Origin of the sequence: Neobacillus drentensis (assembly GCF_036965425.1) — a bacterium.
In the GTDB taxonomy this organism is placed as follows: Bacteria; Bacillota; Bacilli; order Bacillales; family Cytobacillaceae; genus Neobacillus; species Neobacillus drentensis_F.
The window spans coordinates 1-56,711 of record NZ_JBALPP010000022.1 but is presented as its reverse complement, the minus strand read 5'-3'; the positions used below and the strand labels follow the sequence as shown (position 1 = coordinate 56,711).

The 56,711-nt window shown below is 38.2% G+C and carries 67 protein-coding genes and 2 other annotated features (1 of these 69 running past the window's edge); of the genes, 50 read left to right on the top strand and 17 right to left on the bottom strand.

Translation table 11 applies throughout. The features are described 5' to 3' along the window. The 5 genes from V7161_RS06370 to V7161_RS06350 all read left to right on the top strand — a co-directional run. A protein-coding gene (locus V7161_RS06370) for a sigma-54 interaction domain-containing protein (RefSeq protein WP_335443240.1) crosses the window boundary here: on the top strand, positions 1-659 show its 3' portion. 736 nt of this gene lie to the left of the window's left edge; only the last 659 of its 1,395 coding nucleotides appear in the window; its start codon lies beyond the left edge, outside the window; it ends in the stop codon at positions 657-659. A 111-nt stretch (positions 660-770) separates the two neighbouring features. Continuing rightward, on the top strand, positions 771-2,204 hold the full coding sequence (gene ablA / locus V7161_RS06365) for a lysine 2,3-aminomutase (RefSeq protein ID WP_335443238.1): 1,434 nt from the start codon (positions 771-773) through the stop codon (positions 2,202-2,204). 5 nt (positions 2,205-2,209) lie between these two features. Beyond that, complete coding sequence (locus V7161_RS06360) at positions 2,210-2,488, top strand: YokU family protein (protein WP_223593220.1); 279 nt, start codon at positions 2,210-2,212, stop codon at positions 2,486-2,488. Between the two features lie 108 nt (positions 2,489-2,596). After that, the gene (locus tag V7161_RS06355) at positions 2,597-2,824 is read left to right on the top strand and encodes a YozE family protein (protein WP_335443236.1); all 228 of its coding nucleotides are present in this window, start codon (positions 2,597-2,599) and stop codon (positions 2,822-2,824) included. A gap of 125 nt (positions 2,825-2,949) precedes the next feature. Then, positions 2,950-3,645, top strand: a complete 696-nt coding sequence (locus V7161_RS06350) for a hypothetical protein (RefSeq protein ID WP_335443234.1) — start codon at positions 2,950-2,952, stop codon at positions 3,643-3,645. A 1-nt stretch (position 3,646) separates the two neighbouring features. On the opposite strand, the gene V7161_RS06345 is transcribed toward V7161_RS06350, so the two are convergent. Then, entirely contained in the window at positions 3,647-3,814 is a 168-nt protein-coding gene (locus tag V7161_RS06345; RefSeq protein WP_335443232.1) for a hypothetical protein, read from the bottom strand. A 138-nt stretch (positions 3,815-3,952) separates the two neighbouring features. Between V7161_RS06345 and V7161_RS06340 the strand changes: the two genes are divergently transcribed. The 5 genes from V7161_RS06340 (at position 3,953) to V7161_RS06320 (ending at position 6,536) form a co-directional block, all read left to right on the top strand. Beyond that, on the top strand, positions 3,953-4,126 hold the full coding sequence (locus V7161_RS06340) for a YozD family protein (RefSeq protein ID WP_066088900.1): 174 nt from the start codon (positions 3,953-3,955) through the stop codon (positions 4,124-4,126). A gap of 176 nt (positions 4,127-4,302) precedes the next feature. Next, entirely contained in the window at positions 4,303-4,485 is a 183-nt protein-coding gene (locus V7161_RS06335; RefSeq protein WP_335443230.1) for a hypothetical protein, read from the top strand. A gap of 7 nt (positions 4,486-4,492) precedes the next feature. After that, entirely contained in the window at positions 4,493-5,311 is an 819-nt protein-coding gene (locus V7161_RS06330) for a serine/threonine protein kinase (RefSeq protein WP_335443228.1), read from the top strand. Continuing rightward, on the top strand, positions 5,298-6,068 hold the full coding sequence (locus V7161_RS06325) for a sporulation protein (protein ID WP_335443225.1): 771 nt from the start codon (positions 5,298-5,300) through the stop codon (positions 6,066-6,068). The genes V7161_RS06330 and V7161_RS06325 overlap by 14 nt, the downstream gene beginning before the upstream one ends. Positions 6,069-6,224: 156 nt before the next feature. After that, positions 6,225-6,536, top strand: a complete 312-nt coding sequence (locus tag V7161_RS06320; protein ID WP_223593213.1) for a hypothetical protein — start codon at positions 6,225-6,227, stop codon at positions 6,534-6,536. Positions 6,537-6,747: 211 nt separating this feature from the next. On the opposite strand, the gene V7161_RS06315 is transcribed toward V7161_RS06320, so the two are convergent. Next, a complete protein-coding gene (locus V7161_RS06315) occupies positions 6,748-6,876 on the bottom strand; it encodes a hypothetical protein (RefSeq protein ID WP_335443222.1) in 129 nt (42 codons plus the stop codon). 156 nt (positions 6,877-7,032) lie between these two features. On the opposite strand from V7161_RS06315, the gene deoD reads away from it, so the two are divergent. The 6 genes from deoD to V7161_RS06285 all read left to right on the top strand — a co-directional run bounded on the left by deoD (position 7,033) and on the right by V7161_RS06285 (position 13,986). Then, complete coding sequence (gene deoD / locus V7161_RS06310) at positions 7,033-7,737, top strand: purine-nucleoside phosphorylase (protein ID WP_223593211.1); 705 nt, start codon at positions 7,033-7,035, stop codon at positions 7,735-7,737. A gap of 140 nt (positions 7,738-7,877) precedes the next feature. Beyond that, complete coding sequence (locus V7161_RS06305; RefSeq protein ID WP_335443219.1) at positions 7,878-10,070, top strand: heavy metal translocating P-type ATPase; 2,193 nt, start codon at positions 7,878-7,880, stop codon at positions 10,068-10,070. Positions 10,071-10,248: 178 nt separating this feature from the next. Further along, a complete protein-coding gene (locus V7161_RS06300; RefSeq protein ID WP_420491585.1) occupies positions 10,249-11,745 on the top strand; it encodes a S41 family peptidase in 1,497 nt (498 codons plus the stop codon). 110 nt (positions 11,746-11,855) lie between these two features. Further along, positions 11,856-12,110: a hypothetical protein gene (locus V7161_RS06295; protein ID WP_335443216.1), complete on the top strand. Its 255-nt coding sequence runs from the start codon at positions 11,856-11,858 to the stop codon at positions 12,108-12,110. A gap of 62 nt (positions 12,111-12,172) precedes the next feature. After that, the gene (locus V7161_RS06290; protein WP_335443212.1) at positions 12,173-13,093 is read left to right on the top strand and encodes a CobW family GTP-binding protein; all 921 of its coding nucleotides are present in this window, start codon (positions 12,173-12,175) and stop codon (positions 13,091-13,093) included. A gap of 71 nt (positions 13,094-13,164) precedes the next feature. Next, positions 13,165-13,986, top strand: coding sequence for a hypothetical protein (locus tag V7161_RS06285; RefSeq protein ID WP_335443210.1), 822 nt, complete (start codon positions 13,165-13,167; stop codon positions 13,984-13,986). Between the two features lie 34 nt (positions 13,987-14,020). Here the strand turns inward: V7161_RS06285 and V7161_RS06280 are convergent, their stop codons facing one another. Then, a complete protein-coding gene (locus V7161_RS06280) occupies positions 14,021-14,266 on the bottom strand; it encodes a DNA alkylation repair protein (RefSeq protein ID WP_335443208.1) in 246 nt (81 codons plus the stop codon). 96 nt (positions 14,267-14,362) lie between these two features. Here V7161_RS06280 and V7161_RS06275 point away from each other — a divergent pair, with 96 nt between their 5' ends. Together V7161_RS06275 and V7161_RS06270 are read left to right on the top strand one after the other, a co-directional pair. Then, a complete protein-coding gene (locus V7161_RS06275; protein ID WP_335443206.1) occupies positions 14,363-14,632 on the top strand; it encodes a hypothetical protein in 270 nt (89 codons plus the stop codon). 12 nt (positions 14,633-14,644) lie between these two features. Then, positions 14,645-15,112 carry a FixH family protein gene (locus V7161_RS06270; RefSeq protein ID WP_335443204.1) on the top strand — a complete coding sequence of 156 codons (468 nt, stop codon included), beginning with the start codon at positions 14,645-14,647 and terminating at the stop codon, positions 15,110-15,112. Positions 15,113-15,134: 22 nt separating this feature from the next. Here V7161_RS06270 and V7161_RS06265 read toward each other — a convergent pair whose 3' ends face one another. From V7161_RS06265 to V7161_RS06245, 5 genes are all read right to left on the bottom strand, one after another. Continuing rightward, the gene (locus tag V7161_RS06265) at positions 15,135-15,497 is read right to left on the bottom strand and encodes a hypothetical protein (RefSeq protein ID WP_289989034.1); all 363 of its coding nucleotides are present in this window, start codon (positions 15,495-15,497) and stop codon (positions 15,135-15,137) included. Positions 15,498-15,506: 9 nt separating this feature from the next. After that, positions 15,507-15,983 carry an Hsp20/alpha crystallin family protein gene (locus tag V7161_RS06260; RefSeq protein ID WP_335443201.1) on the bottom strand — a complete coding sequence of 159 codons (477 nt, stop codon included), beginning with the start codon at positions 15,981-15,983 and terminating at the stop codon, positions 15,507-15,509. Positions 15,984-16,059: 76 nt separating this feature from the next. Then, positions 16,060-16,488 (bottom strand): Hsp20/alpha crystallin family protein, encoded by a 429-nt coding sequence (locus tag V7161_RS06255; protein ID WP_335443198.1) that lies wholly within the window; start codon positions 16,486-16,488, stop codon positions 16,060-16,062. A gap of 69 nt (positions 16,489-16,557) precedes the next feature. Beyond that, the gene (locus V7161_RS06250) at positions 16,558-16,800 is read right to left on the bottom strand and encodes a spore germination protein (RefSeq protein WP_335443196.1); all 243 of its coding nucleotides are present in this window, start codon (positions 16,798-16,800) and stop codon (positions 16,558-16,560) included. 13 nt (positions 16,801-16,813) lie between these two features. Continuing rightward, positions 16,814-17,056, bottom strand: a complete 243-nt coding sequence (locus V7161_RS06245; protein ID WP_223593198.1) for a spore germination protein — start codon at positions 17,054-17,056, stop codon at positions 16,814-16,816. 175 nt (positions 17,057-17,231) lie between these two features. On the opposite strand from V7161_RS06245, the gene V7161_RS06240 reads away from it, so the two are divergent. Both V7161_RS06240 and V7161_RS06235 read left to right on the top strand, forming a co-directional pair. Then, positions 17,232-18,005 carry an SDR family oxidoreductase gene (locus V7161_RS06240; RefSeq protein ID WP_335443194.1) on the top strand — a complete coding sequence of 258 codons (774 nt, stop codon included), beginning with the start codon at positions 17,232-17,234 and terminating at the stop codon, positions 18,003-18,005. A 115-nt stretch (positions 18,006-18,120) separates the two neighbouring features. Next, a complete protein-coding gene (locus V7161_RS06235) occupies positions 18,121-18,279 on the top strand; it encodes a hypothetical protein (RefSeq protein ID WP_223593195.1) in 159 nt (52 codons plus the stop codon). Between the two features lie 199 nt (positions 18,280-18,478). Here the strand turns inward: V7161_RS06235 and V7161_RS06230 are convergent, their stop codons facing one another. Further along, positions 18,479-19,039, bottom strand: a complete 561-nt coding sequence (locus V7161_RS06230; protein WP_335443191.1) for a GNAT family N-acetyltransferase — start codon at positions 19,037-19,039, stop codon at positions 18,479-18,481. Between the two features lie 306 nt (positions 19,040-19,345). After that, positions 19,346-20,473: an amidohydrolase gene (locus V7161_RS06225; RefSeq protein ID WP_335443189.1), complete on the bottom strand. Its 1,128-nt coding sequence runs from the start codon at positions 20,471-20,473 to the stop codon at positions 19,346-19,348. 191 nt (positions 20,474-20,664) lie between these two features. On the opposite strand from V7161_RS06225, the gene V7161_RS06220 reads away from it, so the two are divergent. From V7161_RS06220 to dapF, 7 genes are all read left to right on the top strand, one after another. Then, positions 20,665-20,988: a DUF4870 domain-containing protein gene (locus V7161_RS06220; RefSeq protein ID WP_335443188.1), complete on the top strand. Its 324-nt coding sequence runs from the start codon at positions 20,665-20,667 to the stop codon at positions 20,986-20,988. Between the two features lie 104 nt (positions 20,989-21,092). Further along, on the top strand, positions 21,093-21,290 hold the full coding sequence (locus V7161_RS06215) for a PLD nuclease N-terminal domain-containing protein (protein WP_335443186.1): 198 nt from the start codon (positions 21,093-21,095) through the stop codon (positions 21,288-21,290). Continuing rightward, positions 21,290-22,198: an ABC transporter ATP-binding protein gene (locus tag V7161_RS06210; protein ID WP_335443184.1), complete on the top strand. Its 909-nt coding sequence runs from the start codon at positions 21,290-21,292 to the stop codon at positions 22,196-22,198. Before V7161_RS06215 ends, V7161_RS06210 begins: the two co-directional genes overlap by 1 nt. Then, entirely contained in the window at positions 22,195-22,974 is a 780-nt protein-coding gene (locus tag V7161_RS06205) for an ABC transporter permease (protein WP_335443182.1), read from the top strand. The genes V7161_RS06210 and V7161_RS06205 overlap by 4 nt, the downstream gene beginning before the upstream one ends. An 84-nt stretch (positions 22,975-23,058) precedes the next feature. Beyond that, positions 23,059-23,913, top strand: coding sequence for a patatin-like phospholipase family protein (locus tag V7161_RS06200; protein WP_335443179.1), 855 nt, complete (start codon positions 23,059-23,061; stop codon positions 23,911-23,913). A gap of 112 nt (positions 23,914-24,025) precedes the next feature. Continuing rightward, positions 24,026-24,784: a hypothetical protein gene (locus V7161_RS06195; protein WP_335443176.1), complete on the top strand. Its 759-nt coding sequence runs from the start codon at positions 24,026-24,028 to the stop codon at positions 24,782-24,784. A 37-nt stretch (positions 24,785-24,821) separates the two neighbouring features. Beyond that, positions 24,822-25,805, top strand: coding sequence for a diaminopimelate epimerase (gene dapF, locus V7161_RS06190; RefSeq protein ID WP_335443173.1), 984 nt, complete (start codon positions 24,822-24,824; stop codon positions 25,803-25,805). Positions 25,806-25,814: 9 nt separating this feature from the next. Here dapF and V7161_RS06185 read toward each other — a convergent pair whose 3' ends face one another. After that, positions 25,815-27,659: a DNA ligase D gene (locus tag V7161_RS06185; protein WP_335443171.1), complete on the bottom strand. Its 1,845-nt coding sequence runs from the start codon at positions 27,657-27,659 to the stop codon at positions 25,815-25,817. Positions 27,660-27,788: 129 nt separating this feature from the next. Between V7161_RS06185 and V7161_RS06180 the strand changes: the two genes are divergently transcribed. The 4 genes from V7161_RS06180 to V7161_RS06165 all read left to right on the top strand — a co-directional run bounded on the left by V7161_RS06180 (position 27,789) and on the right by V7161_RS06165 (position 30,391). Then, on the top strand, positions 27,789-28,619 hold the full coding sequence (locus V7161_RS06180; protein WP_335443169.1) for a Ku protein: 831 nt from the start codon (positions 27,789-27,791) through the stop codon (positions 28,617-28,619). A 119-nt stretch (positions 28,620-28,738) separates the two neighbouring features. Next, positions 28,739-29,701, top strand: a complete 963-nt coding sequence (locus tag V7161_RS06175) for a nucleoside hydrolase (protein WP_335443167.1) — start codon at positions 28,739-28,741, stop codon at positions 29,699-29,701. Positions 29,702-29,895: 194 nt separating this feature from the next. Further along, positions 29,896-30,096, top strand: a complete 201-nt coding sequence (locus tag V7161_RS06170) for a cold-shock protein (protein ID WP_335443164.1) — start codon at positions 29,896-29,898, stop codon at positions 30,094-30,096. A gap of 91 nt (positions 30,097-30,187) precedes the next feature. Beyond that, positions 30,188-30,391, top strand: coding sequence for a cold-shock protein (locus V7161_RS06165; protein ID WP_223593177.1), 204 nt, complete (start codon positions 30,188-30,190; stop codon positions 30,389-30,391). A 39-nt stretch (positions 30,392-30,430) separates the two neighbouring features. Here the strand turns inward: V7161_RS06165 and V7161_RS06160 are convergent, their stop codons facing one another. Then, positions 30,431-30,724, bottom strand: a complete 294-nt coding sequence (locus V7161_RS06160; protein ID WP_223593176.1) for a DUF6509 family protein — start codon at positions 30,722-30,724, stop codon at positions 30,431-30,433. A gap of 262 nt (positions 30,725-30,986) precedes the next feature. On the opposite strand from V7161_RS06160, the gene V7161_RS06155 reads away from it, so the two are divergent. The 4 genes from V7161_RS06155 to V7161_RS06140 all read left to right on the top strand — a co-directional run bounded on the left by V7161_RS06155 (position 30,987) and on the right by V7161_RS06140 (position 35,439). Further along, the gene (locus V7161_RS06155) at positions 30,987-31,739 is read left to right on the top strand and encodes a DeoR/GlpR family DNA-binding transcription regulator (RefSeq protein ID WP_335443159.1); all 753 of its coding nucleotides are present in this window, start codon (positions 30,987-30,989) and stop codon (positions 31,737-31,739) included. Continuing rightward, positions 31,736-32,650: a 1-phosphofructokinase gene (gene pfkB / locus V7161_RS06150; protein WP_335443157.1), complete on the top strand. Its 915-nt coding sequence runs from the start codon at positions 31,736-31,738 to the stop codon at positions 32,648-32,650. Before V7161_RS06155 ends, pfkB begins: the two co-directional genes overlap by 4 nt. A 14-nt stretch (positions 32,651-32,664) precedes the next feature. Then, on the top strand, positions 32,665-34,527 hold the full coding sequence (locus tag V7161_RS06145; RefSeq protein ID WP_335443155.1) for a PTS fructose transporter subunit IIABC: 1,863 nt from the start codon (positions 32,665-32,667) through the stop codon (positions 34,525-34,527). A gap of 114 nt (positions 34,528-34,641) precedes the next feature. Then, the gene (locus V7161_RS06140) at positions 34,642-35,439 is read left to right on the top strand and encodes a DUF2935 domain-containing protein (RefSeq protein WP_335443153.1); all 798 of its coding nucleotides are present in this window, start codon (positions 34,642-34,644) and stop codon (positions 35,437-35,439) included. 81 nt (positions 35,440-35,520) lie between these two features. On the opposite strand, the gene V7161_RS06135 is transcribed toward V7161_RS06140, so the two are convergent. Beyond that, entirely contained in the window at positions 35,521-36,795 is a 1,275-nt protein-coding gene (locus tag V7161_RS06135) for an MFS transporter (protein ID WP_335443151.1), read from the bottom strand. A 179-nt stretch (positions 36,796-36,974) separates the two neighbouring features. Next, positions 36,975-37,226 (top strand) — a binding site (T-box leader). 36 nt (positions 37,227-37,262) lie between these two features. Beyond that, positions 37,263-37,512, top strand: a binding site (T-box leader). Between the two features lie 62 nt (positions 37,513-37,574). On the opposite strand from V7161_RS06135, the gene trpE reads away from it, so the two are divergent. The 13 genes from trpE to odhB all read left to right on the top strand — a co-directional run bounded on the left by trpE (position 37,575) and on the right by odhB (position 52,365). Then, positions 37,575-38,963 (top strand): anthranilate synthase component I, encoded by a 1,389-nt coding sequence (gene trpE, locus V7161_RS06130; RefSeq protein WP_335443149.1) that lies wholly within the window; start codon positions 37,575-37,577, stop codon positions 38,961-38,963. Beyond that, positions 38,960-39,571, top strand: a complete 612-nt coding sequence (locus V7161_RS06125; RefSeq protein WP_335443148.1) for an anthranilate synthase component II — start codon at positions 38,960-38,962, stop codon at positions 39,569-39,571. The genes trpE and V7161_RS06125 overlap by 4 nt, the downstream gene beginning before the upstream one ends. Continuing rightward, entirely contained in the window at positions 39,543-40,571 is a 1,029-nt protein-coding gene (trpD, locus tag V7161_RS06120) for an anthranilate phosphoribosyltransferase (protein WP_335443146.1), read from the top strand. The genes V7161_RS06125 and trpD overlap by 29 nt, the downstream gene beginning before the upstream one ends. Continuing rightward, positions 40,572-41,363, top strand: coding sequence for an indole-3-glycerol phosphate synthase TrpC (gene trpC / locus V7161_RS06115; RefSeq protein ID WP_335443144.1), 792 nt, complete (start codon positions 40,572-40,574; stop codon positions 41,361-41,363). Next, the gene (locus V7161_RS06110; protein WP_335443142.1) at positions 41,360-41,986 is read left to right on the top strand and encodes a phosphoribosylanthranilate isomerase; all 627 of its coding nucleotides are present in this window, start codon (positions 41,360-41,362) and stop codon (positions 41,984-41,986) included. The genes trpC and V7161_RS06110 overlap by 4 nt, the downstream gene beginning before the upstream one ends. Next, positions 41,983-43,182, top strand: coding sequence for a tryptophan synthase subunit beta (gene trpB / locus V7161_RS06105; RefSeq protein WP_335443140.1), 1,200 nt, complete (start codon positions 41,983-41,985; stop codon positions 43,180-43,182). The genes V7161_RS06110 and trpB overlap by 4 nt, the downstream gene beginning before the upstream one ends. Before the next feature lie 2 nt (positions 43,183-43,184). Further along, entirely contained in the window at positions 43,185-43,970 is a 786-nt protein-coding gene (trpA, locus tag V7161_RS06100; protein ID WP_335443138.1) for a tryptophan synthase subunit alpha, read from the top strand. A gap of 182 nt (positions 43,971-44,152) precedes the next feature. After that, positions 44,153-45,229, top strand: a complete 1,077-nt coding sequence (mnmH, locus tag V7161_RS06095; protein WP_335443137.1) for a tRNA 2-selenouridine(34) synthase MnmH — start codon at positions 44,153-44,155, stop codon at positions 45,227-45,229. Positions 45,230-45,585: 356 nt separating this feature from the next. Next, a complete protein-coding gene (locus V7161_RS06090; RefSeq protein ID WP_335443136.1) occupies positions 45,586-45,714 on the top strand; it encodes a hypothetical protein in 129 nt (42 codons plus the stop codon). A 27-nt stretch (positions 45,715-45,741) separates the two neighbouring features. Beyond that, on the top strand, positions 45,742-46,419 hold the full coding sequence (locus tag V7161_RS06085; RefSeq protein WP_335443134.1) for a response regulator transcription factor: 678 nt from the start codon (positions 45,742-45,744) through the stop codon (positions 46,417-46,419). Continuing rightward, positions 46,416-47,813, top strand: coding sequence for a HAMP domain-containing sensor histidine kinase (locus V7161_RS06080; RefSeq protein WP_335443132.1), 1,398 nt, complete (start codon positions 46,416-46,418; stop codon positions 47,811-47,813). Before V7161_RS06085 ends, V7161_RS06080 begins: the two co-directional genes overlap by 4 nt. Before the next feature lie 462 nt (positions 47,814-48,275). Continuing rightward, positions 48,276-51,128 (top strand): 2-oxoglutarate dehydrogenase E1 component, encoded by a 2,853-nt coding sequence (locus V7161_RS06075; RefSeq protein WP_335443345.1) that lies wholly within the window; start codon positions 48,276-48,278, stop codon positions 51,126-51,128. Continuing rightward, complete coding sequence (odhB, locus tag V7161_RS06070) at positions 51,121-52,365, top strand: 2-oxoglutarate dehydrogenase complex dihydrolipoyllysine-residue succinyltransferase (RefSeq protein WP_335443131.1); 1,245 nt, start codon at positions 51,121-51,123, stop codon at positions 52,363-52,365. Before V7161_RS06075 ends, odhB begins: the two co-directional genes overlap by 8 nt. Before the next feature lie 57 nt (positions 52,366-52,422). Here odhB and sda read toward each other — a convergent pair whose 3' ends face one another. Next, positions 52,423-52,548: a sporulation histidine kinase inhibitor Sda gene (gene sda / locus V7161_RS06065; RefSeq protein WP_420491584.1), complete on the bottom strand. Its 126-nt coding sequence runs from the start codon at positions 52,546-52,548 to the stop codon at positions 52,423-52,425. Positions 52,549-52,789: 241 nt separating this feature from the next. On the opposite strand from sda, the gene V7161_RS06060 reads away from it, so the two are divergent. Together V7161_RS06060 and V7161_RS06055 are read left to right on the top strand one after the other, a co-directional pair. Continuing rightward, on the top strand, positions 52,790-54,427 hold the full coding sequence (locus tag V7161_RS06060) for an AMP-binding protein (RefSeq protein WP_335443128.1): 1,638 nt from the start codon (positions 52,790-52,792) through the stop codon (positions 54,425-54,427). A 90-nt stretch (positions 54,428-54,517) separates the two neighbouring features. After that, a complete protein-coding gene (locus V7161_RS06055) occupies positions 54,518-54,721 on the top strand; it encodes a DUF6501 family protein (RefSeq protein ID WP_289988993.1) in 204 nt (67 codons plus the stop codon). Positions 54,722-54,763: 42 nt separating this feature from the next. On the opposite strand, the gene V7161_RS06050 is transcribed toward V7161_RS06055, so the two are convergent. The 3 genes from V7161_RS06050 to V7161_RS06040 form a co-directional block, all read right to left on the bottom strand. Then, the gene (locus V7161_RS06050; RefSeq protein ID WP_335443125.1) at positions 54,764-55,351 is read right to left on the bottom strand and encodes a YhcN/YlaJ family sporulation lipoprotein; all 588 of its coding nucleotides are present in this window, start codon (positions 55,349-55,351) and stop codon (positions 54,764-54,766) included. Positions 55,352-55,476: 125 nt separating this feature from the next. Continuing rightward, positions 55,477-56,268 (bottom strand): membrane protein insertase YidC, encoded by a 792-nt coding sequence (yidC, locus tag V7161_RS06045; protein WP_335443123.1) that lies wholly within the window; start codon positions 56,266-56,268, stop codon positions 55,477-55,479. A gap of 29 nt (positions 56,269-56,297) precedes the next feature. Next, positions 56,298-56,588, bottom strand: coding sequence for a hypothetical protein (locus V7161_RS06040; RefSeq protein WP_289988990.1), 291 nt, complete (start codon positions 56,586-56,588; stop codon positions 56,298-56,300). Positions 56,589-56,711 lie beyond the last annotated feature (123 nt).

Genomic DNA, 56,711 nt, shown 5'->3' with positions numbered 1-56,711 from the left:
ATGGGGGCACTCTTTTTCTAGACGAGTTACATACTATGCCGATTGAACTGCAGGCGAAGCTGCTTAGAGTGTTAGAGGATGGAATGGTTAGAAGGGTCGGGAGCTCTGAAAACATGCTTGTGGATGTTCGTGTCATTGCCGCGATGAATGTACATCCAAATGAAGCACTTCAAGACCAGAAGCTTAGGTCTGACCTCTATTACCGATTAAATGTGTTCACCTTTTCCCTGCTGCCATTAAGGGATCGAAAAGAAGATATTTTGTTTTTAACAGAACACTTTATTAAGGATTACAACGTTAAATTGACAAAAAACATAAAGGGTATTAAAAATTCGTGTGAATCCTTTTTCATGGAGTATCAATGGCCAGGGAATGTACGCGAGTTAAAGCATACGATTGAATACATGATGAATATCTCTGACGCGGAATACCTGAGGGTCGAGGATTTGCCGATAATGTTGAAGCATCTTTCAGCATCGCAGCAAAGTTGTATGGATTCAACTGGAGAGCTTTCACTTAGGAAAAATATTGAAAAGTTAGAGAAACGATTAATTAAAAATGCATTAGAGTTAAGCGCTGGAAATATCAATCAAGCTTCCAAGCTATTAGAGATTCCAAGACAAACGTTACAATATAAAATTAAAAAAATACTAGACTAAGGCGCCGAATTTTCGGCGCCTTTTTGTTCCTCCAAACGGGCGCTCCAGCATTTAAGCATTGGCACGTTTCTTGCATATTAATAAGTAAAGGTCACGAATGGAGGAATTGTGATGAAACAATTTTTATATAAGCCAAAAAGGCATTGGAAAGATATTGAGCTTTGGAAGGATGTTACCGAAGAACAATGGAACGATTGGCTGTGGCAGCTGACAAATACGATTCGAACGTTAGATGACTTAAAAAAAGTTATCAATCTGACGCCGGATGAAGAAGAGGGAGTAAGAATTTCGACGAAAACAATCCCCTTAAATATTACACCCTATTATGCTTCCTTGATGAATCAAGATGACCCACGCTGTCCGATTAGAATGCAGTCTGTACCCATTTCAAAAGAAATTTATAAAACCAAGTATGACCTCGAAGATCCATTATACGAAGATGAAGATTCTCCCGTTCCTGGGTTAACCCATCGTTATCCAGACCGGGTGCTCTTTCTTGTAACCAATCAATGTTCCATGTATTGCCGCTATTGTACAAGACGGCGCTTCTCGGGGCAAATTGGCATGGGTGTTCCAAAGAAGCAGCTGGATGCTGCGATTGGATATATCCGGCAAACCCCGCAGGTAAGGGATGTATTGATTTCCGGAGGGGATGGCCTCCTTATTAATGATAATATTTTGGAATATATTCTTAAGAACCTAAGAGAAATTGATCATGTAGAAATTATTCGGATAGGGACGAGGGCTCCGGTTGTATTCCCGCAGAGGATTACGGAAAATCTCTGTAATATTTTAAAAAAATATCATCCGGTTTGGCTGAATACCCATTTTAATACGTCGATCGAAATCACGGAGGAATCGAAACGTGCCTGTGAAATGCTCGCCAATTGCGGCGTTCCAGTTGGCAATCAGTCTGTTATTCTAGCAGGTATTAATGACAGCGTTCCAATTATGAAAAGACTGATGCATGATCTTGTGAAAATCCGTGTACGGCCATACTATATTTATCAATGTGATCTTTCAGAAGGCATCGGCCATTTTCGTGCACCTGTTTCAAAAGGCCTTGAAATCATTGAGGGATTAAGAGGACATACAAGCGGCTATGCAGTGCCTACATTTGTCGTTGATGCACCGGGAGGAGGCGGAAAAATTGCCCTTCAGCCTAATTATTTAATTTCGCAAAGTGCGGAAAAGGTTGTCCTACGGAACTTTGAGGGTGTTATTACTTCGTATCCAGAACCGGAAAACTATGTCCCTGGAAGGGCGGAGAACTACTTTAAAGAGGTCTATCCTGACATGGAAGAAAAACGCTCCCTTGCCGGGATAGCGGGGATTATGAATGACCAGCACTTTAATCTCGTTCCGGAAGGATTATCAAGACTGAACCGCCGTAAGGATTACAATCAAGACCCTGCTCATACATCGCTTAAAGATAAACGAAGCAAACGGGATGAATTGAAGGATAAGAAATATAAAGCACAAACCCAAAAAGAAAAGGAAAGTCATGAAACACCTAATTCCAGCAGTACGACAGAGGGGGTTTAGGGCAAATGGTGTGTGAGTGGTGCAGCAGCCCAAATGTGAAAAGATTGACAGGTTCGGTGTATTGGGAAATCCCTGATGGAACACGTGCAATTGAAATCTCTGAGACGCCGACTCTCTCTTGTCCGGATTGTTCGATGGTCTATCAGAGTGAGCCGATAGTAAAAGAAATTGAGAACCAATTATATTTAATTGATTGCCGTAAGGTTGGAAAAGTGATTACCTTTGAAGAATTAATGGCAATCCCGAGGCTATTAAAGAAAAATTACTTTGATTTCTCTTCCTAAAAGTAAGCAACTAAATATCAGGCTGCTTTTGTTATGTGAAACTTTACGCTGCCAACTATATCCGTTATAGTATGGATTATAAATAAAACGGATTAGAAAGGCGTTATCATGAGCAAATCATTTTATCATTTCTTAATGAAATATCGGCATCCTTCCCCTAAGGACGCATTGAGCCTATTTGCGAATCATGCTTATTTAGATCATAGTTTTCCAAAAAATTCATCTGATTACCACGAATTAAGCTCGTATCTCGAAATGAATGGTCATTATTTGGAATCGATGTCTATATTTGATGAAGCCTGGCAGTTGTATATCATATCTGAAAATAAAGCTTAAAAAGAAATCGTCTCCTTTTTGAGGCGATTTTTTCATTTTATAATTGTCATGCGCTTTTATAAATAGCTGCGCATATACTATTGTAATCAAAATTCACGACTAATCATTTGAGAGGATGGGAGGACATGGCAAAACGAAAAAAACCGAAGTACAAGATCGGTGATACGGTCGTGATTACAATATATGGTACTGTTGGCAGAGTTACAGATGTAAAATGGCTCGACGGAAAGTATGTGTATGAAGTGAATAAGAGTGATGGGCTGTTCATTGAGGAAGCCTTGCAATTACTCTCCGAATATGACGGCACGATAATGGAACAGGAGCAAATTGATATAGAATATAAATTTTTTATAGGTGATTTGGTTCAAGTAGCCGGTTATGGAGCAGATTTATTTAAAGTAGTTGGCTTCCGCACCGAAATATGGCGCTATAAGGATGATGCATGGGAAGATGTTATCTATGAACTATCCAGAGTAAGTGATGGGGAGTGGCTTGAAGCAGGAGAAGAGGAACTGACGCTTGTGGCGGATGCGGAGAGTGCAGACACATTTATTCAAAAACTAGGCCTCTTATACTTAGTAAATAAGCAAGAAAAACCAACAAAAAATCCTAATTTGCAAAACATGGTAAGGAAATCGGAATTTGAAGAAATCGAGCGTAAAAAGGAAAAGAAGGAACTAATTGATAATTTGTTAGATATATTCAACGATTATCGAATACTATATGAATTATTTCATGATCAAGAATACTATCAAGTCATGCGAGTTATTCTCAGAAAGTTAGAGAGCCTTGTAAGCAACGATGGCAAAAGCCATGTGTAGCCTATAACCGTGTTACCGCAAACAGTAAATACAAAACAAAAGGAATTCCGGTCCACTTAATCAAAAAAAACATCGCACCAAGTAAGTTTTCCATCATTTGTACAGTTTGCCCATCTTCTTTGTTAACATCTTCCATTAATGCCTCAAACTTTGTTTGTAAATTTAACATGATATCACCTCAAGTAGGATTCTTTACTTCAAACATATGCTTGTCCGATTAAAAAAAGACATGTTTCTTTTTTTAATAAATTGAAATAGCATGAAAAGGCCATGTACATCATACATTCTGTAAAAAGGGGGCGATGCTATGAGAGAAATTGAAGTATTTATTGATACAGAAGAAATTGCCGAATTTTTCTTTCATGAGCTTGTAAAAAGGGGATACGTTCCTAGCGAAGAAGAATTGGAAGAACTCGCTGACATTACCTTTGAATATTTAATTGAGAAAAGTATCATCGATGAAGAAGTGGAAGATGAATAATAAACAATGAATGAAAGAAGGGAAAAGCCTCTTCTTAACATAGATGGAGACGAAAGACGAGCATTCTGTGCTCGCTTTTTGTTTGATTCGATGAAATGAATTATTTTTTTTAAAAATAGCGAAACCATTATTTTTCTTGTTCGTATATATTGTTACGAAGATGAGGAGGGATTCGGATGTTCAAAAAAATCCTTAAATCAATTATTAAAAGCAAGCTGAGCCATGGGAATCATAAATACAGCTCATCAAGCGATGCCTGGAAGAAAATGAACCATTATAATCACAACCATCTAGGGCACCATCATTATAAAAAGAAGCATAAAAGCGGCAGTTTTATGTCTAGTTTCTTTAGCAGTTAAATAAATGGTGAAAAAAATCATTTTATTATTTTCCAATCTTTTCGAAAGGCCGTTTTCTAAAGAAAAAATTCTGGCTGGCCGCTATCAGGTGATCAGTCATCTCGGCATGGGCAGCTATGGGCACATCTATCTAGTAGTAGATTTAGTTACTCAAACGAATAAGGTTCTCAAAGCACTTCGCCTTCACAAAAGAATAACCAAGGCTGGAAGACAAGGCTTTGAGTTAGAAAAAATATTATTAAATTCGATTCATAATCCAGGATTTCCAATGTATTTTGAGGATGGGACATTTAAGAAAATCCCTTATTATACGATGGAATTTATTGATGGAAAGAATTTTGAACAATTAATTTTTGCTGAAAATATGGTCATACCTGAAAGAGAAGCTTTTAGGATTGCTTTCGAATTATTAGAACATATTGAATATCTTCATTGTCGTAAACTTATCCATCGTGATATCCGTATTCCTAATGTCATCCTAGCCGGATCAAAGATTAGGCTGATTGATTTAGGACTTGCTAGACCTTTGAATTCTAAATACAAGGAGAAACGACGCAAACTGGATTTGCGAAAAGAAGTAAACCAACAGGCGGATTTCTATGGATTGGGCCATTTTCTTTTATTTTTGCTGTATTCCAATTTTACCGTTCAAGAAAATACACCGGAAAAAAGCTGGGAAGAAGAATTGGATATATCTGATCAAGCAAAACGTATCATTCGCAGTCTTCTGCAAATCGATAATGCTTATGACAATTGCGCTCAAATAAAAGCTGATATTCAACAATTTATACTTAATCAAGGGAGAGAAAAAAATGTCGTTCTTTAACAAAGTATTTGCCAGTGTAGGGATTGGTTCAGCAGCAGTAGACACAAAGTTAGAAAAGGATACGTATATGCCGGGAGAGCCCGTTAAGGGAGTTGTAGAAATTAGAGGCGGCAAAGTGGAACAGCAGGTTGATGAAATTTATTTAGCATTAAACACAACCTACCTAAGAGAATCTGATGACCGGAAGTATACGGTCACAGCAACGATCGACCGTTTCCGCTTAACATCACCCTTTACCATTAGGTCAAATGAGCGAAAAGAAATTCCGTTTACTTTCCAATTGCCCTATGATACTCCATTAACTATCGGCAGATCCAAGGTTTGGGTATCGACTGGCCTTGATATTAAAGGTGGTGTCGATCCAAGTGATCAAGATCATTTAAAGGTGGTCCCGAATCCGTTGATGTCTGCTGTATTTAATTGCGTTGATAATTTGGGCTTTAGAATTAGGGAAGCTGATTGTGAGGAGGCACCAAGAAGATTGCGAGGACGCCTTCCTTTTGTTCAAGAATTTGAATTTGTTCCTACTTCCGGACCATTTCGCGGCCGTTTAGATGAACTTGAAGTCGTTTTCTTTCCAGCAGGTAACGGGACACTGGATATAATGCTCCAAGTCGATCGCCGTGCTAGAGGTTTGTCAGGCTTATTCTCTGAAGCAATGGGAACAGATGAAACGAATGTGCGTTTAACGGTTACAAATGCAGATATTCCATATTTAACACAAAAAATTCAAACGGTTATCAGCCGTTATTCCTAAGCATTCTTTGTCATTTCGCTATTATTTCACATGAATCAGCGGCAAATAAGTAAAAAAAGTGATTTTCGACAAAAAAAGCGGAATTTCTTAGAAGGATTCGACATGGGTTATCGCTAATTATTAGAATATAAAATTAATTCTAATAATTGGAGGTAAATGATGATCAAAGTATTAACTAGAAGAGCAAGTATTCAATATGATGTGACGATCTTTCAAACTCCAAAGTACAGGGAAAATAAAGGGCATAAAGAGGTATATCGAACGACAATTATAGCGAATAGCAGAGATCATTGTCTGCAGGAGACCTTCAGCTGCTTTAATGTGACGGACAGAATCCCTGCTGATTATAGTGGGAGATTTCTTACGACTGGGGATATCGTTTTAATTGATGAAGGCCGCGGCGGCCAGCACTACTATCAATTAAAGCCTGGCGGCTGGTTTCCGATTAATCGAATTATGCTGCTCTAAATAAGGCTCCTTCCGTAAACATTGTTGCTTTGCAACTTATTAAGGGTCATTTACAAGGTTTCTAGGCAATTTTCGCAAATGGCTTTTACGAAAAGATGCCACGATGGTTCTAGTTATACGGGGTGATAACTTATACGAGAGACAACAATCCTTGCGAAAATGGCCATAAATAATGAAAAAAACCTAAGGAAAATATCCTTAGGTTTTTTTCTTAGCTTTTCCGGCCGCCAGTAGCATTGTGTTCCTTCGCATGTGCCTCGTGTTCAGCTACGATTGCTTCTGCAGGGATATGATTATTTTTCTTTTGTCCATTTACGCGGCTTCGATGTTTTTTTCCCAAAAAACTCAACCTCCTTTTAATTCTAGAAATAGCATCCCACAAAATTAAAATTTCATGTCCGTTTCTGATTTACCTTTTCTAGTGAAAATTGTTTATGTTATAGTGTCTATGGTGCAGAATAATAACTGTACTATTTATTGTTAGGAGGATTTTGAAATGAGCGTACATATTGGTGCGAAAGAAAACGAAATTGCGGAAACGGTTTTGCTTCCTGGAGATCCGCTTCGTGCAAAATATATTGCAGAAACGTTTTTAGAAGATGCAAAATGCTATAACGAAGTTAGAAATATGTTTGGCTATACTGGTACATATAAAGGAAAGAGAATTTCTGTTCAAGGAACTGGAATGGGGGTTCCTTCCATATCCATTTATGTAAATGAATTGATGCAAAGCTATAATGTTCAAAATTTAATACGAGTTGGAACCTGTGGAGCCATTCAAAAGGATGTTAAGGTCCGCGATGTCATTCTTGCTATGACAAGTTCAACTGATTCCAATATGAACCGTCTTACCTTTGGCCATGTTGATTTCGCACCGTGTGCAAGCTTTGATTTATTGAAAAAGGCCTATGATACTGGTTTAGAGAAAGGGCTAAATTTAAAAGTGGGGAATATTTTTACCGCTGACTCCTTCTACAACGATAATGCTGAACTGGAAAAATGGGCGAAATATCAGATTTTAGCGATTGAAATGGAGACAACTGCACTATATACATTAGCAGCTAAATTTGGACGTAAGGCGCTTTCTGTTTTGACAGTAAGTGACCATATTTTGACAGGTGAAGAAACAACTGCTGAAGAAAGACAATTAACCTTTAACGATATGATTGAAGTGGCTTTAGAAGCAGCTATTAAAGAATAATATTCATACGCCTCTTCCTTAAAAGGAGGAGGTTTTTGTTTTTATGGAGAATTTATTATAAAGCAAAAAACTAGTGATAGTGACAAATATCATCGAAAATCATAGGATGCCAGGGTACTGTATTAATTGAGGTGAACAAAGTGAAAGAGCAGCTAAAGTTAGATATATCAGGGATGACCTGCGCGGCATGTTCAACGAGAATTGAAAAGGTTTTGAATAAAATGGACGGTGTTGAGGCAAATGTTAATTTAGCCATGGAGAGTGCCGCTATTTCTTATGAGACTGAGCTGGTTTCCAGTGATGACATTATCGCAAGAATTGAAAAAATTGGCTATGGTGCCAAGGAGAAAATGCAAAGAGAGGAAAAAAGACAGTTAAAAGAAGAAGAAATAAAACATAAGAAACAATTATTAATTCTTTCTATTATTCTTTCTTTTCCACTACTCTATACCATGCTTGATCATGTACCAGTGGAACTCAACCTGCCAATGCCACACCTCTTGATGAATCCATGGTTTCAATTAATCTTGGCAACACCAGTCCAATTTTATATAGGAGGACCATTTTATATTGCCGCTTTTAAAGCATTGAAAAATAAGGGCGCGAATATGGATGTTTTAGTGGCACTGGGAACCTCTGCTGCTTATTTTTATAGTCTTTTTGAAGGTTTAAAAACGCTTGAAAATCAACAATACTCCCCTCATCTTTATTTTGAAACTAGTGCCGTGCTTATCACCTTAATTCTGCTTGGCAAATTATTTGAAGCTATGGCAAAGGGAAGAACAACGATTGCAATCTCCAAACTGCTAAGCTTGCAAGCAAAGGAAGCCATCGTTATTCGTGAAGGGAAAGAGTTTAAAATTCCGATAAATGAAGTTAAGGTGTCAGATTTTTTATTAGTGAAACCTGGAGAAAAAATCCCGGTAGACGGAGAAGTAATCCAAGGCAAAACGTCTGTTGATGAGTCAATGATTACAGGTGAATCTATCCCTGTGGAAAAATCCCCAGGTGATACGGTGATCGGTTCGACGATTAATAAAAATGGAACAATTACAGTGACCGCTGTAAAAGTAGGAAAGGATACAGCGCTCGCAGGAATTATCAAAATCGTTGAGGAGGCTCAAGGAAATAAGGCTCCAATACAACGGATTGCTGATATTATATCTGGGTACTTTGTCCCTGTTGTGGTTACCATATCATTTCTTACATTTTTTATTTGGTATCTATTTATTAATCCCGGGAATATTCCAATTGCATTAGAAACATCCATCGCTGTCCTCGTCATTGCCTGTCCATGTGCGCTAGGATTAGCAACTCCGACTTCCATCATGGTTGGCACTGGTAAAGGAGCGGAAATGGGTATTCTCTTCAAAGGCGGAGAACATTTAGAAGCAGCCCATAAAATTGACACAATTGTTCTGGACAAAACAGGAACGATTACAAAGGGACAACCAATCGTTACAGATTTTATCGCCTACCGGGATGAAAAAAAAGTCCTCCAATATCTTGTCTCTGCCGAGAAGTCTTCTGAGCATCCACTTGCAGAGGCGATTGTTAAATTTGGAATGGAGAATAGGACAAGTACTCTTCCTGTAAAAAAATTTGCGGCCATTCCAGGTTATGGGATTGAAGCAAAAATAGGCTATGAGGAAATATATATCGGTACCCGCAAGCTTATGAATCTTAAAAGAATCCCCTATTTAGAGGTGGAACATGACCTGCACCGGTTTGAGAACGAAGGAAAAACAGCAATGTTTATTGCCATCAATTCCTCCATTATGGGGGTCATAGCTGTTGCAGATACAGTCAAAGAGACAGCAAAAACGGCAGTCGAGCAGTTACATCAGCTTGGGATTGAGGTCTTTATGCTGACAGGTGATAATGAACGGACAGCAAAAGCGATTGCAGCTCAAGTAGGAATTCAAAAAGTAATAGCGGAAGTTTTACCTGAGGAAAAAGCTAATCACGTGAAAAGACTTCAGCAAAAAGGAAGAAAGGTTGCGATGGTTGGCGATGGAATAAATGACGCGCCTGCCCTTGCCGTTGCCGATATTGGGATCGCAATTGGAACCGGGACCGATGTGGCCATTGAAGCGGCCGATATCACCATATTAGGCGGAGAATTAACCTTGATTCCAAAAGCGATTTCATTAAGCCAAAAGACAATAAAAAACATCCGCCAAAATCTCTTCTGGGCTTTAATATATAACACCGGGGGCATTCCAATCGCTGCATTGGGAATGTTGGCGCCATGGGTTGCAGGTGCTGCTATGGCGTTTAGTTCAGTCTCGGTCGTAACGAATTCACTTCGTTTGAAAAGAGTAAAGATTTAATGATAAGAAATATGTTAACGGCACCTTCCTTTTGGCAGGTGCTTTTTAAAGCTTTTAAGCATTTGCTCTATTTTCTTTACTTTTTCTTTGTTAATTTTATTAAAAAGATGTTATTCTAAACACTAAGGGTTAAAATTAAAAATGCTTTAACTTGGACATTTCTTATTTTTTATGGTTAATGAAAGTGGTGAAGGCTTTGGAGGAAGAGAAAAAAGACCTGGAAAAGGTTGAACAGGAGCAAATGACGGATAATAGGTCAAGCTATATCCGATTCAAGAAATTCCATTTTATAATGCTTTTGTTTTTTATCGTTTTTCTATCTGCTGGAATTACAACTGTTGCCTTCTCGTTTGGCAAAGAAAAGGTTGTGCCGGCTGCCAATGATAGGCAGGAATTTAATAAGCTATATGAAGCTTATGATACATTGAAAAATAAGTACTACAAAGGAACGAGCCAAAATAAGCTGATCAATGGAGCCATCAACGGTATGGTTGAAGCTCTTGATGACCCTTACTCAGATTATATGAGTAAAGATGAAGCGAAGAGCTTTCATAGCAGCATTTCCTCGTCATTCGAAGGTGTTGGTGCAGAAATTCAAGAAAAAGACGGCCATATAACAATCGTTTCACCGATCAAAGGATCACCTGCTGAAAAAGCGGGCTTAAAACCAAATGACATCATTCTATCTGTGGATGGAAAGAGCCTTCAGGGTATGAATTCAACCCAAGCGGTGACAATGATTCGCGGTAAAAAGGGTACGAAGGTTGAATTGTCTATTCAAAGACCTGGCACTACTGCTCCAATGAGCGTACCAATTGTTCGAGATGAGATACCGATTGAAACCGTTTATGGCGAAATGGTGGATGACCAAATTGCCAAAGTCCAAATTACCAGTTTCTCTAGTAATACATCTAACGAGCTTGTTAAAACGCTGAATGACTTACAAAAGAAGGGTATGAAGGGGCTTGTACTTGACCTAAGGCAAAATCCTGGAGGATTATTGGATCAAGCTGTAACAATCTCCAGTATGTTCGTCCCAAAAGGAAAAGTTATCGTTAAAGAAGAAGACCGTAACGGTAAAATTACCGAAATTCCTTCTGAAAATAAGGGTAATCCTACCCTTCCGTTAGTTGTCTTGATTGACAAGGGAAGCGCAAGTGCTTCTGAAATACTTTCCGCAGCCGTTAAGGAATCTGCCGGTGTTCCGTTAGTTGGGGAAAAGTCATTTGGTAAAGGAACAGTTCAAACTGCTTCCGATTTTGCGGATGGTTCCAACTTAAAATTCACCATCGCAAAATGGCTGACACCAAACGGTAATTGGATTCATAAAAAAGGAATTAAACCAGATTACGAAGTAGCCTTACCTGAATATGCAACATTGCCAATTATTAATCCTGATAAAGAACTAGCGCTTTCTACTTCTTCAACTGAGGTTCAAACAGCGCAAAAAATGCTGAAAGCGATTGGATACGATCCAGGGCGCGAGGATGGCTTTTTTGACGAAAAAACGAAAGCAGCTGTTATCGCATTCCAAAAAGCACAGAAACTCCCAGAAAATGGGGTGCTAAAAGGTGATGCTACCTTGAAGCTAATGGACCTGCTAAGAGAAAAAATTAAAACGAGTGATACTCAATTGCAAAAGGCAGTTGAAGTATTAAAAGGCAGAATGAAATAGCTGACAATGCCCGATTCCATAAGGAGTCGGGTTTTTTATTTGGGCCTGTATATCTCTTAAGGTTCTATCCTAAAATGGAAAGTAAATGAATGGAAGGAAGTTTTAGATCCATGAGAAAGCTATGCATAGCAGTAATTATATTTTCCATTTTGGGATACGGTCCTCTAAATTCGTTTTTTCATAACGGATTCAAGACTGAAGTGGATTCCGTTTTTCAAAAAATAAAAGATTCGGCTGGATTATCTGAGGAAACGAATAAAAAGGTCGAGAATTTTTTAGTTAATGCTGACAAATCAGTTGAAGAAATAGCAGCATTAGCACCGGTTCTTATCAAAGAAGCATTGAACCTTTTTAAAAGCGGATGATTTTTTCATCCGCTTTTTCAGTTATAATATAAGAATCTTAAAAGGTAAGAAGGGAAATTTTGATGAAAAAAGCTGAGGTTTATATATTATCTGGATTTTTAGGAAGCGGAAAAACAACTTTATTAAAACGCTTGCTTGAAGATGAACAGAAATCAGGAAGAAAAGTAGCAGTGATGATGAATGAGCTTGGAAAGGTCTCGATTGATTCGGATGCCATTGATGACTATGATGTATCATTGAAGGAATTGTTGGGTGGCTGCATTTGCTGCTCGATTCAGGACAAGCTTGAGGCACAGCTGCAAGGATTGTTATTAGATGAGAAACCAGAGGTTATCTATATTGAAACAACCGGGGCTGCGCATCCTGTAGAGGTTTTAGATGCAATTCTTTCTCCACTGTTTGCTGATAAACTTAACATAAAAGGGATTATTACTACTGTAGACGGTACAAGATGGCTTAACCGAAAGTCACTAAGTCCGCAGCTGCAGCAGCTTATCCTTGAACAAGTAAGGCATGCAGATTTCATTCTCATTAATAAAATGAATGAACTAACAGAGGGCCAGCAGGCGAATATTACTTTTGAAATGCAAGCTGTGAATTCAAAGACAAGATGCCTCTTGACGAATTACTCACAGGTTTCCATCGCGCAACTTAGAAATCTTTCAGTTTCGTTCAATAAAGAGTCGCTTAAGATTCCTTTACATCTAACCACGTTTGTTTACCAATTTACTACATCAATTAGCCAAACTGAATTTGAAGAGTTTTTGCGAGGTTTGCCTGATACGGTTTATCGAATTAAAGGATATATCAAGTTTGATTATTCAGACCATCCATTTCTTTTTCAATTTTCCTATGGCATGCCCTTGTATATCAAGGAATATATGAATTTACCGTTAAATCTTGTATTCATTGGGGAGAATATCGATTGGCCGCAAATTCAAACACAGCTTTTTATCCTTGAAAATGAAAAGAAAAATCATTAAATCCATGAATGATAATTTCCTCTTCAGGTAACTCTTTTAATGTAGAAAAATTCACATTAAGGGGGGATTTCATGAAGAGAGTATCGATATTTTTCGTATTAATTGTCATCCTCCTGCATGGACAAGGTGTTCAAGCTGCCACAGATATTAGTTATAAAATAGAAATGTTAAATTGGAAAGAAGTCAATCACATTTTGCCTAAATACACTAAATTTACAGTCATGGACATTGAAACGGGGAAACAATTTAAAGTACAGCGCCGGGCGGGCAGTCATCATGCAGATGTACAGCCCTTAACCGCTAAAGATACAAAAATCATGAAAAAAATCTATGGGGGAAAATGGAGCTGGAAACGTCGTGCGATTATCGTAATGCATAAAGACCAATGGATCGGGGCATCTATGCATGGAATGCCTCATGGAGGAGGAGCACTTAAGAATAATTTTCCAGGACACTTTTGTATTCATTTTTATGGCAGTACAACCCATCGAACCAACTCAATGGACTTATCGCATATGCTCATGGTGTTAAAGGCTTCTGGGAAACTAGATGATTATTTTGGAAAAGCAAATCCATATGATGTAATTAATGCCTACATAGCAGGATTTAAACAGCAGGATAGACAGATTACTGCTGAGGCTTCCTTACAAAAAATTAAGTGGAAGCCTATTTTGGCCAAAGTCGACAATGTTAGAATTTCACGGATGGAGGAGCTTCCCCCAGAGGATTTAACGGAGGAAATTAGTTTGGATGTGCCGGTTGTAGTGGATTGGTTTATTAAGAATAGAGGAAGTCAATCATTTAATGGGAACATTCACTTAATTCGCTTTTCCCCTGCAGATGCTTGGAAAGTGGATTCTGAGGATTTTTTAAAAGAAAACAGCTTAAAATAAACGAAAAACACCTTAAAAGTAAGGTGTTTTTCGTTTATATTGGCTGCTCACCAAACTTTATAAATGTACGTTCATCCTCAATCAGGCCGCATGCACCGCATTGAATCCGATATTCAGGTCCATTATATGGGAGGTGAAACGGCTCTAATTCATTTTCACCATATTCACGAACAACCGCACCTGAATGAGGGTCAAGCTTTACTGAATGAGAGACTTGTTGAATAATATTAAAGCGGCTTCGATTTGTTTTACAATTTGGGCATTTATAGGGCGTAGACATAGTTTTCTCCTTTCTTTATATTGTTAAAATCTATTTTTTGCAATAATGATAGTAAATATGTAACAATGGCAATGGCAGGAATGAGGAGGGATATCTTTGCCTATAAATTTTGATGCTATATTAGAACAATATCGCTCAATTTGGAACAATCGGTTATTAGCGCCAGGTGAAAAAAACAGTGAAGAAATATTACTTGAGGCTATTAAAAGGGAGCTAATGGACGAAAACTCCCATCCTAGAATAAGGAAAAGCAAGTATGAAAAATACTACTTAGCTACTAAGAGAGTTGTCGATTCTACAATTGCAGATGAAGTTAAAATACAGTTAATCTGGCTTCATAATGAAATGATGGAAGAATTAAGTTAGGAGTGACCTAAAATGAAAAAGTTTGTAATCGGTATTATTTCTGTTCTATTTCTGATTGTTGCTGTGTCCTGTAGTAAAGAAGAGGAGCAATCATCTGAACTGCCCGAAATGTTGGAAGTGAATTTATCAATCAATCCGGAACCGGCAAAATTAAATCAGCCTGTCACTTTTGAAGCTAAAGTTTCTCAAGGAAAGGAAGCGGTTAATGATGCTGATGAAGTGATATTTGAGATTTGGCGTTCAAAAGATGAAAAGCATCAAAAAATCGCGATTAAAAACCCGAAGAACGGCGTTTATCGTCTGGAGAAATCGTTCGATCAGGAAGGTACTTATTATATCATTTCACATGTTACAGCAAGAGATATGCACAATATGCCTAAAAAAGAATTTGTTGTCGGAACTCCTAGTGAAAAAGAGGATCCAAATGCGAAAGATTCCATGGAAGGTATGAACATGGAGGGACATAATGGGGGACATTAAAAGACAGCCGCGATGGCTGTCTTTAATCTTCTTTTTTAGCTTTTAGGTTTACCTTAGCCTGTTTTGAAAGCTTTTCTGCAATTTTTTCATCAACTAATTTAGTAAGATCACCTTCATAGCTTGTGCCAATATTTAATTTACCTGATAAATCTTTAATTCCCAATTGACCAAAGTTATTGGCATAATCTAAATGTTCAATAATGATTTTATCAACCTGAAGGTGTTCAATTTTAATGGTCGGCTGGTTTTCTTTTTGGATGGTTTCATCAGGGGTAGTTTTGGATTCGTGTAAATTGGCTTCTAGCATGGATATCTTTTTTTCTAATTCCGTTATTTTTTGTAAAAAAGCTTTTTTGGAGATAAAAAAGCGAAATAGAAATCGCATAAAAGCCCTCTATTCAGAATTGGATTGATCGAAGGTGATAGGGATATCCTCGACTTCCTCACGGTTCATTGGCATGATTAAGGTTAACACACCATTGCGAAGTTCAGATTTTATCTTTTGAACGAATATCGGATACGGTAATATTAATTCCTTTTTGAAAGAACGGTTTCCTCGTTCCTTCAGATAATATTTTCGATTTTGTTGTGAGGCTTTAAATTCTCCCTTAATTGTTAAGACCTGTTGCTGCACGGAGATGTGGAGAGATTCCCTCTCTAGGCCTGGTATTTCGGCTTCAACAATAAGTTCATTTTCTGTTTCGTATAAATCACATTTTGGGAAAAATTCATTTACGGCAGATAGGGGATTTAAGGGTAGATTGTTATTTGAAGATGGTCTATTATTTTCATTAAAAATTTGATTCCAAAATTTCTCAGATTGAAATTGCTGGGCCACATCCAACCATTTTTTTAATTTATCGACTTCCATCATACCACCTCATTTTAATTCATCCCTATTCTCATCTTATTTTTCCTTGTCAAAAACATGCAAAAAAAATCGACGGCTACAAGATTTCTGTCACGTCGATTTGTGAATATTGCATATCAATATTTTTAGGAATTTTAATTTCCAGGACTCCATCCTTATAATTGGCCGCGGCCCCTTTCTTTCGGACAATTGCCGGCAAGGTAATGGTATGTTTATCTTCTTGCTCAGGAATATGTTCAACAATTAATTTGTTCGACGTATGATAAATGCGAAGTTGTTTGAGCCATTCATCACTTTTAAGCGGAATTCTCACAAAAACAAAATCATGTGTTTCAAAGGCAGTTGAATTTAACACTCCTGTCATTTGCGATTGTTGTGAAACGGAAGATTGAAATCCGTTCATTAGATCCTGAGGATTCATCATTCCCATCATGTTTTGGGGCATAATCTTTCGCATTAGATCCTGGACAAAATTTTCAATTTCTTCAGGCTTCATATTTTTCATGCTATCCTTCATATTCTTATTAAAAGGGAAAATATTCCACGGGAACATGCTGTTTCAACCTCTCATTAATTAAAATTGGTTAGTAATCGGGAATGATGGGTTAGCGATTTGGTCTTGATCACTAACGTCAGGATCAACGAATCCATTAAAGGAAGCAGAGCTTGAAGGAGATAAATCTCCTAGTGCCAAATTCGCACCGATCCATTTTTGGTTCGCTGTATGACTATTTTGGACAGAAGGTCCTAAAGATATATTGGCATTATTAGCGATTGAATTGGTTTTAATGTTAAAAATATTTATCTGAAAAGGCATTATTTTCAGTCCTTTAACTCGGATTACTAAAGACGTTTGACGGATTTGCGATATCTCCCATATCATTGACATCAGGATCAATAAAGACGTTTTCCATTGCGGCATTTGGAGGGGCAAAATCTCCATAAGCTGTATTTTGGCCCTGTGATTTTGTGTTGGCTGTATGGGCATTATGAAGGGCTTCACCGATGTTGACAGACCCGTTGTTAGAGACACTGTTAATTTTCAGGCTGAAAATGTTAATTACAGTCTGCATCCTGTCACATCCTTTTTTTTGATATCTCACACTCATACTATGCAAACACTCGCCCATCCGTTATTAAAACTTGTGCTATTGTTTAAGGGCACATTTGTTTAAAATTTGCATATATAAATGAATCTTTTTAACATATAGTAAAGAGAGAAATTTTATAAATAGTGAGGTAATGGTCGTGAAAATAAAAACGGCTTTAATTACAGGCGGAGCCTCAGGCATCGGAAAAATGACTGCCTATCAGCTCGCAGAAAAAGGATATCAGGTTGTAATTAATTATCGTACAAGTGAAGCAGAAGCTGTTTTGTTGACACAAAGTTTATCTGAAACGTTTGGGACAAAAAACATTGCTGTTCAAGGGGATGTTGCAAATAAAGAAGATTGCATCCGAATGGTTAATCAAGTTCTTTCAGAATATGGAACTGTAGATGTACTTGTGCATAATGCTGGGCCGTATATACATGAGAGAAAGAAAATGACTGAATATGCATTCGAGGAATGGAACTACCTGCTGCAAGGAAATTTGAGTGCTGTTTTTTACTTGTCAAAGCTATTGATTCCTGGAATGAGACAACAAAAATGGGGAAGGATAATTACACTTGGGTTTGACCGTGTCGAAACCGCACCTGGCTGGGTCTATCGTTCCGCGTTTGCGGCTGCTAAGGCAGGATTAGCCTCACTTACGAGAACGATTGCAATTGAAGAAGCAGAGAACGGAATAACGGCCAATATGGTTAGTCCAGGAGATATTATTAACGAATGGAAGGAAAAGAAAATAGAAGAAGCAGCGTTATCAGTCAATCAAAATACTGTCAATAGAAGGCAGGGTACAGGAGAAGATATCGCAAGAGTCATTGCCTTTCTTGCAGATGAAAAGTCTGATTTTATTACAGGAAGTATCATACCAGTCACTGGCGGGACAGATGTCCTTGGCAAAATACATAAGATTTAAGACCTGTTATAAAATTCAGGTCTTTTTTTAATGTTAAAACATGTTAACTTCAGGAATTAAACGCGGTTATTTTGTGGATAATAGGAAATAATCATCGATGAAAGGAGCAAAGAAAATGAGTTTTAATATCAATAGAATTAATCCTAATCAAACTCAAATATTTTTTCATGATGGCCGTTTTGAAACATTAACCAATGAGGAATTAGAAGAATTTTTGCTCCAAATGGGAATTAGCGATGTAAATGAATCGCTGGAACAAAATGTAACGGATTAATAATATTATTTTATTTTAAAATGAATGACTAGGGCGTAATTTTCGCACTGGTCTTTTTTATTAATATCAAAACCAAGTTGATTGGAGCGTAAGGCGCAAGCTCCCCGGACTGCCCGCGGAAAGCGAAGTGCCTGAAGCGGAAATCAACGACCTAGTTTTTATACAAATAAAAAAGCAATCGGTTTTAAACCGATTGCTATTATGCTTCCAATAAATGTGAAGAATCGTCTTGAGAAGATCCATTTCTGAGAAAATGCAGCGTATACATGTCTTTTGGAATTTCATATAAATCATATACGTCCTCATTAGCATTCAATTGATCATAAAGTGATTTTCTTGATTCATTCGCTTTTATAACATAGGGAAGTTTTTCTGCAGCCTTAATAGACCTAATATTAACTTTTCGAATCCGCATAAAAACAGTTTCAATCCCTAACTCATAAAAGAGTTCTTGAAAAAAGGCCTCTTTTGCTGGGCTATTATAGCCTTGCCCATGATATGGTTTCCCAAGCCACGTGCCTAAAAAACCGGCATTCTCTTCAATATCGAACAAATTGATGGTTCCAATTGGAGTACCCCACTCATCAAGAATAGTCCGGGAAATTAATTCCCCGCGCTCTTCTGCTTCAATGGTTTGTTTCGTGATAAATAAAAATTCATCATAGGAAGCCGCTTTTTGGCGAACGAAAGGGAAGACATCTGGATGCGTCATTAGTTCAAATAATGTATGGCTGTCATGTAGATCACGTTTCTTTAGCATGATTATCCCTCCATTAGGGCATACCGATCCCATGTCAAAAGAAGCGGCCCACCCTCGAAATTTTTTATAAAGTTGCGTAAAAAATTTCGGGGTGGGAATCGAACCCACTAGAACCAGAAAAACTGGTGGCGCACCATTTGCCTTCCCTATATCATTTTTTTTGTTAAACCGAAATGTCCAAAAAACCCCCAAATTTTTCAGGTCTTAAACAGACTTACTTAATGTATGATACTAAAAATAATCAAAAAAAGAAATAGGTTTTTAGCACATTTTCAACAAGATTTTATTCCAATTTTCAACAATCTTCTACAGGTCTGAATAAATCATTTCACCAGCAATCATCGTCCATTTTGGCTTTGCTAAGTAATGGAAAGGATGATGGCTCCATAACACCAAATCAGCATCTTTCCCCTCTTCAATACTGCCAACTTGCTGATCTATTTTTAAATTTCTTGCCGGATTAATCGTAATACCCTCAAGTGCCTTTTGCTCGGGTAACCCTTCGCGATTAGCGATGCCAGCACATATATTTAAGTATTGGATTGGGGTATAGGGATGGTCGGTCGTAATCGATACTTCAACACCATGATTAGTCAATTCTTGATAGGTTTTCCAGGTTTTGTTCTTTAATTCAACCTTTGACCTTCTTGTTAGGGTCGGACCAACTGACACTTTTAAACCAATTCCAGCAAGTTCTTCCGCTATTAAATGTCCTTCGGTACAATGCTCAATTCGTAAGTCCAAGTTAAATTCTTCTGCAAATCGTAAAGCAGTGATGATATCATCAGCACGGTGAGCGTGTATTCGAACTGGAATTTCTCTTTTTAATGCCATAACTAATGGACTAATTCTTAGGTCATCAGGGTTATCAGCATGAATCGCTTGGTAAAATGCTTCTCTAAGCATCCCCATGATCCCCATTCGAGTAATGGAGTCACTATTGCCGTGACTGTGTATCCTTTTCGGATTTTCACCTAAAGCAATTTTTAATCCGGCTATATCTTGGACAATCATTTTTTTGATATTTTTCCCAGATGTTTTAATGACGGAAGTAGTTCCACCGATTACATTCGCACTTCCTGGCATAATGTGGACCGTGGTGATGCCGTTTTTAATCGCATCTGAAAAAGCGGGATCTAATGGATAAACGCCGTCCATTGCACGAATATGGGGAGTTAGGGCTTCAGCCGTTTCGTTAGCATCATTACCTGCCCATCCCGTACCTTCATCATAAAGTCCTAAATGAGTATGAACATCTATAAAGCCTGGAAAAAGAAATAATTCACTACAGTCCATGATTTTAACGTTTGAATTGGTAACGATATTTTTTCCAACTTTTTTAATTTTCCCTTCCTCTATGAGAACATCGCCGTATTTAATCGGTTTAGATGTTATCGGGTAAATTGTTGCATTTTTTAAAAGTATGTTCGTCATAATTTAACCTTTCTGTAACTGAATAATATTATTTTATCTATTTTACCAACTAGTGTGCCTAAGGAAAAGTAGGGAATTTTCAGCTTTTTCAAAAAAAGTGCGGAATTTGTTGTGGTTAATGAAACCTTTAAAAATGTACTGCGTAAATAGTAAGGTAGAGAGAAATAAACTTTTCAATGGGGGAAATTAGAATGGTAAAGAGTGAAGAAAGGTTAATGGCTGCGGGGATATATGTGTTAAGTTTATTTTTTCCGATTTTAGGGCCCTTAATTATTTGGTTAATTAAGAAAGATGAATCATCATTCATCGATTATCATGGAAAAGAATATTTTAATTTTGCTATTTCTTATTTTGTTTACTCTGTCATATCGGCAATTTTAGTTTTAGTTTTAATTGGCGTTTTCTTATTATGGGCAGTGGGGATTGCTGCTTTTATTTTCACGATTATAGCAGCCGTGAAAGCATACGAGGGTAATCAATATCAGTTCCCGCTTATTTTCCGAGTGCTTAAATAAATTTTAATGGTGAACCCGGCAAAAAAATTTGCCGGGTTTTTTGAACGTTTTTATAGTTCAAACGTCATATAAATGTATTTATAGAAAACAAAGGGGGAAATAACATGGATGCTTTAGTCCAATATGCACCAATTTTATTGCCAATCGTCATTATTCAGCTAATTTTATTAATTGTTTCTATTATTGATTTAGTAAGGATTGAAAAAACCAATGGTCCTAAATGGCTATGGGCCATTATTATTCTGTTTGTAAATATTATTGGTCCAATCCTTTATTTTGTGATTGGAAGGAGAAATAACTAATGTCCGTTATTCAAATATCCGGTTTAAAAAAGAGTTTTCAAGGCACGGAGGTGATTAAGGGACTTGATTTTTCCTTGGAAAAAGGGAGATGCATTGCTCTTTTGGGACCGAATGGAGCAGGAAAAACAACAACACTAAGAATGCTTTCCGGTTTAATGGAACCCACTTCCGGCACGATTACATTTACCGATGCCAAAAAAGGTGAGGATATTCGTCGTTTCATTGGTTATCTCCCGCAATTTCCCGTTTTTTATGAATGGATGTCTGGGCTTGAATTCCTAATCTATGCTGGCAAGCTTGCTGGATTAAAGCATAAACAGGCGAAAGAACGAGCCATAGAACTATTGCAGCTTGTTGGAATTTTGGATGCTAAAAATCGCAGAGTAGGTAAATACTCCGGGGGGATGAAACAACGATTAGGTATTGCCCAAGCACTTATTCACAGTCCAGAGTTGATTATGCTTGATGAACCTGTATCTGCCCTTGACCCATTAGGCAGAAGGGAAGTATTGGATCTGTTAGAAGGGTTAAAGAAAGAGACGACTATTCTATTCTCCACCCATATTTTAAATGATGCCGAAGAGGTTTGTGACGAGATATTGTTCTTACATAATGGGGAAATCGTAGAGTCCGGGACAATGAATGAACTTCGTGACCGCCACCAGCAAGCAAAAATTGACTTTATCTTTAAAAACAAATCTGAGGAAGTTGAAACATTTTTTACCAATCATGAATTAACTCAATCAGTAAATATTGATGGCAAACGGAACAGTGTATTCGTCAAGGATATTGAACTTGCTAGACAAATCTTTTTGCAGGAAATTTTAGAGAAAAACTGGCCGCTTGAAAAATTTGAACTTAGCAGCATGACACTAGAAGATGTTTTTATGAAGGTGGTGAGAAAATGAGTCAGTGGATGACGTTATTAAAAAAAGAGCTCTTAGAAATGTGGAGAAACTTTAAATGGATTTGGATGCCGATTACTTTTATCCTAATTGGTGTTCAGAAGCCAATAACCACATATTACATGCCGCAAATCATTGATTCGCTTGGGGGATTGCCTGAAGGTGCTGTCTTAAAGATTCCAACGCCGACGGCCCGTGAGGTAATTATGCAAGGATTGGGGGAATACACCAGTCTCGGTGTTTTAATAATTGTTCTTTCAACCATGGGGATTATAGCTGCTGAAAGAAAAAGCGGTGTTGCTGCGATGATTTTGGTAAAGCCGGTTTCATTTACTTCTTTTGTCACATCAAAATGGGCTGGGGGAGTATTGTTAATGTGGTTATCTTTTTTTACAGGCTGTACAACAACATGGTATTATACAGGTTTATTATTTGATTGGGTTCCGTTTGGTGAATTTTTGCAGGCCTATTTCTTTTATGCCTTGTGGTTTACGTTTATATTAACTGTAACTGTATTTTTTAGTTCTATGCTAAGAACGTCGGGAACGGCTGGTTTTATCTCATTAGCTGTTGTTATTATTGTAAGTATAGTGTCGAGCACTTTATCTCGCTGGCTTGAATGGAGCCCCGCTCAATTAACGTCTTATGCTAATGAAATTTTATTAGATAAAGGAGTTTCGGAGTATCTTTTACCAGCAGGATTGTTGGCCGGAGTTTGTATCATCATTCTGTTGGCATTAAGTGTTATGATTTTTCGGAAAAAAGAGCTTGCTTCATAGCAGAGTCATTTCGTTTTGAGAATAGGTGCAGATATCTTATAATGTCTATTATTGTAACAGCTATGGATGAAAGGAAGAAGCAGTGTGATAAATCAAGTCGGTTTGGTTTTAGAGGGCGGCGGGATGCGTGGAGTTTATACTGCTGGGGTCCTTGAATACTTTTTAGAGCAGGAACTGTTTTTTCCTTATGTCATCGGCGTTTCTGCTGGTGCATGTAATGCAGCTTCCTATTTGTCGAAGCAAAAAGGTAGAAATAAGACTGTAACAATTGAATATGCTTCTGATCCCAGATATATTTCATGGAAAAATTATTTTAAGAATCGTCAATTTTTTGGGATGGATTTTATTTTCGATGAGATTCCTAACCAGCATGTCCCATACGATTATGAAGCCTTCTATAACAGTTCAAGCGAATTTGTCGTCGGAACAACAGATTGTATAACTGGTCAGCCTGTCTATTTTAACAAACAAGAGTACGGGAAAGATTTTTTAAAGGTTTTACGTGCCTCAAGTTCTCTGCCGTTTATTGCACCGGAAGTGAAATTTAAGGATAAAATTCTGCTGGATGGCGGGATTACCGATCCCATTCCCATAAAAAAAGCCCAGCAGGATGGTTTTTTGAAAAATGTGGTTGTATTAACTAGAAACTCAGGTTATTTGAAAAAGCCATCAAAATTTCACTTTGTTGTTGATCGGAAGTATCCTGAGTATAAAGGATTGCAACAATCACTTAGGGGACGATATCAGGTTTATAATGAAACGGTTGCCTATCTCGAGGAAGAAGAGAAAAAGGGCAGGGTGCTGATTATTCGTCCTACACAGCCGCTTAAAGTTGGCCGAATGGAAAGAAATCCAGGTAAACTGGAGGAGCTCTATAATCAGGGCTACCATGATGCCAAAAACTCAATAGAGTCTATCCTAAAATATATTCACCAATAAGAAGGGTCTTTATCGGACTCTTCTTTTTTATCTATTAAAATTGAAATCTCCTATCATTTTTTTAATAGTTGATAAATAAACTAGTAGTAGGAATCGATAAGGGGTTTTCAAAATGAAAATATACGAATATTACCGTGATGCCGCCAAAATCCACTTAAATGGTAGTATTGCAGCTCTGTTACCCGCCTGCTTAATTGTTTTCGGAAATATTTCTTTTGTTAAAAATCAGCAGATGATGCTATTAACCCTTCCATTTATTATTTATAGTTTTTTTAGTTTTCAATTCTATCTTTTTAAAATTCATCAATCGATTGCTATTGCTCGGAACATGTCTCACTCTAAAAGCACTAACTATTCTTTATTTGATGCGAGTGAATTATTGGTGCTTTTCATGAATACGCAATCTCCAGAATTACAGCTCTATTTTCCTAATGGTTATTTAGCGGGCAGTATTAAAAAATACAAACGGAATACTTATGCTCTCTATAATGCAAAGGAGGAGGTAATTGGTTTTTATCAGGTTAAAAGAAGAATGTTGATTACGATAAATGTGCATGATCAAAACCAAAACCACCTTGGCTGTCTCGAAATTAAGAAACATCCATGGAAGAAAGTAAAGAAAGTATTGCTCGACAAATCGGGCAGAATGATTGGCGCTGTGAAAGGCTCTTCTGTTTTTATGGATGAGGAAGTTATTAATAAAAAGAATAAACAATTAGGGCGCCTTAGAAGAGGCTGGATGCCGTTTGAATGGAGTCCATTGTTTCCAAATCCTAATACCCCTGTGCTTACCTTAAGAGAGCTTAAATCCGAAAGGGACAAGCTTCTGGGGATGGCATTTTTAATTCATGAATTCTTTGTCGAAAGATGATATGATAAAATATAATGCTATTGTGGGGGTAATGAATTTGGACATTAATTTGATCAAAGGACATGGTTCTGGGAATGATTTTCTCATAATCGACGAAATAACCAATAATTATAGTTTTTCGGAAGATGAGAGAGCGAATCTTGCGCGTTTATTATGTAAAAGGGAATCAGAATTAGGGGCGGATGGGATCCTTTTTGTGATGAAAAGTGACCATGCTGATGGGAGAATGCGGGTCTTTAACGCGGATGGGTCTGAAGCCTCCATGTGTGGAAATGGTCTTCGTCTTGTTGCCCGATATATTTGTGAACTAAAGGGGCTAAATGAAGCAGTCGTTGAAACTATGAAAGCTGATTTGAAGGTAAGTAAACAAAAGGAGCTGGTTCCGGAGGTTCACACCTATCAAGTGGAAATTTCCCCAGTCCTATTCGATTTGTCTGCACTGCCATTGCATTTAAATCAAGCTACATTACGGAACGAAAAAATTGAGGAACTTTCAAATGAATTAAAGTTTACGGCTCTTGCAGTACCTAATCCACATTTAATTACGATCGTTGATAAAGACCAGCTGCAGCTTGATATTCAAAAAGAGCTTAGTGAAAAAGTAAATGGTCCAAATGAATTGTTTCCTGACGGAGTCAATGTCAGTTTTGTTAAACCACTCGAGGCGGGTTCCATTTATGTCAGAACCTTTGAACGGGGGGTTGGTTTTACAAATGCCTGCGGTACCGCGATGTCTGCTTCCACTTTAGTCACTTGTTTACAAGGGATAAATGAATTGGAACAGACGATAAAGGTCTTTAATAATGGTGGACGGGTTCAATGTATTGTCCATCATGACAACGGAACTTATAACATTGACTTGATTGGAAATGCGACATACCTTTTTACAGGTACAGTCAAGATTGATCTGAATAAAGAGTCTTTTTCAGTGACAGAAAGAAACGACTTAACGGAGCAAAATGCATACGAGTTGCTTCAAACAGATGCCCAGCAATTTATACACGAAAAATTGAAAGGATAAGGAATCTCCTTATCCTTTTTTGGCAGTTCCTTTTTTTAAAACTTCCAACACTCGTGCAAAGGGCTGAATAGCCTTCGTTTGCTGATAATTCTTGAAGGGGTCGATTTGTTTGCGAATTCGAGCAAGGGCATTTTGCATAGAAAAGGTTTTTGGATCAAGTTTTTCATCTACTTCTTCCCAATAGAGCGGTGTTGCCACCCCAGCGTGTTGATTTCCCCGCATTGAATAAGGTGCGACAATGGTTTTGCCCTCCCCATGTTGTACATAATCCACGTATAACCGATTTCCTCGATTTTTTTTCATCCTTTCAATCGTGAACGAATCTGGATCCTTTGAGATTAAATATTCAGCAATAAAGCTGGTAAACAGTCTTGTATCCTCGTAAGTAAATTCCCCTTCAGGCAATGGAAGGTAAATTTGCAGCCCTTTGTTGCCAGACGTTTTGATAAAACCAATCAAATTTAACTGATCAAGTACTTCTTTGATAAATAAAGCAGCTCTAATTGCCAAATGAAATTCATCTTGAGAAGGAGGATCCAAATCGAATACAATTTCACTTGGGCCCTTGCTGTTTATCGTTTGAAAGGGAACATGAAATTCAATCGCTATTTGATTTCCAAGCCATATCAAGGTTTTAAGATTATTGCAAAGAATATAGTCGATTCCATCTGTTAAATGGGTTTGAACAAACTCAGGAGCGTACTCAGGGCAGTTCTTTTGATAAAAGGCTTCGCCAAACATGCCATGTGGATAACGGATTACCGTTAACAAACGGTTATGTAAAAATGGGAGCATATAAGGTGAAACCTCACGCAAATAAAGAATATAATCTGCTTTCCGAATTTCGAGTTTATCCCATAAGGGCTTATCAGGATGAGTAATTTCCATGTTATTTGGCAGATTTTTTTGGCCAAACATGAACTTTTCGAAGGAACACTGCTCTGGTTCGACATCAAAGCGAAAACGATCAAAATGAGGCTCGCGCAATTGGTTTTCATATAACTCTAAGTATTTCACCTCGAGACAAATGGCAGGTTCTACATAAATAAATTGCCCATCCTCACGAATCATATTTTGTCTCATTGTCTGCTGAAGTGCCTGCTTCTCTTCCGGTTTAAACCCAAACAGTACCTGGCCGATTCCTACAATTTTTTTATCCTTATAAACGCCAACATAAAAGTACCCATTTGTTTTCTCATAAGAGGTGACAAAACAGGTTACATATTTCCAATTCTTAAATTTTAACCATTGTAAGGAACGTTTTCCTTCCTCCCAAAGGCTGTTTTTTTGTTTGGCGACAATACCTTCCCCATCATATAAAATAACTTTTTCCCATAATTCATCAAAATTCTGATGGGCAAATACGGGCTGAAGGAGCGAGTCATTTCGCAGGCCAGGATCATGGGCCAGACCCGTTGTTTGAAATAATTTCGTAAGCTCCTCTTTTCGTTTATGGAAGGCAGTTGTATAAAGCGATTTGCCTTTTAAAGAAAGCAAATCAAAAACCATTAGGCGGCAAGGAGTGGATTCAGCCTGTTCCGTAATTTTTTTGGCTGATTTTAAACGGCCGCGAACTTGAATTGCAGCAAAATTAGCTTTGTAGGGATTTTCAAGCCAAACCAGCTCACCATCAAGCTGAAGCGGTAAAAATGGCAGGAATTGTTTTTCATACTGAAGTAAAAAATTCTGGATTTCTGGGAATTGGGACAATAAAGATTTTCCGTTTCGGCTTGTTAATTGAATCCCGCTTGAGGTCCAATCCAAAATAGCACGGAACCCATCATATTTAACCTCATAAAGCCAATCTGATTGATTCGGGAGCTCAAAGGTCAAACTAGGCAGCATAGGTTTCATCTGAACGTTTCCCTTCGTTTTCTTTTTAGTTTGCTATATACTTTTTGACTTCATCCATTTCCAATTGTTTTAAGGAATGTTTAGCCTGTGGAATCGAACAATAAAAATAAAAAGAATGGAGAATAAATTATGCATACGATGTGGAAGGGAAGTATCAGCTTTGGGCTTGTCAATATTCCCATCAAGCTTCATACGGCTACAGAGGATAAAGATATTAAGCTTCGGACCCTTCATAATAAATGTCATGCCCCGATTAAGTATGAAAAGATTTGTTCAGTGTGTGAGGAGGAAGTAAAACCAGAGGATATTGTGAAGGCATATGAATATACAAAAGGAAAGTTTGTCGTACTCGACCATGATGACCTCGAGAAGCTTCGAAAAGAAAACGAAGATAAAGCAGTAGAAATAATTGATTTTGTCAATATGGAAGAGATTGACCCTATTTATTTTGACAGAAGCTATTATATGTCCCCAAATGAAGGGGGAGGTAAAGCCTATTCTTTACTGCGAAAAGCACTTCAGGAATCACAGAAAGTGGGTCTTGCCAAAATCATTATTCGTTCAAAAGAGCAGATGGCCGTGATTCGTGTATATGAAAACACATTAGTGATGGAAACCATCCATTATCCAGATGAAGTTCGTAAAGCAGGGGATGTACCAAATGTACCTTCAGAAGATAAGGTAACAAAAAAAGAACTGGATACGGCGATATTATTAATTGATCAATTGACCTCCAAATTTCAACCGGAAAAATACACCGATGAATACCGAACAGCATTGTTGGAATTAATTGAATCAAAACGGAACGGAAAAGAGACCGTAACTGCCGCAGCAAAGGAAGCTCCTTCCAATGTAACGGATTTAATGGCAGCTTTGCAGGCATCTATTGATCGAACGAAGCCAAATAAAACATCTGCCCCAAAGAAGAAGACGACAGTAAAAATAAAGAAACAAGCATAAGATTATGTGTGTCCGATTCGAATTTTTCGAATCGGCTTTTTTCATTCCGTTCTTGCAAACAAATAGACAGCATACTTTTTTATTAGTATTCGTATATCATTGAAAACGGGGGAGTGGTAATGGCCTATAATGTACTCATGATTGCCGATCCAGGAATCGATGATTCCTTTGCGATAATGTACGCCTTACTAAATCCGAAAATAAACCTAGTAGGAATTGTAAGTGGTTATGGAAATACACCAAAAGAGCAATCAATAAAAAATACAGCTTATTTATTAAATCTTGCCGGCAGAGAGGACATTCCTATTATTGCAGGTACTGCTGGTCCATTATCCGGAGAATTAGTGCGATATTATCCAGAGATTCATGGCCAGGAAGGATTGGGCCCTATTAAACCTCCTGATACTATCCAAAATGTTAAGGTATATGATATTAATAAAATCCTTGAAATTGTCGCTCAATATAAAAACAATATTATTATTGTATCAGTTGGAAGATTAACAGAATTGGCATTAATGTTTATTTTATATGGGAACCAGGCATTAAAGGATGTATCAGCCTTTTATATTATGGGAGGAGCTTTTTTAGTCCCTGGAAATATTTCAGCGGAATCGGAAGCCAATTTTTTTGTCGATCCCATTGCTGCTAATACCGTCATGGAAAAAGCGCATAATATATACTTACATCCATTAAATATTACCAATAAAGCCCTTTTAACTCCTGAAGTTATTCAGTTTATAGGTGAAAATAGCCCCACCCCATTTAGACCGTTAATAGTTCCAGCATTTGATTATTATTATACAGCCTATCAAAAAAATATCCCTGGTATTAAAGGGGCTCCGCTTCATGATGTTGTCCCCTTAATGGCTTTAACGGAGCCCGATCTGGTCAAATATATTCCCAGAAGAGTAAGAGTGGAGGAGTTCGGAACGGCAAAGGGTAAAAGTATCGCAGATTTTCGTCCGCGACCCGAAAAAGAACCGCCAGAATCACTAGATAACATTGGAATGGATGCTGATTTTCAAAAATTCACAGTCAACTTTATGGAGATTTTTTTAAAAGGTGATTTTAATAAAAGGTAATTTTGATTGACAAAAGACAGTATTGGGTATAATATTAAATTACGCTTTAATGTTCGTTAAATATTTATTGGATTAAGTAGTCGTAACTGCACGAATGATGTGGGTGATGTCTATTGCCCCAAAAGTGCAAGTGCGGCTTTTTTATTTAAATGTAAAATTAACTTAAAGTGAACAAATTGTTGGGGGTAATATCCATGAAAAACGGTAAAGTAAAATGGTTTAATGCAGAAAAAGGTTTCGGTTTCATTGAAGCTGAAGGCGGTCAAGACGTATTCGTTCACTTCTCAGCTATTCAATCAGAAGGCTTCAAAACATTAGAAGAAGGCCAAGCAGTTTCTTTCGAAATCGTTGAAGGCGCTCGTGGACCACAAGCTGCTAACGTTCAAAAAGCTTAATTTTGTTAATTAAAAGGGTGATGCACTGTAAGGGCATCACCTTTTTATCTATATTCATTTTTTCATGTACTAAAAACAAGGGGTGAAAGTTGTGGCATTTGGTAGAAGAAATGACGAAGAAATCAAATTAGAGGAAACGAAAATTTGGGTTTGTAGTTCAGAGGATTGTAAATGCTGGATTCGCGACAATTTTAAAAGCAGTGAAGAGCCCCGTTGTCCAATATGCAAAAGTGAAATGAGGCAAACGACAAAAGAGCTTCAGGTCATTCATAATCATAGTAAAAATTTTATGTAAACAGATTTAAAGCAGGGTAAATTGATACCCTGCTTTTTATTATTCTATAGCGTTTTCTTTACAATATGTAAGAACTAACTCTTCCTCATCTTCCTCAAGGGCAAAGTCCAGCACCTTTTCACTTCCTTTTTCGTAAAAATGATAGGTAGAAAGCTTTGCTTCATTTTGATCCACGACGAAAATGACCTTTAAACCTACACCTTTATCCGAAAAGAGTTCATCCTCTTCATCAATATCTAAATCTAGGAAAAATTCGTAGCGATCCCCAGATAATAAGCCGAATGGATCTTCGAGTTTTTCTACTGTATGGCCAGTAATGTTCAAGGGTATCATCCTTTGTTTTTTATTAGTCTTTTTTATTATACACATTTTTATTGAAAAGCCGAGAAGTTATCCTAGTTAAATCTTATTTTGGTGAAATAATATTTAGTAGCACCAACAGGACTGGTGTTTTTTTTTGTTGGTCATTGTGATAAATTGCCGAAAAACTTTCAAAAACAATCATAAGTTGATTGTTTTTGAAAGAAAATGATTGATTTTTGCAATCGGTTTCAGTAATATTAAAGCAGGAAAAGAAATTTCAGGTGGTGATAATGTGTTAACACCAGAAAGACACCGCATAATTCTCCAATTATTAAAGGAGAAAAGTGTCGTGAAAATCCAGGAAATTATGGACATAACGAATACATCAGAATCAACAATCCGCAGGGATTTATCACAATTGGAAGAACAAAAATTTTTAAAGAGAATTCATGGAGGGGCTTCAAGATTACAGGGTAAACTCCAAGAACCAAGCATGAGTGAGAAATCCTCCAAAAACCTTCACGAAAAACGACTAATTGCCAAGTATGCAGCAAGTTTGGTGGAGGAGGGAGATTCGATTTACCTTGATGCAGGTTCAACGGTGATTGAAATGATTGAATTCTTGCCGTTTAAAAATATTGTGGTAGTGACCAATGGATTAATGCATTTAAAACCGTTATTAAATAAAGGTATTTCAACTTATCTAATCGGTGGACTAATTAAACCGAATACTAGTGCTTTTATTGGAAGAGGAGCGTTAGCCAGTCTCGACCTGTATCGTTTTGACAAATGCTTTATGGGAGTAAATGGCATTCACCCGCAATTCGGTTTTACAACTCCGGATCAAGAGGAAGCAATGGTAAAGCAGAAGGCTATTTCACTTTCTAGAGAAGCATATGTTTTAGCAGATAATACGAAGTTTGCTGAAATATCTTTCGCGAAAATTGCTGACATCCATGAAGCATCTATTATCACTAATGAATTAGAGGAAGAAACAATAAATCAGTATGTAAATAAGACATCCATAAAGGTAGTGACTGCATGATTTACACATTAACGTTAAACCCATCTGTTGATTACATTGTTCAATTGGACAGCTTTAGTCTTGGGGAATTAAATAGAACGGTAAGTGAAGCAAAGTTTCCAGGGGGTAAAGGGATTAATGTTTCCAGGGTATTAAAACAATATGGAGCAAAAAGTAAGGCGTTTGGCTTTTTAGGCGGCTTTACCGGTGCATATATCGAGCAATATCTAAATAAAGAAAATATCGAAACAGACTTTGTGAAGGTGGCTGAAGATTCCCGGATCAATATTAAGCTGAAAACAGGACAAGAATCTGAGATCAATGCCAAGGGACCTAACATCACAGAACTGGATTTTCACCAGCTAAAGGATAAAATTCGCCAGTTAGGCTCATCGGACTTATTAGTTTTGGCAGGAAGTATTCCTTCCTCTTTACCTGAAACCACATATGAAGAGCTAGTGAAGATTTGTGGGGAAACAGGAGCACAATTTGTTGTCGATGCAGAAGGAGACCTGCTAAAAAAAGTTCTTCCTTATAAACCATTTTTAATCAAACCTAATCATCATGAACTTGGCGAGCTTTTTGACACTGCTTTTAATTCAGCGGAGGAAGTTATCCCATATGGAAAAAAACTTGCAGAAAAGGGTGCCAAAAATGTAATTGTATCACTTGCAGAAAAGGGTGCTGTATTGATAAGTGAGAATATTGCCTATTTGGCTGAAGTGCCAAAAGGCGAGGTTAAAAATTCAGTTGGAGCAGGTGACTCAATGGTGGCAGGATTCTTGGCAGCATACGAGAGAACGGCTGACCTCAAAGAAGCATTTCGATACAGTGTAGCCTCAGGCAGTGCAACGGCATTTTCACTCGGATTATGTACTAAAGAAAAAGTAGAAGAGCTCCTCTCACAGGTGCAAATAAAAGAAATTCTCTAAGGGAGAGAAAAGCAATGAAAATTACTGAATTGTTATCTCAGAATACCATTCTATTAAATATTGAAGGCAATCAAAAAGAAAAGACAATTGATCAACTAGTTTCGGTCTTATTTAATGCTGGAAAAATCAATGATCAAGCAGAATTTAAAGCAGCAATTTTAAAGCGTGAGGGCCAAAGCACTACAGGAATTGGTGATGGAATTGCCATTCCTCATGCGAAAACAAAAGCGGTTAATGAAGCTGCTATTGTATTTGGTAAATCTGCTTCTGGTGTAAATTATGAATCCTTAGATGGGAAACCAGCACATCTCTTTTTCATGATTGCCGCCCCTGAAGGTGCAAATAATACACACTTGGAAGCATTGGCCCGTCTTTCTGGTATGTTAATGAAAGCTGAAGTACGGTACGAGCTTTTAAAAGCAACCTCAGCGGATGAAGTTATCGATACGATTAACCGATTTGATAAAGAAGATAAACAAGAAACGGTTATTTCCAATAAGAAGGAACTAATCGTTGCTGTAACAGGCTGTCCAACTGGTATTGCGCACACCTATATGGCAGCAGATTCCTTAAAAGCAAAGGCTGCGGAATTGGGAGTAGACATTAAGGTTGAAACAAATGGTTCAGGCGGCGCAAAGAATGTTCTAACGAAGGATGAAATTGAAAATGCTGCAGCGATCATTATTGCTGCTGATATCAATGTGGAAATGGAAAGATTCAAAGGCAAACACGTGATTCAAGCTGCCGTTGCGGATGGAATTCGCCGTCCGGAACAATTAATTAACCGTGCAGTAAAACAGGATGCTCCCATTTATAATGGAAATGGCGGCCAAAGTGAAAAATCATCTGAACAAAAAGCTCCACGATCAGGCTTTTACAAGCATTTAATGAACGGTGTCTCCAATATGCTTCCGTTTGTTGTCGGCGGTGGTATTTTAATTGCCATCAGCTTTATGTTTGGTTATAATTCCGCTAATCCGGATGACCCATCTTACAATCCAATTGCGGCAGTAATCAAGGCAATTGGCGGTGATAATGCATTTGCACTTATTGTACCTGTTCTTGCCGGTTTTATCGCCCTAAGCATTGCCGATCGACCAGGTTTCGCTCCAGGTATGGTAGGCGGTATGATGGCAGCTCATGGTGGAGCAGGCTTCCTTGGCGGTTTGGTTGCCGGTTTCCTTGCTGGGTACATTGTTCTTCTTTTAAAGAGAGTATTTGCAGGCCTTCCACGTTCACTTGAGGGAATTAAAAGCATTTTGATTTATCCTTTGTTAGGCATTGCGATTACTGGGTTTTTGATGCATTATGTCGTTAATAATCCAGTGGCATGGATTAACAAGGAAATTGCCGATTGGTTAACAGGTCTTGGAACAGGTAATGCTGTATTGTTAGGTATTGTTCTTGGTTTGATGATGTCTTTTGACATGGGTGGTCCGGTAAATAAAGCAGCGTATGTTTTTGGAACAGGATTATTGGCAAGTGGGGTATATGAGCCAATGGCGGCAATTATGGCAGCAGGAATGGTGCCGCCGCTCGCAATCGCTATCTCAACAACTATTTTTAAGAATAAATTTAACGACCAGGATAGAGATGCTGGTAAGGCTTGTTATGTTATGGGCTTATCCTTCATAACAGAGGGAGCAATTCCATTTGCTGCAGCAGATCCGCTACGCGTTATTCCTTCCGTTATGGCAGGTTCGGCCATTGCAGGAGCGTTATCAATGGCATTTGGAATCGGGCTCCGTGCTCCGCATGGCGGGATATTCGTAATCCCATTAGTAGAAAATGGGGCATTACTATATGCCATGGCCATTTTAATTGGCTCGGTCGTATCAGCGCTTTTAATCGGTTTCCTTAAGAAACCGGTGAAATAATTTTTGAACAAAGCCGGTAAACCTTGTTTGCCGGCATATTTTTTTATCATAAATTGTAACCACCCAGAATAACATCAGATTGGTATGTGTATTTTGACCTTAGGGGGCATTATCATGAATGATGATTTTGAGAAAACAGCACGATTTGAGCATCGATTCTGGCTCCAAATATTAGGGGATCATTCCCGGTTTATTCTAGAGGCTTTAGCACCCGTAGAAAAAGAGGAAATCGAAAAAGCGGCAGCCTTTATTCAAACTTTTGATACGCTTCTTGGGCAGGCAAAAACAGCAGAGGTAGTACAATTAACGGTTAATGCTGAAACAGAAGTCCTAAAACTCCGTGAATTTAAATTCAGTTTAATAAAAAGGCATTTAATCGGTAGGATAAAAATCCATCTTTCTCCAACTTTTCTTAATCATATGGTCAATGAATTAGAAGAATATTTACGGATCATATCACACTTAAAAACAGGCAAGCTTCCGCCAGTTTATCATGAACTTCATCATCATCTTGTTTGGTTATTGGATGCTGCCGGGCATGCAGGCGCGATTTCCTCCAATTTAGACGGAGTGGAAAAAAGGCTGAAAGAAAAAAGTGATTTGTATACTAAGCATTTCGAAGATTTTTATTTAAAAGCAGTTGAATTGGCTGGCTATTTAAGGACGAACATTACCTCATTTCCAGCATTGGATAACATGAATTCAGATGCCGTCTTAGAAATTAAATTATTTCGAAATTTTCTCCATGAAATTGAAGAATTAGAACTAAGTGCTCAAGCTCTTGGTACGTTCTCACCACTAATGGCAGACCATATGTCACGTGAAGAATGCTATTACCTCATGAAATTAGCAGAATCAACCAACACAGAAATGCCAAACTGTGATCCAGCTAAACCAAGACTAAAAGAATAGGCGACCTCCCCCGCGGAAAGCGAGTGCCCGGAGCGGAAATCAGCACTTGTATAATAGAGCAAAGAGCTGAGGACATATTCCTCAGCTCTCTTTCGGTTTAATGGCTTTTAAAGCGACAATGGCAGCCAAAATACTTAAACTACTAAGAAGGATAAAAATCCAGTGGTTAGAATGCTTCATGAACAAAGCAATAATCGGAGGCCCAGCCGCTACTCCGATAAATCTCATCGAACTGTATATGGATGTAATAGTACCCCGTTCCTCCTTCTCAACCCCTTCAGTAATTAAGGCATCGAGACAAGGGAGACCAATACCAATCCCTACTCCGCTTATTAAAAACATCGTGAGCATATACCACAGCTTTATGGAAAACCAGAGGGCAGCGATGGAAAATGCCGCAGCAACCATTCCACCAAAGGTTAACCATTTCATTAATACTTTATTTTTTTTAATAACCTTGCCGCTTATATAGGATGAAAGGCAAAGTGCCCCAAGTGGTAATGCTAAAAAGAATCCTTTTTTAATATCCTTTATCCCATATTTCGTTTCAAAAATTTCAGACAGGTAGAAGAGAATTCCAAATAGGACGAGCATGAGAATGCCACCAATAAAAAAGATGGCATAAAGCCAACGACCTTTTTCCGTAAAGGTTTTCTTGACATTTATAAAAAATTCCTTAAATGGGACTGGTTTAGCAGATGTTTTGGGACATTTAACAAGAAAAATCATCAACAAAACAGAAATGCCACAAAAAATGGGAAAAGAGAAAAAAGGTAAAAACCAAATAAATCCGGCTAAAAATGCCCCTAAAATCGGACTTAAAACTTTTCCAAAGGTGTTGGAGGTTTCAATTAAACCAAGTGTACAGCTGATATCGTCATCATTCTTAAACATATCGCCGACGAGCGGCATGACAATCGGGGCTGCACCGGCAGCACCCACACCTTGAAGTGCACGCCCAATTAAAATCAGCCAATAAGCATTATCTAATTTCCAAGCGGCCCAGCCAGATAGCAGTCCGCCAATTCCGGCGATTATAAGACTTGGAATAATAACCTTTTTTCTGCCAATATGATCAGATAAATATCCTGCAACAGGGATTAAAAAAATTGCAACGATAGAATATACTGTGATAATCATACTGGTTTGAAAGGAAGAAATCGATAATTTATTCTCCATCGTTGGTAAAACTGGAATTAACATCGAATTTCCTAAGGTCATCACTAAAGGAATGGAAGATAGCGAGACAATGGCCCACTTTTGGCTTGAAACCTCATTGGACCTCTTTTGCCCTGCCCGAGACTGTTTCTTTTTAGCAGCTCGTGGATTTTGGCCTAACTGTTCAATATGTTCCATTAATCTTTGATCCCGCCTTAAATTATTTTCTACTGTTAATATTCACTTAAACAGTTTTAAAAAACTAATCCTTTAAATGGAAGTTGGTTGTGTATTTTAATGATGATTTCGAAGATTGAAAAAATTAATGCTTGACAATGAAGGATGAACTGTAATAATATAATAAACAATAATATGAACGTAAGGCATTGACGAAGAGTAGTACCTTTAACGAATTCTTTAGAGAGCTGATGGTTGGTGGAAATCAGTGTTGACGTTTAAGGGAATGGACTTCCGAGCCTCCAAACCGAACCTCCTTGAATGGTCAGTAGGCTTTGGCGAAGATCTCATCGTTACAAGAGACAGATATTAAAGCTTTTTGCTTCGATATCGGTAAAGTGAGCTAATTTTTTAGCTAATGAAGGTGGCACCACGGGTCTTCCGTCCTTTTTTGGATGGAAGGCCCTTTTTGTATTTAAAAAATATATAGAAATTCGTTGAGCAAGAGGAGTACACATTTTTGTTTCTTTCCAGAGAGTCGGGGATGGTGAGAGCCCGATAAGAAAGGATTTGTGGAATGGACTTGTGAGAGGCATCTTGAACAAAAAGTAGGGGTGCACGGAATTCCACCGTTAAAAGGATAGGATATCGAATGAAATAATTCTGTATCCGAAAGAGGAAGTAGGTTGGTCCTGCTTCAAATGGAGGTGGCACCACGGTCCGAGAATCGTCCTCTATATGCGCAATTTTTCCATGCGCATATAGAGGGCGATTTTTTTTATTCAGAAGGGAGCTTGATCATGACTACAAAACCCAAATATATCGTAGAGGAAATAAAAGGAGATACGCTTACCCCCATTTCGATTTTACAAAAAATTGGCGGGAACAAGAAATTCTTGTTGGAAAGTTCTCATAAATACAATGACTCTGGCCGCTATTCCTTTATTGGCGCAGATCCAGCCTTTGAGCTTATATCTAAAGGGGATTCTAATGAAATTTTAAATCGGTCTGGTGAAAAAAAAGTAGTGCAGGGTAATCCAATCGAGGTATTAAAAGAGCTTTTACCGAATAAAAGCCTGGAACAGCTGCCTTTTCCGTTTGTTGGAGGAGCAGTAGGATATGTAGGATACGACATTATCCGACAGTATGAAGTTATTGGGAAAGAATTTCCAAATGGAATAGAAATGCCGGATGTCCACTTAATGTTCTATGAAGATGTTATCGTTTTTGACCATCTTGAAGAAAAGGTAATGATTTGCGGATGCCAGCTTTCTGAAGAAAATCAGATAACAGAAATAGAAAAACGGATAAATCAAAGGATTGAAGAACTAAAAAAACCTACTTTCTATCAAAATGAGGAGCCATTTCAATTTACTGGATTTGATTCTGAAACAAGTCAAGAGGACTTTATCAAAAATGTGGAAATAGCAAAAGAGCATATTTTAGCGGGTGACATTTTTCAAGTGGTCCTTTCGAGAAGAATGAAGTCAGGCTTTGCCGGAGACCCTTTATCTCTTTATCGGAAACATCGCGCACATAATCCAACCCCGTATATGTTCTACATCGATTTTGAGGACTATACAGTAATTGGATCATCACCGGAGAGCTTGATAAAAACTAGGGGGAATAAGGTTATTTCCAATCCAATCGCAGGTACGAAAAGACGAGGTAGAACCAATGAAGAGGATTTATTTATCGAAGAAGAGTTAAAAAAGGATGAAAAAGAATTAGCTGAACATAAGATGCTGGTCGATCTTGGTCGAAATGATCTTGGAAAAATCTGTGAATTTGGTACTGTTCAAGTTGATAAGTATATGGCAGTTGAAAAATATCGTCATGTGATGCACTTGGTATCAGAAGTGAGCGGGGTTCTAAGTTCCGAGAAAACAGCGATCGATGCCTTGGCAGCATGTCTACCGGCAGGGACGGTTTCAGGTGCTCCAAAGGTTAGGGCAATGGAGATCATTAACTCATTGGAAAAGTCAAAAAGAGGACTCTATTCAGGTGCAATTGGTTATGTGTCGGCTAACGGGGATATGGATTTTGCCTTGGCCATCAGAACGATGATATTGAAGGAAGGAAATGCCTATATTCAAGCTGGTGCAGGGATTGTGTACGACTCGAACCCGGAATCAGAATATCAAGAAACGTTAAATAAATTAAATTCCTTCTTGGAGGGTGAGAAATGATTTTATTAATTGATAACTTCGACTCCTTCACCTATAACCTTTATCAGTATTTAGGTGAAATCGGGGAAAAGGTTGAGGTAGTTAGAAACAACCAGCTTACCGTTGACAAAATAAAAGAATTAAACCCTAAAGCGATTATTCTCTCACCTGGACCAGGTAAACCTGAGGATGCCGGAATTTGCATTGAAGTGATTCAAACCTATTATAATCAGTTTCCGATCTTAGGAATCTGTCTTGGCCATCAGGCGATTGGAGCGGCTTTCGGAGGGAAAATTCAAAGGGCTGAATTAATCAAGCATGGGAAAACATCTATCATTTCGCACAATGGTGAAGGGGTTTTTAAAAATCTGCCGGACGTTTTGGAAGTCATGCGCTATCACTCCTTGATTATTGAGAAAAGCACGATTCCTGAAGTCCTTCAATGTGTTGCAGAGTCTTGTGATGACCGAGAAATTATGGCGATAAAGCATCGAAATTTTCCGGTATATGGTCTGCAGTTTCATCCCGAGTCAATTGGAACGCCCGCTGGAAAACAAATATTGAAAAACTTTTTACTTGAGATCGAAAGGATGAGGACAAATGAAGAATTATTTACTCCAGTTAGCTGAGCGTGAATCCTTTTCTGAAAGCCAGATGAAAGAAGCAGTTGATTTCATCTTGGGTGAAGAAGTTTCAGAATCCGAAATCGCCGCCTTTCTAATGGGGTTGAAATCCAAAGGAGAAACAGTTGATGAAATTACGGGTATTGTCAAAGCAATGAAGGCCAATACCCTGACCTTTAAAAAGAGATTGCCAGGCGTAATTGATAATTGTGGAACAGGGGGGGATGGTTCTTCGAGCTTTAATATCAGCACGACCTCTGCTTTTGTAATCGCTGGCGCTGGAATTCCTGTAGCCAAACATGGAAATAGGAGTGTTTCGAGCAAGACAGGAAGTGCCGATGTTTTAGAGTACTTAGGGGTGAATTTAAATCTGTCAGCAGAAAGAACAGAAGAAATTCTTCAAGATATCGGATTATCCTTTTTATTTGCACCGAACGTCCACCCAAAATTGAAAAAAGTAATGACCGTTCGAAAACAATTGAAAATACCAACAGTGTTTAATTTTATTGGGCCGCTGACAAATCCAATTGATTTAGACTATCAATTGCTCGGTGTGTATCGAAGAGACCTAATAAATGTATTTGCCGATGTTCTGAAGAAGTTAGGCCGTAAGCGAGCTATTGTCATTAATGGGGCAGGATTTATGGACGAAGCTTCTCTCCAAGGAGAAAACCATCTGACCCTTTTAGAGGATGGAATCATTACCACCCAATCCTTCCATCCAGAAGAGGTAAATCTCCCGCAATATGATAATAGCTGTATCAAAGGTGGAGATTCAAAAGAGAATGCCGAAATTTTAGTCAAAGTGTTAAAAGGTGAAAAAGGTGCTTACCGTGATACGGTATTGCTTAATGCAGGAATGGGGATTTTTACAGCGGGCAAAGCAAATTCCATTAAGGACGGAATTCAAGCAGCCAGGGAAATCATTGATTCCGGTGCTGCATATGAAAAATTAACGAGCTTAATTGAAAAATCACAAGCATCCGGTAAGAAAGAGGCGATTTAAGTGGAAACAATCTTAGATAAAATTATTGCTCAAAAGAAAAAGGATATTATCCTGCTCCGTGAAGGGAAAGAGACATTGCATTCTGTTGTTCGTCAGAGAAGATCTTTTATTCAAAAGCTGCAAACAGCTGAAGAAATATCCATTATTTCTGAATTTAAGCGGGCATCACCTTCTAAAGGAATTATTAACGATACGATTCCACCAGCCATTCAGGCGGGTTTATATGAAGAGTTTGGCGCTTCCGCGATTTCTGTTCTGACAGATCAAACCTTTTTTAAAGGTTCATTTTCTGATTTGCTGGAGGTTCGAAAAACGGTGGACCTGCCGATTCTATGTAAGGACTTTATTATTGATCAAATTCAAATTGATATTGCTGCAGCTCACGGCGCAGATATTGTTTTGCTGATTGTTGCAGCATTAGACGAATTTAAATTGATAGAACTATTTCAATACGCAAAGGGCATAGGGTTGGAAGTATTGTTGGAGGTTCATAATCTGGAGGAACTGGAAACGGCCCTGAAAACGGGTGCCAAGCTTATTGGGGTAAATAATCGCGATTTAAAAACCTTTCATGTCTCCCTTGAAGTTACAGAGAAGCTGGCAACAATTGTAAGAGATGCTGGTGCCTTTCTGATAAGTGAGAGTGGTATCCACCACCAAGATGATGTGGAACGTGTAAGCAATGCAGGTGCAAATGCGGTCTTAGTCGGGGAAGCTTTCATGAAAAGTGCAGACGTGAAACAATCCTTTTTGAATTTTCGGGTACCTCTGAAAGAAGGTGCAGGAAGGTGAAAGTGAAAATTTGCGGTATATCCGATGTGGAAACAGGAATTGCGGCCTCCCAATTAGGTGCAGATGCCATTGGGTTTGTATTTGCAGAAAGTAAAAGGAAGGTTTCGATTGATAAGGCAAAAGAAATAGCTTCCTTCCTGCCTAAAGAAGTGTTTAAAGTTGGGGTATTTGTTAATGAATCGAAGGAAGAAATAGAAAGAATTGCGTCCATTGTTGGCCTTACTCATATCCAATTACACGGTGATGAAACTGCTTCTTTTAGCGAATCACTATCATTACCAGTAATCAAAGCCATTAGCTTTAAGGGAAATGAGAACTTAGCAACCTATAAGAATTTTACGAGTGACTATTTGTTACTAGACAGTCCAAAAGGAAAATATCGAGGTGGAAATGGCACTGCTTTTAATTGGAACGAGGTCAATTTAAGTCTAATAAATGGTAAACGGGTCATTCTTGCCGGGGGATTGCATGCAGGCAATGTGGAAGAGGCAATCCATATTTTACAACCCTATATGGTTGATGTAAGCTCTGGAGTCGAAACGGATGGTAAAAAGGATCTCCAGAAGATAAAAACATTTATTGAAAAGGTAAAAGGAAGCTTAATTGGAGGGATTACAAAATGAACACATATACATTACCAAATGAAAAAGGTCATTTTGGCATTTTCGGCGGAAGATTTGTACCAGAAACACTAATGAAGGCAGTCCTTGAGCTTGGTGAGGCATATGACGATGCAAAGAAGGACCCTAGTTTTCACGCTGAAATTCAAAGATTATCAAAAGATTATGTGGGGAGAGAAACTCCATTATACTTTGCCGAAAATCTTACAAAGTATGCTGGAGGAGCAAGAATTTTTCTAAAACGAGAGGATTTAAATCATACGGGTGCACACAAGATAAACAATGCAATTGGTCAGGCACTTCTAGCAGTACGAATGGGAAAAAGAAAGATTGTCGCGGAAACGGGCGCCGGGCAGCATGGTGTGGCAACGGCAACGGTTTGTGCCTTATTAAACCTTGATTGCATCATCTTTATGGGTGAGGAAGATATCAAGAGGCAGGCACTAAATGTGTTTCGAATGGAATTGCTGGGGGCAAAGGTCGTCAGTGTGACATCTGGAAGTGCAACCTTAAAAGATGCTGTGAACGAAGCCTTAAGGTACTGGGTTGCCAATGTGGATGATACCCACTATTTATTAGGGTCTGTAATGGGGCCGCACCCATTTCCGCAAATGGTTAGGGACTTTCAAAGTGTAATCGGCAAAGAAACAAAAGAACAATTTCATAAGCTTGAAGGAAAGCTTCCTGATGCAGTGGTCGCCTGTATTGGCGGCGGTAGTAATGCCATGGGCATGTTTCATCCGTTTATTGAGAATGAGGAAGTCAAGCTTTATGGCGTGGAAGCAGCTGGACGAGGTGTTGATACAGAATATCATGCTGCTTCCCTTACAAAAGGCAAGCCAGGTGTACTGCATGGGTCTTTAATGTATTTATTGCAGGATCAGAATGGTCAAATTCAAGAAGCCCATTCGATTTCCGCTGGTCTTGATTATCCTGGCGTAGGACCAGAACACAGCTATTTAAAAGATATCGGCCGAGCAAACTATCAATCTATCACGGATAAAGAGGCACTTGACGCTTTCCAGCTATTATCAAAAATGGAGGGAATCATACCGGCACTTGAAAGTTCACATGCGGTTGCCTTTGCTGTAAAACTTGCAGCTGAAATGGATACAACAGAAAGCATTGTGATCTGCTTGTCTGGACGCGGTGATAAAGATGTAGATGCTGTGAAAAACAGGCTTGAGGGGGAGAAATAATCATGAATCGGATCGAACAAACTTTTACAATATTAAAAAATGATCAAAGAAAAGCGTTCGTACCTTATTTAATGGCAGGAGACGGCGGACTGGACTGTTTAGCAGACCGCCTGGTTTTACTAGAAAAGTATGGAGCGACTGCCATTGAAGTAGGAGTCCCTTTTTCTGACCCGGTAGCGGATGGGCCTACGATTCAACAGGCGGGGATTAGAGCACTGGAAAAAGGAACAACCTTAAGAGGGATTATTGCTGAAATTGAAAAAGTGAGAAAGGTGGTTACGGTTCCGATTATCCTTATGACCTACTTAAATCCTATTTACTGTTATGGGATTAGTGAATTTGTCCGAGATATTAGCAATGCAGGTGTTGATGCTTGTATAATTCCGGACCTGCCTGTGGAAGAAGAGGAGCTTATTGCACCACAGCTTGAAGGAGCACAGGTGGAATTAATTCGTCTTGTTACCCTTACAACTCCAATCGAAAGGATAAAGACGATTGCTAGTAAGGGAAAGGGGTTTTTATATACTGTAACTATCAAAGGGATAACAGGAACGAGAAATGAATTCGACCGTGAGCTGCATCAATTTTTAAAACAAGTTAAAGAAGTAAGTCCGATTCCTGTTTTGGCTGGATTTGGAGTTTCTAATGAACAACAGGCATTAGAATTAACAACAAATTGTGATGGTGTTATTGTCGGAAGTAAAATAGTGGAATTATTTGATAAAAATGAACTGGTAGAAATGGAAAAATTAATGTCTGTTTTTAAACAAGAATCAAAAATATTATAGGGAATTGTGTTAAATGCTAATAGGAATTTTGAAATTCTTGATAGCGATGATTATCTCCCTTATAATATGATTATACTCGTAATATATAAAATTTTTTTCTTGCTGACAAACTTTGTACGAAACTTCCCATAGAGGAAGTTTTTGTTTGTTTTGATATTTAAATTAAAGGGAGTGTAGTATCTATGAAGGAAATAACTGTTGAAGAACTTATGACGATGAAGAATCCGATCATCATTGATATACGCTCGCCAATTGAGTTTAACGATGGTGCTATTCCGGGAGCAATCAATGTGCCTTTATTTACTGACGAAGAACGCCGAGAAATAGGGACAATTTATAAACAAGTTGGACAGGCAGCAGCAAAATGGAGAGCGATGGAGCTTGTATCTCCTAAAATACCCGATTTACTTCAAACGATTAAATCCTTTAATAAGGACGGAGAGCTGATTATCCATTGCTGGCGCGGCGGAATGCGCAGCAAGGCAGTCGTAACGTTTTTAGAATTCGCCGGCCTTTATTCATGGCGTTTGGTCGGTGGATATAAAGCCTATCGTAATCATATCCTTGAGAAATTGCCAACGATGCTGCCAAGCCAAGCTATTGTGTTGCATGGATTGACAGGTGTCGGCAAGACGGAGGTTTTGAAAATTTTAAAACAGAAGGGATATGCTGTTTTGGATCTTGAAGAAATGGCCGGTCATAGAGGTTCGATTTTTGGTACCATTGGTCTTGGTGATGGATATAACCAAAAAACCTTCGACGCTCTTCTTTTTAAAGGTTTACAAGAAATCCATGGTTCGGACTATTTTTTAGTTGAGGCAGAAAGCAAGCGAATTGGCAAAGCTGTTCAGCCTGAGGAATTAATGACCAGTAAGTTTAAAGGTATTAACATTTACCTTCATTCTCCAATAGAACAGCGAGTTAGGCAGCTCGTTACCGAATATGTGCTTCCATATAAAGATCAGCCTTGGTATCTGGAAAAAATTTCTGTTAGTTTAGAAATGGTGTTAAGAAGGATAAAAGATAATGATATTAAAAAAGGACTTATGCAAACATTAGAGGATCAGAATTATCCTGAAATGATTCAAATTTTACTTGAACACTATTATGACCCTCGCTATGATCATGCAAGACAGGATTACGAAGGAGAATTTTTTGATATTTTTGCCGAAAACCCGATTGACGCTGCGGATAAAATTACAACAAAGTTAAAAGAGTTATCGGTAAGACCTCAGCTTGTTGTAAATAATCAATTCTAATCTATTTTTAATGATATTTTCATTTATCTTTTTGATTTCTCTTGTATGATAGGCTTGTATGAATAATCTTTGGGAACCGGCTTGTTAATAATTTTGATTATTTAAGTTCATTTTGCTTATGTTTGCTTCTTTCTTGCTGCTAAGAACAAGCCTAACCAAAATGAGGGTTCCCAATCGTCAGCACACGTTTCGCGCGTGTGCTTTTCTTTATCATTTTGCTGTTGAATTCCGCTCCCATCAACATATATTTTTATTAGATTCTCATTTTCTTTTCATACTGCTTTCCTTTTTCAGCGCTATAATGGGTTCAATTATAGCTGATGTGTCTTAGACTGCTGAAAAAGGAGGAATGCAAGATGCCTTGGGTTCGTTTTGTCATTGTTGGCTTCTTTTCACTTACCGCACTTTCACTTATGTCATACCAGTCGATAGAAATTGTACATGCAGTAATTAATTTTTTTCATGACAAACATCAGTTAAAATAAAAGAAAATACATTGTGAGCGTGGAAGTATGTTTAAATTATTAATTATTGAAGATGAAAAAAACTTAGCCAGATTTATTGAGCTTGAATTGAATTATGAAGGCTATGAAACAAAAGTTGCCTCAGATGGCCGGACCGGGCTGCAATTGGCCCTTACTGAAACCTGGGACGCCATCCTTCTTGATTTAATGCTGCCGGAATTAAATGGTCTCGAGGTCTGCCGCAGGATTAGACAGGCAAATAAGACCCTGCCAATCATTATGATTACAGCAAGGGATAGTGTTCTTGACCGTGTTTCCGGCCTTGATAGCGGTGCAGATGACTACATTGTTAAACCATTTGCAATCGAGGAATTGTTAGCCAGATTGAGGTCCTTGTTTCGAAGGGTTGAGGCATTAGGAACAACAGAATTAACAACGATTACGTTTAAGGATATTGTAGTTGAATTGGAATCCTGTGTGGTTAAAAAAGGTGATAAGGTGATTGGTTTAACGAAACGCGAGTTTGACCTTTTAGTGATTTTTATGAGCAATATTAATATCGTTCTAACAAGAGAAGTACTATTAAATAAAGTTTGGGGTTATAGCACCGGGGTAGAAACAAATGTTGTGGATGTTTACGTACGCTATCTGAGAAATAAAATTGATGATCAAAATGAGGCAAGCTTTATTCAAACAGTGCGCGGCACAGGATATGTTATGAGATGAAAAAGAAAATAGGCTATTTTTTAAAACGGCTTCCCTGGCAGACTAAATTAGTCTTAAGCAGTTCAACGGCTATTTTTCTAACCTTTTTCTTGTTTAGCCTACTGGAATATCATACCGTATCAAAATGGATGTTGAACCGAGAAGAAATTGCCATAAATAGAACCATCACAGATATTGCTGCCTTTTATAAAATTAAGCCGGCCCCTTTATCCCAACAGGATATAGAACATAGTGAAGTCTTTTTAAGAAAAATGAACGATAAAGATCAGTTAATCAGGGTGTACAATCAAAAGGGGGAACTGCTTGTTTCTGATAAAAATGGAGACTTTTCAGTGTTAGAGCCAACTCCTGCAAAAAAAAGAACGACTGAAAGAGTGTCCATCGAAGGTCATGAAGCTATTGTTGCGAGATACCCCTTAATGAGTCCAAAGTTTAAAGGAACACTAGAGATTGTTCGGCAATTAAATAACTATCATAAAATGATGAGTAACCTCTTTTGGGTCATGACGATATTTGGGTCAGCAGCCATACTTTTTAGCGCTATTAGCGGTTTTTTTCTTTCAAGGCAGCTGTTAAAACCAGTCAGGGATTTGGCACGAGCCATGAAACGGATAAAAGAAAATGGTTTTCAAGGAAGAATGGAATTATACGTGCATAAGGACGAATTAACAGATCTTACAAACGTTTTTAATGAAATGATGGATGAAATCGAAAAGTCATTCATGAAGCAAAAACAATTTGTAGAGGACGCTTCCCATGAATTGCGGACTCCCGTTTCAATCCTTGAAGGGCACCTGTCGTTATTGAATCGCTGGGGGAAAAAGGATCCTGCTATTCTTGATGAATCCCTTGATGCCTCATTACAAGAACTATCTAGGTTAAAAAAGCTAATAAATGATTTATTACTATTAACACGTGCAGAAAACCCACGTGTGAAAAGTGGGGATAAAGCGGATATCCCTGCTGTATTACAGCACTTGATTAAAAATATTGAGATTGTCCATCCCGAGTACCAGTTTAACCTTGAAATAGAACAGCCAATTTCTAAGGCTGCGATCTCTGAGCAGCATTTAGAACAAATCCTGATTATTCTCATCGATAATTCGATCAAGTATTCACACGAAAATAAAACAATCTCGATTTCTGCTCATCAAAGAGGACGTGAAATATTGTTATCTGTTATCGACAGTGGAATTGGCATATCTAGTGAACATATTCCGGAAGTATTCAATCGTTTTTATCGAGTAGATAAAGCACGTGGCCGGGAAAATGGAGGAACGGGTTTAGGATTATCGATTGCCAAGCGACTAATTATGAAATACAATGGTTCCATTTCGATTGAAAGTAAAGAAGGCGTCGGAACAAAGGTCAGTATGATTCTTCCAATCAAATAATAGAGAAAATTCTAAATTTTAACATAATTATTCATAACGATTTCCTATTATAATAGAATTAAGATCAAGGTGTAGAAAGGGTTGAGAGCAATGAGGGAATCAAAGATTAGTTATCATCTGTTAGTTGATTGCCAAGAACATAGTTCCTTTACCTTTGAAGATGGGATTAATATGTTTAGTGTTAATGTTCATACTCATACATGCTTAAATTGTGGGCAAATAGAAGGAAAAGAATTATTAGACCCAAATATTATCGAAAAACGAAATAAAGTCTCTAAAACACTACAACAAATTTCTTTAAAAAAAGTTTTTTATTAAAAAGACCGGTTTCGGTCTTTTTTTTGTTGTGCATATGAAATTATTTGTTCAAAATTACACACACTAAACAAGGTCCATTACGTAAAAATATATAGATTCAATAAAAGTCCATTAGGATACATACGTTTTAAGGGGGAATTGATGATGACCAAACCAAATGCCAATATAAAAGCCTTCCTAAATAATTTTCTTGGTCCTAATCTTGGCTATTTAATGGAACAATTTGAAAAATATAAAGAGGATCCTTTATCAGTTGAACAGGATATGAGAGTGATCTTTGAACAATTAAATGAAGAGGATTTTATCGAAGCAGGAATTACGGTTCCAGTTCCAAATCTGAAGGCACCTATAGTTGAGAGTGAAAAGATCCTTGCTGCTGTAAAGCTTGCTGAAAATATCCGTACTTATGGCCACCTAGCAGCAAATATTTATCCATTGGGAAATCAAAAACCGGATGTAACCCACTTAGAATTAAAAAGCCATGGAATCAGTGAGGAGGATTTGAAAAATTTACCATCAGAAATTCTGACAAAAAACAGCCCATCGTCTTTTCAAAACGCACTAGAAGCGTTTGTATATTTAAAAGAGATTTATACAAAATCGATTGCATTTGAATTTGACCATGTCCATGACCTAAGAGAGAAAAATTGGTTAATGGAAAGAACGGAAGACAGTCGTTTTCGTACGAATCTAACGAATGAAAAAAGAAAAGGTATTTTAAAGAGGCTTGTGGAAGTCGAAGAATTTGAAAAGTTTCTCCATAAAACATTTGTGGGTCAAAAGCGTTTCTCTATTGAAGGGCTTGATGCAATGGTTCCACTCATTGATGAGGTTATTTCTGAGGCTGTTATCGATGGTGCTGAAAATATTAATATTGGTATGGCGCATCGCGGCAGATTAAATGTCCTGGCGCATGTCCTTAATAAACCATATGAAAAGATATTTGCAGAGTTTCAGCACGCCCCAAATAAAGAACTTGTCCCCTCGGAAGGATCTACAGGCATCAACTTTGGCTGGACTGGCGATGTCAAATATCACCTTGGGCTCAACAGAGAGCTGGACGGCGATCATTCTGTCAGGGCTAGAATATCACTTGCCAATAATCCAAGCCACCTTGAATATGTCGGAGCGGTTGTAGAAGGATTTACAAGGGCGGCACAGGACGATCGAACGAAGCCTGGTTATGCTGAAGATAATAGTAAATCTGCACTTGCTATCTTAATCCATGGTGATGCAGCATTTCCTGGTGAGGGGATTGTCGCGGAGACACTAAATTTAAGCAGGTTAAAGGGGTATCGTACGGGAGGCACCATTCACATTATTGCGAATAACACAATTGGTTTTACCACAGAATCTGCGGATTCACGCTCGACCAGGTACGCAAGTGACCTTGCCAAAGGATTTGAAATTCCCATCCTGCATGTAAATGCGGATGATCCAGAGGCTTGCGTCGCTGCAGCCATTTTCGCAGCAGAATATCGCTATGTATTCCAAAAAGATTTTCTAATCGATTTAATCGGGTATCGGAGGTTTGGCCATAATGAAATGGATGAGCCAATGACAACCAGCCCGCAAATGTATTCGTTGATAAATAAGCACCCTACCGTCAAAGAAATCTATGCGAAGAGTTTAATAGAAAGAGGCGTCATAAAACAAGACGAGTTAGCTGAACTAGAAAAACAAATCAGGAATAGATTAGCAAATGCCAATGATAAAGTTTCAATGATTAAGAAAGATACGGAAATAAGTGTCCCAGAACCACCAAAATTCAAGAAAGAACATGAATCAATTATTACCAAGGTTCCTTTAAAAAAACTTCAAAGTCTAAACAGCGAATTGCTTCAATGGCCAAAGGAATTTACTGTTTTCAACAAGTTGGAAAAAATATTACAAAGAAGATCAGATGCACTAGGTGAAAATGGGAAAATCGAATGGGCCTTAGCTGAAACCCTGGCATTTGCGACGATTTTGGCTGATGGAACCCCTATTAGGTTAACCGGACAAGATTCAGAGCGCGGTACCTTTGCCCATCGTCATCTTGTGCTCCATGATAGCCAAACAGGTGAAACCTATTCACCGCTTCATCACTTTTCGTCAGCAAAAGCATCATTTGCTGTTTATAATAGTCCCTTAACGGAAGCAGCTGTAGTTGGTTTTGAATATGGGTATAATGTCTTTTCACCTGAAACCTTAGTGATTTGGGAAGCTCAATACGGTGATTTTGCCAATGCCGCACAAGTTATATTTGATCAATTTATCGCTGCCGGAAGGGCAAAATGGGGACAAAAGTCTGGTCTAATATTGTTGCTTCCGCATGGATATGAAGGGCAAGGTCCGGAACACTCAAGTGGAAGGGTAGAAAGATTTTTACAATCCGCTGCGGAAAAGAATTGGACGGTCGCTAACCTTTCAAGTGCAGCCCAATATTTTCACCTGTTAAGAAGACAGGCAGCTATGCTATCAAAGGAAGAAATAAAGCCGCTTATCATTATGTCGCCGAAAAGCCTTTTACGAAACCCGCTTGTTTCATCGACGGCTGCTGAGTTAAGTGAAGGAGAATTTAAACCGGTAATAGAACATTTCCAAGCAGATAGGGACGATAAAAAGGTAGAAAAAATTGTCCTCTGTTCCGGAAAAATATCCATTGATATTGCAGAGCAGGTAAAAGAATCTGACAGTTATGATTGGCTTCAGGTCATTAGACTTGAGGAAATATATCCATTTCCAGCAGATGAATTACGAGGAATTGTTGCGAAGTACGAGAATGTCAAAGAAGTGGCTTGGGTTCAAGAAGAGCCAAAAAATATGGGTGTCTGGAATTTTGTGGAGCCGAGAATTAATGAAATTGTACCATCAGGAATGAAGGTAGAATATATTGGCCGCCGCCGCCGCTCAAGCCCAGCAGAAGGGGAACCGAATGTTCATAAACTTGCCCAAACAAAAATTCTTCAAGCTGCCTTAACGAGGGTAGAAAAAGGAGGTTTACACCATGGCTGAAATTAAAGTACCAGAATTAGCAGAATCGATTTCAGAAGGAACAATTGCGAAATGGCTAAAGAATATTGGAGAACATGTAGAGAAAGGCGATTATCTTGTCGAACTAGAGACAGATAAAGTAAATATAGAAATTATTTCAGATTTTTCAGGAACGCTTACTGAACAGAAATTTGCCGAAGGTGAAACAGTTCAAGTAGGGGAAACGATAGCTGCTGTTGATGAAAGCGGCCAAAGCACCACTGTCAATACTACAGAACAAAAACCGTCCGAGCCAATAGCACATACACCAATCCAACCTACAGCTGCGGGTGCCGACACTAAAGAAAATAAGGAGGAATTAGCTTCCCGTCCGATTGCTTCTCCAGCAGCCAGACGGCTGGCTAGAGAAAAAGGGCTCAATCTAAATGATATTCCTGCAGTGGATCCTCTAGGAAGAATAAGAAAGCAGGATGTTTCGTCATATCAACAACCGGCACAAAATAATACTCCAAAAGTAGAAAAAGCTGGAGAAATGGTGTCGAGTCAAAATGATACTAAACCCATTTTTTACGAGCGAATGTCGCGCCGGCGCCAAACGATTGCAAAAAGACTTGTAGAAGTACAACAAACCGCCGCTATGCTGACAACCTTTAACGAAATTGATATGACGGCGGTTATGGATCTTCGAAAAAGGAGAAAGGATAAATTTTTCGAGGAGCACGATGTCAGGCTCGGTTTTATGTCCTTTTTTACCAAAGCAGTTGTTGCTGCTCTAAAGAAATTTCCTTATTTAAATGCAGAAATTCAAGGTGACCAGCTGTTGGTTAAAAAGTTTTATGATATAGGCATTGCAGTTGCGGCAGAGGAAGGACTCGTGGTTCCTGTGGTCAGAGATGCCGATCGGAAATCTTTTGCGGAAATTGAAATGGATATCATGCAGGTTGCCGAAAAAGCAAGAACCAATAAACTTTCCTTAAACGATTTACAGGGTGGAACTTTCTCGATTACCAATGGCGGGGTGTTTGGCTCTTTACTGTCAACGCCGATATTAAACGGACCACAGGTTGGAATACTTGGAATGCACAAAATCCAACTAAGACCTGTAGCAATAGATAAAGAGAAAACAGAAAACCGTCCAATGATGTATGTGGCTCTGTCCTATGACCATCGTATTGTTGATGGAAAAGAGGCGGTAAGCTTCCTTAGTAAAATAAAAGAAATGCTCGAGGACCCAGAAAGTTTGCTGCTAGAGGGATAAGGGAATTTGAAAAACCGCTGAATAATGGTTCAGCGGTTTTTGGCATGTTACGATTCATTATCGATTCTTAAATGGTCTTAATCCACGGCGTTGAATTTCATCCTTTAATATTTTTATCCATTCCTTTTCCTTACCAGACTTTAAAGCGTCCCGATACGTTACAACCAGCTGCTCATTACTCATAATTTTCAATGTGAGAATGCCTCCTTGGAAAATGGATTGAATATTCAGTTTTTACTATTGTAATGGTTTTCTTTTATTTTGAGAACCCCTAATTCATAAAAATAAAAAGGTTCATAAATTGTTCATAGTTCATTCACGGAAAAGAATTATATTTTAAAAATATTGAATATTCTTAAAAATATGGTAACATACTTTTGAAAGCGTTTTATTGCATGTTTATGTACATAAGGGGGATGGAAGAATGTCGGCATTATTAAATGTTACCATTGGTGAGCTTTTAGAAGAAAAAGCAAAATTACAACCCGACAATCAAGCAGTAATCTACTCAGATCGAGATTTAAGATGGACTTATCGCGAATTTAATAATATTTGCCGGCTTGCAGCTAAGGGTTTGATGAAACTCGGAATAGAAAAGGGTGAACAGCTTGCGGCCTGGTCAACCAATACTCCTGAATGGCTGATAACGCAATTTGCAACGGGGAAGATGGGAGCAGTTCTTGTGACTGTTAACACCAACTACCGTACAGCAGAACTTGAGTATCTTCTGCAACAATCAGATTCCACAACTATTATTCTGATGGATACATGGAAGGAATCCTCCTATATTGATATGCTCTATGAAATTGCACCAGAATTAAGGACTTCGGAACCCGGCAAGCTGAAAAGCAGCCGTTTGCCATATCTAAAAAATGTCATCGTCCTCGGGGACAAACGATATCCTGGAACCTATTCATGGAATGATATTATGAAGCTGGGCGAATTGGTCTCTGATGAAGAATTAAATCAGAGAATGGATTCACTGGATCCGGATGATGTCATAAATATGCAGTATACTTCTGGGACAACCGGTTTCCCTAAAGGTGTAATGCTTACCCATAATAATATCGTAAATAATGGCTTTAATATAGCCGGTTGTATGAAGCTGACTGCCCAGGATCGACTATGTATTCCAGTGCCATTTTTCCACTGCTTCGGTTGTGTTCTAGGGACAATGGCTTGTGTTTCAGTGGGAGCTGCAATGGTTCCGGTGCAGGAATTTAGCCCGAAACGGGTTTTGCAAACTGTACAGGATGAGAAGTGTACAGGACTTCACGGAGTCCCTACGATGTTTATTGCTGAATTGAATGATCCAGACTTTGAGAAATATGATCTATCAACATTAAGAACGGGAATAATGGCAGGCTCGAACTGCCCCATTGAGGTTATGAAGGCGGTTATTGAGAAAATGGGAGCAAAAGAAATAACGATTGCCTATGGACAAACAGAGTCATCACCTGTTATAACCCAAACTAGAACGGACGACCCGATTGACTTACGCGTAGAGACAGTAGGAAAAGCCCTACCGAACGTCGAGGTTAAAGTAGTTGAACCAGGTACATCAAAAGAAGTTCCTTTTGGGGTGCAAGGAGAACTTTGTACTAGAGGCTATCATGTGATGAAGGGATACTATAAAAACCAATCAGCTACTAATGAGGCGATTGATGCTGAGGGATGGCTTCATACAGGCGATTTGGCCGTGATGGGTGAAAACGGCTATTTGAAAATAACTGGCCGTTTAAAGGATATGATCATTAGAGGAGGAGAAAATATTTATCCACGTGAAATTGAAGAATTTCTCTATTCAAATCCGAAAATACTGGATGTTCAGGTGATCGGTGTCCCGGATGAAGTATATGGAGAGGAAGTAATGGCCTGGATCATTTTAAAAGAGGGTGAGGAGACAACAGCAGAAGAAATCAAAGAATATTGCAACGGGAAAATCTCGAAGCACAAAATCCCTCGCTACATTGAGTTTATCGATGCCTATCCCATGACAGCCTCAGGAAAAATACAAAAATACCGATTAAAAGAAAAAGCCATCGAAGTCGTTAAAAATTAATTTCAATCTAATATAGTGAGTTGTTGCACTATACAATCCCTTTTGATTATACTAGAAAATGGACAATGACTAATAGGGACGGTGGCAGCAATGATCCATTTATCTTGGCGTGATCGTGAAACAGTAAAAAAAGTAAAGTGTGTTCATACGGATGCAAAAAAATACCTTGTTCATAACGCGTTAACTGCAGGGAAAATCTATGACGTAAAAAATGAAACAGAAGAGTTTTATTACATTATTGATAATTCCGGTAAAGTTGGCGGTTTTTACAAAGAGTATTTTCAAGATGCATAAGAAAAAGGACTGTTAGGCATTGCCTGCAGTCCTTTTCCTATATTATCGAGCATCAGGAAACACACGGCGAATCGTATTGGAGAATTCATCGACTAATCCAGAAATGGGTCTTCCATTCCGAATATCATTGGCATAGGTGTTCATCCGATCATAAAAGTCAGGATTAACCGATACATAAACATTGTCAATATTCGGGTCAGCAGATTTTACTTTTCGTGATATTTTATTTTCGATAGCACCGGTTAATTTATTGCGAGCTGATTTGTCCAGTTTAGCGGCAACAAAGGCATTATTATCTGTAACAATGATATTGGCACTGTCAACTTCAGACAGGCTGGTTACCTTATCAACCGCTTTATCAGCAATCCTCATTTTCGAATGGTTATTCCCACCATTGTTACGGACATTTCGAATGTTGGTACGATTCATATTTCGGTCAAGTTCAGTGTCACTGGTATCCACACCAGTGATTGCTGGGCCGCCATGATTCGGGTTATTATAATTAACCCGTGCAGGTTCAATCTCATTTCTGCTCCGGTTGGCAACATCGTCATTCACATTTTTGTTTGCACAACCTGTTAAATAAAGACTAAAAATTAAGGTAGATGTTAAGAATAAACCTTTTTTCACTAATTTTAGCACCTCTTTGTCTTAGTTGTACAAGAATAGCATTCCAAAATGGAAAGAAACTATCCTTAAGTACAAAAAAGGGTAAAAAAAGAAGCATCGGAAACCAATGCTTCTTTTTCGGATAATTATTTTTGTTTCAGAGTAACTTCCGGCGTTTTTTTGGATTTATACAGATTACGGCTAATCATTGTTTGAACGATTAGGAATGTACCCCCTACCACCCAATAAAGAGGAAGTGCGGCCGGGGCACTAAAGGAAAACATAACGATCATTAACGGTGATAATAACCCCATGTACTTCATTTGCTCCTGCTGGGCAGACGGCATATTGGATTGTGAAACTTTAAACTGGAAGTAATATATAAGCCCGGCGATGATTGTGATAACAATGTCAGGGTGTCCAAGACTAAACCATAAAAATTTATGGTGGGCAATTTCCTTTGAACCCCGGATGGCATAATAAAAGCCTGTCAAAATCGGCATTTGAATTAGGATTGGCAAGCATCCCATATTTAATGGATTAACGCCATGCTTTTGATAAAGCCCCATCATTTCAGCCTGCAGCTCTTGCTTTTTCTTTGGATCCTTTTCAGCCTTCATTTTCTTTTGAATGGCGTCCATTTCAGGCTTTAAGACATCCATTTTTTCCTTCATATGCATCTGATTTTTATACTGTCGCAACATTAATGGCATTAATACGAGTCTGATAATTAGGGTAACAAGAATGATCGCTAAGCCATAATTTCCGCCAAAAAAATCTGCCACTGAGTGAATAATCGTCGAAAATGGATTGACAAAATAGGTGTGGAAGAATCCATTGTTATTACCACTTTGAGTCTGAGACGAACAGGCAGATAAAATTAGCGTTGTTAGGGATAATAAAGCTATAAGAATAAGTGAAGAGCGTTTTATTTTCATATTTCCTCCTAAAAATGTGATTTAGTATTTTAAGTAAAAAGGAAGGAAATAGGTTCTTCGGAATCGTCCTGAGAACATTCTTTTCTACGAATATATTTAACAATTCTAATCAGAATAAAACTCCCATTTAAACGGCTTTTTTTCTTATATAAAAACCACGGGTGAATAATTTTTGTATTTGCAGGATTTGTCTGCGAGCCAATAAAGGAATATTCCACTCCCCAAGCCCATAGGTATTTCAGCATCATTCCTAAATAAATGCTGACGTAAAGAGCCGTTAAGGCATTTATATCTGAATGATCGATCAGTAATTGGAACAAAAATTTTCACCTCGCATAAACAGCCAATGATAAGAGTATATAGGAGAATAGTTAAATAATCAATTTAATCCTTGCTAAAATGCCAAAACAAGAAGAGATTGCTAATAGTTTATGAGAGAAAAG

Coding starts and splice junctions, on each gene's coding strand:
- mnmH (WP_335443137.1), top strand. CDS start 44,153: ATGAAGGAAATAACTGTTGAAGAACTTATGACGATGAAGAATCCGATC.
- V7161_RS06345 (WP_335443232.1), bottom strand. CDS start 3,814: ATGTTAAATTTACAAACAAAGTTTGAGGCATTAATGGAAGATGTTAAC.
- V7161_RS06080 (WP_335443132.1), top strand. CDS start 46,416: ATGAAAAAGAAAATAGGCTATTTTTTAAAACGGCTTCCCTGGCAGACT.
- V7161_RS06220 (WP_335443188.1), top strand. CDS start 20,665: ATGGTAAAGAGTGAAGAAAGGTTAATGGCTGCGGGGATATATGTGTTA.
- V7161_RS06285 (WP_335443210.1), top strand. CDS start 13,165: ATGAAGAGAGTATCGATATTTTTCGTATTAATTGTCATCCTCCTGCAT.
- V7161_RS06140 (WP_335443153.1), top strand. CDS start 34,642: ATGAATGATGATTTTGAGAAAACAGCACGATTTGAGCATCGATTCTGG.
- ablA (WP_335443238.1), top strand. CDS start 771: ATGAAACAATTTTTATATAAGCCAAAAAGGCATTGGAAAGATATTGAG.
- V7161_RS06290 (WP_335443212.1), top strand. CDS start 12,173: ATGAAAAAAGCTGAGGTTTATATATTATCTGGATTTTTAGGAAGCGGA.
- V7161_RS06075 (WP_335443345.1), top strand. CDS start 48,276: ATGACCAAACCAAATGCCAATATAAAAGCCTTCCTAAATAATTTTCTT.
- trpA (WP_335443138.1), top strand. CDS start 43,185: ATGAATCGGATCGAACAAACTTTTACAATATTAAAAAATGATCAAAGA.
- V7161_RS06210 (WP_335443184.1), top strand. CDS start 21,290: ATGTCCGTTATTCAAATATCCGGTTTAAAAAAGAGTTTTCAAGGCACG.
- V7161_RS06255 (WP_335443198.1), bottom strand. CDS start 16,488: ATGAAAAATATGAAGCCTGAAGAAATTGAAAATTTTGTCCAGGATCTA.
- trpD (WP_335443146.1), top strand. CDS start 39,543: ATGAAGAATTATTTACTCCAGTTAGCTGAGCGTGAATCCTTTTCTGAA.
- V7161_RS06265 (WP_289989034.1), bottom strand. CDS start 15,497: ATGCGATTTCTATTTCGCTTTTTTATCTCCAAAAAAGCTTTTTTACAA.
- V7161_RS06260 (WP_335443201.1), bottom strand. CDS start 15,983: ATGGAAGTCGATAAATTAAAAAAATGGTTGGATGTGGCCCAGCAATTT.
- V7161_RS06320 (WP_223593213.1), top strand. CDS start 6,225: ATGATGATCAAAGTATTAACTAGAAGAGCAAGTATTCAATATGATGTG.
- V7161_RS06325 (WP_335443225.1), top strand. CDS start 5,298: ATGTCGTTCTTTAACAAAGTATTTGCCAGTGTAGGGATTGGTTCAGCA.
- V7161_RS06160 (WP_223593176.1), bottom strand. CDS start 30,724: ATGATACCCTTGAACATTACTGGCCATACAGTAGAAAAACTCGAAGAT.
- V7161_RS06090 (WP_335443136.1), top strand. CDS start 45,586: ATGCCTTGGGTTCGTTTTGTCATTGTTGGCTTCTTTTCACTTACCGCA.
- deoD (WP_223593211.1), top strand. CDS start 7,033: ATGAGCGTACATATTGGTGCGAAAGAAAACGAAATTGCGGAAACGGTT.
- odhB (WP_335443131.1), top strand. CDS start 51,121: ATGGCTGAAATTAAAGTACCAGAATTAGCAGAATCGATTTCAGAAGGA.
- sda (WP_420491584.1), bottom strand. CDS start 52,548: ATGAGTAATGAGCAGCTGGTTGTAACGTATCGGGACGCTTTAAAGTCT.
- V7161_RS06225 (WP_335443189.1), bottom strand. CDS start 20,473: ATGACGAACATACTTTTAAAAAATGCAACAATTTACCCGATAACATCT.
- V7161_RS06335 (WP_335443230.1), top strand. CDS start 4,303: ATGTTCAAAAAAATCCTTAAATCAATTATTAAAAGCAAGCTGAGCCAT.
- V7161_RS06245 (WP_223593198.1), bottom strand. CDS start 17,056: ATGCAGACTGTAATTAACATTTTCAGCCTGAAAATTAACAGTGTCTCT.
- V7161_RS06185 (WP_335443171.1), bottom strand. CDS start 27,659: ATGAAACCTATGCTGCCTAGTTTGACCTTTGAGCTCCCGAATCAATCA.
- V7161_RS06360 (WP_223593220.1), top strand. CDS start 2,210: ATGGTGTGTGAGTGGTGCAGCAGCCCAAATGTGAAAAGATTGACAGGT.
- V7161_RS06205 (WP_335443182.1), top strand. CDS start 22,195: ATGAGTCAGTGGATGACGTTATTAAAAAAAGAGCTCTTAGAAATGTGG.
- V7161_RS06355 (WP_335443236.1), top strand. CDS start 2,597: ATGAGCAAATCATTTTATCATTTCTTAATGAAATATCGGCATCCTTCC.
- yidC (WP_335443123.1), bottom strand. CDS start 56,268: ATGAAAATAAAACGCTCTTCACTTATTCTTATAGCTTTATTATCCCTA.
- V7161_RS06145 (WP_335443155.1), top strand. CDS start 32,665: ATGAAAATTACTGAATTGTTATCTCAGAATACCATTCTATTAAATATT.
- V7161_RS06060 (WP_335443128.1), top strand. CDS start 52,790: ATGTCGGCATTATTAAATGTTACCATTGGTGAGCTTTTAGAAGAAAAA.
- V7161_RS06055 (WP_289988993.1), top strand. CDS start 54,518: ATGATCCATTTATCTTGGCGTGATCGTGAAACAGTAAAAAAAGTAAAG.
- V7161_RS06270 (WP_335443204.1), top strand. CDS start 14,645: ATGAAAAAGTTTGTAATCGGTATTATTTCTGTTCTATTTCTGATTGTT.
- V7161_RS06235 (WP_223593195.1), top strand. CDS start 18,121: ATGAGTTTTAATATCAATAGAATTAATCCTAATCAAACTCAAATATTT.
- V7161_RS06280 (WP_335443208.1), bottom strand. CDS start 14,266: ATGTCTACGCCCTATAAATGCCCAAATTGTAAAACAAATCGAAGCCGC.
- V7161_RS06125 (WP_335443148.1), top strand. CDS start 38,960: ATGATTTTATTAATTGATAACTTCGACTCCTTCACCTATAACCTTTAT.
- V7161_RS06135 (WP_335443151.1), bottom strand. CDS start 36,795: ATGGAACATATTGAACAGTTAGGCCAAAATCCACGAGCTGCTAAAAAG.
- V7161_RS06250 (WP_335443196.1), bottom strand. CDS start 16,800: ATGCCTTTTCAGATAAATATTTTTAACATTAAAACCAATTCAATCGCT.
- V7161_RS06175 (WP_335443167.1), top strand. CDS start 28,739: ATGGCCTATAATGTACTCATGATTGCCGATCCAGGAATCGATGATTCC.
- V7161_RS06170 (WP_335443164.1), top strand. CDS start 29,896: ATGAAAAACGGTAAAGTAAAATGGTTTAATGCAGAAAAAGGTTTCGGT.
- trpB (WP_335443140.1), top strand. CDS start 41,983: ATGAACACATATACATTACCAAATGAAAAAGGTCATTTTGGCATTTTC.
- V7161_RS06230 (WP_335443191.1), bottom strand. CDS start 19,039: ATGCTAAAGAAACGTGATCTACATGACAGCCATACATTATTTGAACTA.
- pfkB (WP_335443157.1), top strand. CDS start 31,736: ATGATTTACACATTAACGTTAAACCCATCTGTTGATTACATTGTTCAA.
- V7161_RS06085 (WP_335443134.1), top strand. CDS start 45,742: ATGTTTAAATTATTAATTATTGAAGATGAAAAAAACTTAGCCAGATTT.
- V7161_RS06180 (WP_335443169.1), top strand. CDS start 27,789: ATGCATACGATGTGGAAGGGAAGTATCAGCTTTGGGCTTGTCAATATT.
- trpE (WP_335443149.1), top strand. CDS start 37,575: ATGACTACAAAACCCAAATATATCGTAGAGGAAATAAAAGGAGATACG.
- V7161_RS06295 (WP_335443216.1), top strand. CDS start 11,856: ATGAGAAAGCTATGCATAGCAGTAATTATATTTTCCATTTTGGGATAC.
- V7161_RS06350 (WP_335443234.1), top strand. CDS start 2,950: ATGGCAAAACGAAAAAAACCGAAGTACAAGATCGGTGATACGGTCGTG.
- V7161_RS06215 (WP_335443186.1), top strand. CDS start 21,093: ATGGATGCTTTAGTCCAATATGCACCAATTTTATTGCCAATCGTCATT.
- V7161_RS06340 (WP_066088900.1), top strand. CDS start 3,953: ATGAGAGAAATTGAAGTATTTATTGATACAGAAGAAATTGCCGAATTT.
- V7161_RS06195 (WP_335443176.1), top strand. CDS start 24,026: ATGAAAATATACGAATATTACCGTGATGCCGCCAAAATCCACTTAAAT.
- V7161_RS06300 (WP_420491585.1), top strand. CDS start 10,249: ATGAAAGTGGTGAAGGCTTTGGAGGAAGAGAAAAAAGACCTGGAAAAG.